At 71.2% G+C, this 56444-nt stretch carries 51 protein-coding genes, 1 tRNA gene and 4 pseudogenes (2 of these 56 cut by a window edge); 27 read left to right on the plus strand and 29 right to left on the minus strand.

Going from position 1 to position 56444, the window contains the following annotated elements; genetic code table 11:
* Positions 1–508 carry the 5' portion of a nucleoside/nucleotide kinase family protein gene (locus MKW14_RS15465; RefSeq protein WP_240863119.1) on the minus strand. Its footprint begins 134 nt before the window's first position, so the window shows 508 of its 642 coding nt (coding positions 1–508); the start codon lies at positions 506–508; the stop codon falls past the left edge of the window.
* Positions 509–804: 296 nt separating this feature from the next.
* On the opposite strand from MKW14_RS15465, the gene MKW14_RS15470 reads away from it, so the two are divergent.
* The 3 genes from MKW14_RS15470 (at position 805) to MKW14_RS15480 (ending at position 4029) form a co-directional block, all read left to right on the plus strand.
* The gene (locus MKW14_RS15470; RefSeq protein WP_240863120.1) at positions 805–1518 is read left to right on the plus strand and encodes a DUF2293 domain-containing protein; all 714 of its coding nucleotides are present in this window, start codon (positions 805–807) and stop codon (positions 1516–1518) included.
* Positions 1519–1832: 314 nt separating this feature from the next.
* Entirely contained in the window at positions 1833–2312 is a 480-nt protein-coding gene (locus MKW14_RS15475) for an anthrone oxygenase family protein (RefSeq protein ID WP_240863121.1), read from the plus strand.
* A 229-nt stretch (positions 2313–2541) separates the two neighbouring features.
* Complete coding sequence (locus MKW14_RS15480) at positions 2542–4029, plus strand: glutamate synthase subunit beta (RefSeq protein ID WP_240863122.1); 1488 nt, start codon at positions 2542–2544, stop codon at positions 4027–4029.
* A gap of 34 nt (positions 4030–4063) precedes the next feature.
* Here the strand turns inward: MKW14_RS15480 and MKW14_RS15485 are convergent, their stop codons facing one another.
* Positions 4064–4564, minus strand: a complete 501-nt coding sequence (locus MKW14_RS15485; protein ID WP_240863123.1) for a carboxymuconolactone decarboxylase family protein — start codon at positions 4562–4564, stop codon at positions 4064–4066.
* A 47-nt stretch (positions 4565–4611) separates the two neighbouring features.
* On the opposite strand from MKW14_RS15485, the gene pdxR reads away from it, so the two are divergent.
* Positions 4612–6144, plus strand: a complete 1533-nt coding sequence (gene pdxR / locus MKW14_RS15490; protein ID WP_240863124.1) for a MocR-like pyridoxine biosynthesis transcription factor PdxR — start codon at positions 4612–4614, stop codon at positions 6142–6144.
* Between the two features lie 126 nt (positions 6145–6270).
* On the opposite strand, the gene MKW14_RS15495 is transcribed toward pdxR, so the two are convergent.
* Entirely contained in the window at positions 6271–6525 is a 255-nt protein-coding gene (locus tag MKW14_RS15495) for a DUF397 domain-containing protein (protein ID WP_240863125.1), read from the minus strand.
* On the minus strand, positions 6526–7386 hold the full coding sequence (locus tag MKW14_RS15500) for a Sco1979 family transcriptional regulator (protein ID WP_240863126.1): 861 nt from the start codon (positions 7384–7386) through the stop codon (positions 6526–6528).
* A 227-nt stretch (positions 7387–7613) separates the two neighbouring features.
* On the opposite strand from MKW14_RS15500, the gene MKW14_RS15505 reads away from it, so the two are divergent.
* The 3 genes from MKW14_RS15505 (at position 7614) to MKW14_RS15515 (ending at position 10808) form a co-directional block, all read left to right on the plus strand.
* Positions 7614–8279: an ATP-binding protein gene (locus tag MKW14_RS15505; protein ID WP_240863127.1), complete on the plus strand. Its 666-nt coding sequence runs from the start codon at positions 7614–7616 to the stop codon at positions 8277–8279.
* Complete coding sequence (locus tag MKW14_RS15510) at positions 8270–8710, plus strand: hypothetical protein (protein ID WP_240863128.1); 441 nt, start codon at positions 8270–8272, stop codon at positions 8708–8710. The genes MKW14_RS15505 and MKW14_RS15510 overlap by 10 nt, the downstream gene beginning before the upstream one ends.
* Positions 8711–8945: 235 nt before the next feature.
* Positions 8946–10808, plus strand: a complete 1863-nt coding sequence (locus MKW14_RS15515; protein ID WP_240863191.1) for an ABC transporter ATP-binding protein — start codon at positions 8946–8948, stop codon at positions 10806–10808.
* A 6-nt stretch (positions 10809–10814) separates the two neighbouring features.
* On the opposite strand, the gene MKW14_RS15520 is transcribed toward MKW14_RS15515, so the two are convergent.
* From MKW14_RS15520 to MKW14_RS15530, 3 genes and pseudogenes are all read right to left on the minus strand, one after another.
* Positions 10815–11000 carry a DUF8839 family protein gene (locus MKW14_RS15520; protein ID WP_207929725.1) on the minus strand — a complete coding sequence of 62 codons (186 nt, stop codon included), beginning with the start codon at positions 10998–11000 and terminating at the stop codon, positions 10815–10817.
* A gap of 260 nt (positions 11001–11260) precedes the next feature.
* Positions 11261–11383, minus strand: a pseudogene (locus MKW14_RS15525) (DUF899 family protein); the annotation flags it as partial.
* Positions 11382–12059, minus strand: a pseudogene (locus tag MKW14_RS15530) (cytochrome P450); the annotation flags it as partial. The pseudogenes MKW14_RS15530 and MKW14_RS15525, both read right to left, overlap by 2 nt.
* A 43-nt stretch (positions 12060–12102) precedes the next feature.
* On the opposite strand from MKW14_RS15530, the pseudogene MKW14_RS15535 reads away from it, so the two are divergent.
* A pseudogene (locus MKW14_RS15535) lies at positions 12103–12267 on the plus strand (endonuclease/exonuclease/phosphatase family protein); the annotation flags it as partial.
* Between the two features lie 176 nt (positions 12268–12443).
* Here MKW14_RS15535 and MKW14_RS15540 read toward each other — a convergent pair.
* The 3 genes from MKW14_RS15540 to MKW14_RS15550 form a co-directional block, all read right to left on the minus strand.
* Entirely contained in the window at positions 12444–13418 is a 975-nt protein-coding gene (locus MKW14_RS15540; RefSeq protein WP_240863129.1) for an SMP-30/gluconolactonase/LRE family protein, read from the minus strand.
* Between the two features lie 188 nt (positions 13419–13606).
* The gene (locus MKW14_RS15545; RefSeq protein WP_240863130.1) at positions 13607–15484 is read right to left on the minus strand and encodes an FUSC family protein; all 1878 of its coding nucleotides are present in this window, start codon (positions 15482–15484) and stop codon (positions 13607–13609) included.
* Between the two features lie 164 nt (positions 15485–15648).
* Positions 15649–16062: an FtsX-like permease family protein gene (locus MKW14_RS15550; RefSeq protein WP_240863131.1), complete on the minus strand. Its 414-nt coding sequence runs from the start codon at positions 16060–16062 to the stop codon at positions 15649–15651.
* A 618-nt stretch (positions 16063–16680) separates the two neighbouring features.
* Between MKW14_RS15550 and MKW14_RS15555 the strand changes: the two genes are divergently transcribed.
* Both MKW14_RS15555 and MKW14_RS15560 read left to right on the plus strand, forming a co-directional pair.
* The gene (locus tag MKW14_RS15555) at positions 16681–17097 is read left to right on the plus strand and encodes a RidA family protein (RefSeq protein WP_240863132.1); all 417 of its coding nucleotides are present in this window, start codon (positions 16681–16683) and stop codon (positions 17095–17097) included.
* The gene (locus MKW14_RS15560; RefSeq protein ID WP_240863133.1) at positions 17094–17579 is read left to right on the plus strand and encodes a GNAT family N-acetyltransferase; all 486 of its coding nucleotides are present in this window, start codon (positions 17094–17096) and stop codon (positions 17577–17579) included. The genes MKW14_RS15555 and MKW14_RS15560 overlap by 4 nt, the downstream gene beginning before the upstream one ends.
* 16 nt (positions 17580–17595) lie before the next feature.
* On the opposite strand, the gene acs is transcribed toward MKW14_RS15560, so the two are convergent.
* From acs to MKW14_RS15575, 3 genes are all read right to left on the minus strand, one after another.
* Positions 17596–19611, minus strand: a complete 2016-nt coding sequence (gene acs, locus MKW14_RS15565) for an acetate--CoA ligase (RefSeq protein WP_240863134.1) — start codon at positions 19609–19611, stop codon at positions 17596–17598.
* Entirely contained in the window at positions 19608–20255 is a 648-nt protein-coding gene (locus MKW14_RS15570; protein ID WP_240863135.1) for an acetate uptake transporter, read from the minus strand. The genes acs and MKW14_RS15570 overlap by 4 nt, the downstream gene beginning before the upstream one ends.
* A 173-nt stretch (positions 20256–20428) precedes the next feature.
* Positions 20429–21397 (minus strand): MBL fold metallo-hydrolase, encoded by a 969-nt coding sequence (locus MKW14_RS15575; protein WP_240863136.1) that lies wholly within the window; start codon positions 21395–21397, stop codon positions 20429–20431.
* 199 nt (positions 21398–21596) lie between these two features.
* Here MKW14_RS15575 and MKW14_RS15580 point away from each other — a divergent pair.
* Together MKW14_RS15580 and MKW14_RS15585 are read left to right on the plus strand one after the other, a co-directional pair.
* Positions 21597–21730: pseudogene (locus tag MKW14_RS15580) on the plus strand (GntR family transcriptional regulator); the annotation flags it as partial.
* Between the two features lie 28 nt (positions 21731–21758).
* Positions 21759–23219: a LamG domain-containing protein gene (locus MKW14_RS15585; protein ID WP_240863137.1), complete on the plus strand. Its 1461-nt coding sequence runs from the start codon at positions 21759–21761 to the stop codon at positions 23217–23219.
* Positions 23220–23226: 7 nt separating this feature from the next.
* Here the strand turns inward: MKW14_RS15585 and pip are convergent, their stop codons facing one another.
* Positions 23227–24189: a prolyl aminopeptidase gene (pip, locus tag MKW14_RS15590; RefSeq protein WP_240863138.1), complete on the minus strand. Its 963-nt coding sequence runs from the start codon at positions 24187–24189 to the stop codon at positions 23227–23229.
* Positions 24190–24226: 37 nt separating this feature from the next.
* Positions 24227–24919 carry a uracil-DNA glycosylase gene (locus tag MKW14_RS15595; RefSeq protein ID WP_240863139.1) on the minus strand — a complete coding sequence of 231 codons (693 nt, stop codon included), beginning with the start codon at positions 24917–24919 and terminating at the stop codon, positions 24227–24229.
* A gap of 154 nt (positions 24920–25073) precedes the next feature.
* Here MKW14_RS15595 and MKW14_RS15600 point away from each other — a divergent pair, with 154 nt between their 5' ends.
* Positions 25074–25610, plus strand: a complete 537-nt coding sequence (locus MKW14_RS15600; RefSeq protein WP_240863140.1) for an RNA-binding S4 domain-containing protein — start codon at positions 25074–25076, stop codon at positions 25608–25610.
* A gap of 57 nt (positions 25611–25667) precedes the next feature.
* On the opposite strand, the gene MKW14_RS15605 is transcribed toward MKW14_RS15600, so the two are convergent.
* Positions 25668–26108 carry a DoxX family protein gene (locus MKW14_RS15605; protein WP_240863141.1) on the minus strand — a complete coding sequence of 147 codons (441 nt, stop codon included), beginning with the start codon at positions 26106–26108 and terminating at the stop codon, positions 25668–25670.
* Between the two features lie 87 nt (positions 26109–26195).
* Entirely contained in the window at positions 26196–27095 is a 900-nt protein-coding gene (locus tag MKW14_RS15610) for an acyltransferase domain-containing protein (RefSeq protein WP_240863142.1), read from the minus strand.
* Positions 27096–27159: 64 nt separating this feature from the next.
* Between MKW14_RS15610 and MKW14_RS15615 the strand changes: the two genes are divergently transcribed.
* Positions 27160–27429 (plus strand): DUF6343 family protein, encoded by a 270-nt coding sequence (locus MKW14_RS15615; protein ID WP_240863143.1) that lies wholly within the window; start codon positions 27160–27162, stop codon positions 27427–27429.
* 64 nt (positions 27430–27493) lie between these two features.
* Here MKW14_RS15615 and MKW14_RS15620 read toward each other — a convergent pair whose 3' ends face one another.
* The 4 genes from MKW14_RS15620 to rpsA form a co-directional block, all read right to left on the minus strand.
* On the minus strand, positions 27494–27880 hold the full coding sequence (locus tag MKW14_RS15620) for a tetratricopeptide repeat protein (protein ID WP_240863144.1): 387 nt from the start codon (positions 27878–27880) through the stop codon (positions 27494–27496).
* A 50-nt stretch (positions 27881–27930) separates the two neighbouring features.
* Positions 27931–28560, minus strand: a complete 630-nt coding sequence (gene coaE, locus MKW14_RS15625; protein ID WP_240863145.1) for a dephospho-CoA kinase — start codon at positions 28558–28560, stop codon at positions 27931–27933.
* Between the two features lie 45 nt (positions 28561–28605).
* The gene (locus tag MKW14_RS15630; protein WP_240863146.1) at positions 28606–29544 is read right to left on the minus strand and encodes a PAC2 family protein; all 939 of its coding nucleotides are present in this window, start codon (positions 29542–29544) and stop codon (positions 28606–28608) included.
* Positions 29545–29755: 211 nt separating this feature from the next.
* Complete coding sequence (rpsA, locus tag MKW14_RS15635; protein WP_240863147.1) at positions 29756–31252, minus strand: 30S ribosomal protein S1; 1497 nt, start codon at positions 31250–31252, stop codon at positions 29756–29758.
* Positions 31253–31632: 380 nt separating this feature from the next.
* Between rpsA and MKW14_RS15640 the strand changes: the two genes are divergently transcribed.
* Both MKW14_RS15640 and MKW14_RS15645 read left to right on the plus strand, forming a co-directional pair.
* Positions 31633–32457, plus strand: a complete 825-nt coding sequence (locus MKW14_RS15640) for a class I SAM-dependent methyltransferase (protein WP_240863192.1) — start codon at positions 31633–31635, stop codon at positions 32455–32457.
* 66 nt (positions 32458–32523) lie between these two features.
* Positions 32524–35178: an ATP-dependent RNA helicase gene (locus MKW14_RS15645; RefSeq protein WP_240863148.1), complete on the plus strand. Its 2655-nt coding sequence runs from the start codon at positions 32524–32526 to the stop codon at positions 35176–35178.
* Here MKW14_RS15645 and pgfA read toward each other — a convergent pair.
* The 3 genes from pgfA to MKW14_RS15660 form a co-directional block, all read right to left on the minus strand.
* On the minus strand, positions 35168–36160 hold the full coding sequence (gene pgfA / locus MKW14_RS15650) for a cell envelope lipid trafficking protein PgfA (RefSeq protein WP_240863149.1): 993 nt from the start codon (positions 36158–36160) through the stop codon (positions 35168–35170). The genes MKW14_RS15645 and pgfA overlap by 11 nt on opposite strands.
* Before the next feature lie 21 nt (positions 36161–36181).
* Positions 36182–36316 (minus strand): SPW_0924 family protein, encoded by a 135-nt coding sequence (locus MKW14_RS15655; RefSeq protein WP_107416174.1) that lies wholly within the window; start codon positions 36314–36316, stop codon positions 36182–36184.
* A 136-nt stretch (positions 36317–36452) separates the two neighbouring features.
* Entirely contained in the window at positions 36453–38177 is a 1725-nt protein-coding gene (locus tag MKW14_RS15660) for a lytic transglycosylase domain-containing protein (protein ID WP_240863150.1), read from the minus strand.
* Positions 38178–38421: 244 nt separating this feature from the next.
* On the opposite strand from MKW14_RS15660, the gene MKW14_RS15665 reads away from it, so the two are divergent.
* Complete coding sequence (locus tag MKW14_RS15665; protein WP_240863151.1) at positions 38422–39279, plus strand: DUF4184 family protein; 858 nt, start codon at positions 38422–38424, stop codon at positions 39277–39279.
* 505 nt (positions 39280–39784) lie between these two features.
* Here MKW14_RS15665 and MKW14_RS15670 read toward each other — a convergent pair.
* Both MKW14_RS15670 and polA read right to left on the minus strand, forming a co-directional pair.
* Positions 39785–40162, minus strand: a complete 378-nt coding sequence (locus tag MKW14_RS15670) for a hypothetical protein (protein WP_240863152.1) — start codon at positions 40160–40162, stop codon at positions 39785–39787.
* 406 nt (positions 40163–40568) lie between these two features.
* Positions 40569–43295, minus strand: coding sequence for a DNA polymerase I (gene polA, locus MKW14_RS15675; protein ID WP_240863153.1), 2727 nt, complete (start codon positions 43293–43295; stop codon positions 40569–40571).
* Between the two features lie 196 nt (positions 43296–43491).
* Between polA and MKW14_RS15680 the strand changes: the two genes are divergently transcribed.
* From MKW14_RS15680 to MKW14_RS15715, 8 genes are all read left to right on the plus strand, one after another.
* The gene (locus MKW14_RS15680) at positions 43492–45771 is read left to right on the plus strand and encodes an FdhF/YdeP family oxidoreductase (RefSeq protein WP_240863154.1); all 2280 of its coding nucleotides are present in this window, start codon (positions 43492–43494) and stop codon (positions 45769–45771) included.
* A gap of 52 nt (positions 45772–45823) precedes the next feature.
* Positions 45824–46312, plus strand: coding sequence for a hotdog fold thioesterase (locus MKW14_RS15685; protein ID WP_240863155.1), 489 nt, complete (start codon positions 45824–45826; stop codon positions 46310–46312).
* Positions 46313–46404: 92 nt separating this feature from the next.
* Complete coding sequence (locus MKW14_RS15690) at positions 46405–47079, plus strand: hypothetical protein (RefSeq protein ID WP_240863156.1); 675 nt, start codon at positions 46405–46407, stop codon at positions 47077–47079.
* A 230-nt stretch (positions 47080–47309) separates the two neighbouring features.
* Positions 47310–48530, plus strand: coding sequence for a branched-chain amino acid ABC transporter substrate-binding protein (locus MKW14_RS15695; protein WP_240863157.1), 1221 nt, complete (start codon positions 47310–47312; stop codon positions 48528–48530).
* A 141-nt stretch (positions 48531–48671) separates the two neighbouring features.
* A complete protein-coding gene (locus tag MKW14_RS15700; protein WP_240863158.1) occupies positions 48672–49601 on the plus strand; it encodes a branched-chain amino acid ABC transporter permease in 930 nt (309 codons plus the stop codon).
* 4 nt (positions 49602–49605) lie between these two features.
* Complete coding sequence (locus MKW14_RS15705; protein WP_240863159.1) at positions 49606–51414, plus strand: branched-chain amino acid ABC transporter permease; 1809 nt, start codon at positions 49606–49608, stop codon at positions 51412–51414.
* 6 nt (positions 51415–51420) lie between these two features.
* A complete protein-coding gene (locus MKW14_RS15710) occupies positions 51421–52245 on the plus strand; it encodes an ABC transporter ATP-binding protein (RefSeq protein WP_240863160.1) in 825 nt (274 codons plus the stop codon).
* Positions 52242–52958, plus strand: a complete 717-nt coding sequence (locus MKW14_RS15715; RefSeq protein WP_240863161.1) for an ABC transporter ATP-binding protein — start codon at positions 52242–52244, stop codon at positions 52956–52958. The genes MKW14_RS15710 and MKW14_RS15715 overlap by 4 nt, the downstream gene beginning before the upstream one ends.
* 79 nt (positions 52959–53037) lie before the next feature.
* Here MKW14_RS15715 and MKW14_RS15720 read toward each other — a convergent pair whose 3' ends face one another.
* Complete coding sequence (locus MKW14_RS15720; RefSeq protein WP_240863162.1) at positions 53038–53694, minus strand: ANTAR domain-containing response regulator; 657 nt, start codon at positions 53692–53694, stop codon at positions 53038–53040.
* Between the two features lie 94 nt (positions 53695–53788).
* On the opposite strand from MKW14_RS15720, the gene MKW14_RS15725 reads away from it, so the two are divergent.
* Both MKW14_RS15725 and MKW14_RS15730 read left to right on the plus strand, forming a co-directional pair.
* Positions 53789–53871, plus strand: a tRNA-Leu gene (locus MKW14_RS15725).
* An 87-nt stretch (positions 53872–53958) separates the two neighbouring features.
* Positions 53959–54747, plus strand: a complete 789-nt coding sequence (locus tag MKW14_RS15730) for a helix-turn-helix domain-containing protein (RefSeq protein ID WP_240863163.1) — start codon at positions 53959–53961, stop codon at positions 54745–54747.
* Positions 54748–54757: 10 nt separating this feature from the next.
* On the opposite strand, the gene pyk is transcribed toward MKW14_RS15730, so the two are convergent.
* The gene (pyk, locus tag MKW14_RS15735; RefSeq protein ID WP_240863164.1) at positions 54758–56194 is read right to left on the minus strand and encodes a pyruvate kinase; all 1437 of its coding nucleotides are present in this window, start codon (positions 56192–56194) and stop codon (positions 54758–54760) included.
* Positions 56195–56358: 164 nt separating this feature from the next.
* Positions 56359–56444, minus strand: the 3' portion of a protein-coding gene (locus MKW14_RS15740) for an SIMPL domain-containing protein (RefSeq protein WP_240863165.1). 634 nt of this gene lie beyond the right edge of the window; 86 of the gene's 720 nt are visible here — the last part of the coding sequence; the start codon falls outside the window, past its right edge; it ends in the stop codon at positions 56359–56361.

Below are 56444 nucleotides of genomic sequence, written 5' to 3' on the forward strand. Positions count from 1 at the left end.
GCAGGGCACCGGGCGAGAGGAGCACGTGGACGGTCAGGTCGAAGGGGAACCAGTGCCGCAGCAGGAGGGGGCCGTGCAGCAACAGGAAGCCGCCGGGCGGGAGTTGGACGTAGGAACTGCGGGTGGCGCGGTCGGTGGCCGGGTCCCACAGATCGGGCAGGACGCGTCCGTCGCCGCCGGGTTCGAGAGGACCGAAGACCTCGCGCCACAGGGCGGCGGTGTCGAACCAGCCGTCGTAGTAGGCCTCCACGTCCTGATGGCCGTACTCCAGGCGGAGCGAGGCGGGGCGCAGGAAGCCCTGGGTGCCGACGGTGAGCGAGGGGCGACCGCTTACGCGCAGCGCCTCGGACACGCGCTCGGCGAGGTCTCCGGGGCGGGCCGCGGGGGCGCCGTCGAAGGCGATGCGGGGCCAGGGGCTGCCGTCGGCGGGCTTCAGGGCGAGCAGACGCTCGGCCAGGAGGTCGCCGAGCCGGTCCCAGGTGATCGCTTCGAGTCGCACAGGGCCCATGATGCGTCAGGTACCGACCGGGACGCGTCGCGCCGGTGCGGCGCCACGGCTCGGGACGCGTCGCGCCGGTGCGGCGCCACGGCTCGGGACGCGTCGTCCCGTTCGTGGATACGGAGAACGGGACGCCGAGCCGACACCCGGACGCCCGCGGGCCGGGACGCCGAGCCGGCTCCCGGACATCCGCGGGCCGGGACGCCGAGCCGGCTCCCGGACACCCCCGTGCCGGGGAGCGGTGTCGGTGACGGGGTGTCCGGATCGGGGTAGGTCCGGGTCGTGCGACGGGGAAGGGAACAGGTATGGCGCACCTCGCAACTCCTCCGAGCCGTACCGGACTTCTCGTCATTCAGCCGCTGAGGCGGCGGCAGTGCGGGGAGTGCCATGCGGGGCCGTTGTCGCTGTTGGTGATCGAGGAGGGGGCGCCACGGTGTCTGGACTGCGCCGATCTCGGGCATCTGGTGTTCCTGCCGCGCGGTGACACGGCGCTGACGCGGCGGTCGCGGGAGGAGAGCGCCCTGTCGGCGGTGGTGGTGCGCTTCAACCGGCGCAAGGCGCGGTACGAGCGGCAGGGCGTCCTGGTGGAGGAGGCGGGGCTGGTCCGGGCCGAGGAGCGGTGTCTGGCGGACGCGGAGGCGCGGCGGCGGCGCCGGGCACGGGACGCCGGACGGCGGGCCGCGGAGGACGTGCGGTTCGCGGAGGCGTTCGCGGCGGAGATACGGAGGCTGTTTCCGGGGTGCCCCGAGGAGCGGGCGCGGGAGATCGCGGCGCACGCGTCCGTGCGGGGCAGTGGCCGGGTGGGGCGGAGTGCGGCGGGGCGGGCGTTGTCGGAGGGGGCGGTGGTGTCGGCGGTCGTGGCGTCGGTGCGGCATGTGGAGACGCCGTACGACCAGTTGCTCATGAGTGGCGTGCCGCGGCACGAGGCTCGGCGGCGGATCAGGGCGGGGGTGGAGTCGGTGCTGGAGGGATGGCGGGACGAGGGGATGGGGACGGGGACGAGAGTGGACGCGGGGTGACCTGGCGGGCGAGGTGTGGGAGGCGGTCGCCGGGCAACGTCTGTGTGCGGTGGGCGGTTTGGCGCCGTGGCGACCGGACAGGGCGGTGGTCGATTCGTGCGGCCTCCGTCGGTACCCTGCGCGGCGCGGAACCGGCGGCGCGGACGGGACGCGAGGGGCCCCGATGTTCATGCGTTCGCGTCCTCTCCGGCTCTGGACGTTCGCGTATGTGTCCGCGTCTCTCGGTCATGGTCACCGGGGACGCGTGGGCATTCACTGGAGGGACAAGCGGTGCCGGGGCTGGGCTCGGCTCGATGCGGGGAGATGACGCTGACGTGATCGACGGACCGTACCTCTGGCTGACGGTGCTGGGTGTGCTCGGAACCGGGCTGGTGGCGGGCGTGTTCTGCGGGTTCTCGACGTTCGTGATGCGCGGACTGGCCGCGTTGCCGCCGGCGCAGGGCGTGGCGGCGATGAACGCGATCAATGTGACGGCGGTGATGCCGGCGTTCATGGTCGTGTTCGTGGGGTCGGCCGTGCTGTGCGCGGTGCTGGGCGTGGTGACCTTCGTGCTGTGGCCGGACGACGGGAAGGTGGAGCTCCTGGTGGGCAGCGTGCTGTATCTGTTCGGGTCGTTCGGGGTGACCATGGTCGCGAACGTGCCGCGCAACGAGGCGCTGCTCAGACTCGACCCGGGCACCCCGGAGGCGGCGGCGTACTGGCCGTCGTACGTGCGCGAGTGGACCATGTGGAACCACGTCCGGACGGTGGCCTCGGCAGGCGCCGCGGTGGCGTACGTACTGGCACTGACCTGAGTCCATCCACCCGTCCCGCCCCGAATCCACGCACCCCTCGCGCCCCGAATCCCCCGCCCGTCCCACCCGGCAGCCCTGAGACCGCTGAGCGGGCGCTGAGACCGGAAGAGCACGTACGGAAAGCACTTTCCGTCCCTCTGCGACCGGGGCCGACACGTCGTATCGTGGCCGAAAGAGTGCCGCCCGAAGACGCACGGCCTGTCGCACGCGTACCTCAAGGAAGACGGCCATGGCCGATCCCAAGGGATTCATGACCACGCCTCGCCGGGACTGGCCCCGCCGACCGGTCGCGGAGCGGGTCCGGGACTGGAACGAGGTCTATGTCCCCGGGGCTCTGCTGCCCATCATCGACAAGCAGGCGGACCGCTGCATGGACTGCGGCATACCGTTCTGCCATGACGCCTGTCCGCTCGGCAATCTGATCCCGGAGTGGAACGACCTGGTCAGCCGGAACGACTGGCGGGCGGCGGCGGACCGGCTGCACGCCACCAACAACTTCCCCGAGTTCACGGGGCGATTGTGCCCGGCGCCGTGCGAGGCGGGGTGTGTGCTCGCCATCAACCAGCCCGCGGTGACCATCAAGAACGTCGAGGCGGCCATCGCCGACCGGGCCTGGGAGCTGGGCTTCGCGCCGCCGAGTCCGCCGGACCGGCTCTCCGGGCGGACCGTCGCGGTGATCGGTTCGGGGCCGGCCGGGCTGGCCGCCGCGCAGCAGCTGACGCGGGCCGGACACACCGTCGCCGTGTACGAGAAGGACGACCGGCTCGGCGGGCTGATGCGCTACGGCATCCCCGAGTTCAAGATGGAGAAGCACCATCTGGAGCGCCGGATCGAGCAGATGCGGACCGAGGGGACGAAGTTCCGTACGTCGACGGCGGTCGGGCGGGATGTCGGGGCGGCGGAGCTGCGGTCCCGGTACGACGCGGTGGTGATCGCGACCGGCGCGACGGCGTGGCGTGAACTTCCCATACCCGGACGGGAGTTGGACGGCATCCACCAGGCGATGGAGTATCTGCCGCTGGCCAACCGGGTGTGCGAGGGAGACCTGGAGAGCTCCCCCCTGTCCGCCGCCGGGAAGCATGTCGTCATCGTCGGGGGCGGTGACACGGGGGCGGACTGTCTGGGCACGGCGGTGCGTCAGGAGGCCGCGTCCATCACTCAGTTGGACATCTACGCGCAGCCGGGCGCCGAGCGGGACGACGACACCGAACCGTGGCCGACGTACCCGAAGATCTACCGGCTGTCGGCCGCGCACGAGGAGGCGCGGGATCTGGAGACGGCGCCGGAGGCGGACGCGGACGTGCGGTTGTTCGCGGCGTCCACGCTCCGCTTCACCGGGGACGACAGCGGGCATGTGCGGTCGTTGCACCTGGTCGAGGTCGACGCGGGACGGCGCCCGCTGCCGGGGACCGGGCGGACGCTGCCCGCCGACCTCGTCCTGCTCGCGCTCGGTTTCTCCGGGCCGGACCGGAACGACGGACTGATCGACCAGTTGGGGCTGGCGATGGAGCCGCGCGGGACGATCGCCCGGGACGCGGACTTCGGGACGAGCGTGCCGGGCGTGTTCGCCGCGGGGGACGCCGCCCGGGGGCAGTCGCTGATCGTGTGGGCCATCGCCGAGGGGCGGGCCGTGGCGGCGGCGGTCGACCGCCATCTGACGGGGAGTTCGCGACTGCCGGCGCCGATCGGGCCGTACGACCGGCCGATGACCGTGTAGCGAACCGCGAGGGCTGCTGCGGTAACTGCGCGGTTCAGCGGCGGCGTTCGTCCGTCCCCGCCACCTTGCCCGTGGACAGCGCCACCCGGTTCCACGTGTTGATCGTGAGGATGAGGGCCAGCACGTGGGCCAGTTCGGTCTCGTCGAACTGCGCGGCCGCCTGCGCGTAGATGTCGGCGGGGACGCCGGCGTCGGCCACCAGGGTCACCGCCTCCGTCAGCGCGAGGGCGGCCTGTTCCCGCTCGGTGAAGAAGTGGCGGGCCTCGCGCCAGACGGGGACCATGTGCAGCCGGTCCTCGCTCTCGCCTGCCTTACGGGCGTCGTTCGTGTGCATGTGGAGGCAGTACGCGCAGTGGTTGAGGTGCGAGGCGCGGATCTGGATGAGTTCGACCAGGGCCGGGTCGAGGCCCTCTCGGGCGGCGGTGTCGAAGCCGATGAGCGCGCGGAACACCTTCGGGGCGCTCTTCGCGAAGTCGAGGCGGGGATGCTCGGGCAGGGCCGCCGTGGCGGGGGAAACCGTCGTGTTCGTCGTCATGTGCTTCACCTTACGGAGCGGAAAGACCCCCGATAGGGTGCATTTCCGTGGCGAATTCATGGGTCAATTCGGCTGAGCGGATCGGGGCCGACCTGCATCTGGAACTGCCCGCGACGGGCGGGCGGCGGGCCGCGCTCATCACCGCGCTGCGCGAGGCGGTGCGCGAGGGGCGGCTCGCTCCCGGCACCCGGCTGCCGCCGTACCGCTCGCTCGCCGCGGACCTCGGTGTCGCCCGCAACACCGTCGCCGACGCGTACGCCGAACTCGTCGCGGAGGGCTGGCTCACCGCGCGGCAGGGCTCGGGGACGCGGGTCGCGCAGCGGGCGGAACCGCTGCGACACGCCGGGAAATGGCCCGTTGACGCACCGGCACGCGCGCGTACGTCGGCTGGCGCACCCGCCTGCCCCCGTGCCTCGACCACCGCACCTCCCCACGGACGTGCCCCAACGCAGCCACCACGCGTGCGTGCCGCGAAAGCGACCCCACCCACCCCCCGCCACGACCTCCGTCAAGGCACCCCCGACGCCTCGTCGTTCCCCCGCTCGGCGTGGCTGGCGTGCAGTCGGCGGGCCCTCCAGCAGGCGCCCAACGAGGCGTTCGGGCCGGGAGATCCCGCCGGGCGGATCGAGTTGCGGGAGGCGCTCGCCGAGTATCTGGCACGCGCGCGTGGGGTACGGACCGAGCCGGGGCGGATCGTGGTCTGCTCCGGCGTCGCGCACGCCCTGCGGCTGCTCTTCGGCGGCCGGGTGCTGCGCGGACCGCTGGCGGTGGAGGCCTACGGGCTGCCCTTCCACCGGGAACTGCTCACGGCGGCCGGCGTACGGACCGTACCGCTGCCCCTGGACGAGGACGGGGCGCGCGTGGACCGGCTGGGGCGCGAGCGGGCCGTGCTGCTCACGCCGGCACACCAGTTCCCGACCGGCGGGCCGCTGCGGCCGGAGCGACGCGCGGCCGTGGTCGACTGGGCACGCGCGCGTGGGGGCGTGGTGCTGGAGGACGACTACGACGGGGAGTTCCGCTACGACCGCAGACCCGTGGGCACCGTGCAGGGCCTGGACCCGGAGCGGGTGATCCTGCTCGGCTCGGTCAGCAAGAGCCTGTCACCGGCCGTGCGGCTCGGCTGGATGGTGCTCCCGGAGCGGTACGTCGACGACGTGCTCGCGGCCAAGGGCGAGCGCGAGGCCTGGGCGAGCGTCCTGGACCAGTTGAGCCTCGCCGAGTTCATCACCAGCGGGGCGTACGACCGTCATGTACGGCGGATGCGGCAGCGTTACCGCGGCCGCCGGGACCGTCTGGTGGCGGCGCTCGCCGAGCACGCGCCGCAGGTCGGCGTCACCGGGGTCGCGGCCGGCCTGCACGCGGTGCTGCGGCTGCCGCCCGGCACCGAGCGCTCCGCCGTCGAGGCCGCCGCCCGGCAGGGCGTCGCCCTGGACGGACTGGCCGCGTTCCGGCACCCGGAGACGGACATGGACGCCGGGGACGGACTGGTCGTGGGCTGTGCGACGCCCCCGGAACACGCGTACGCGGCGGCCCTGGAAGCACTGTGCCGGGCGCTGCCACCGCACGCGCCCGGCACCTGACCCTCGGAAAGCTAGGGCCTGCGACCCTTCCGGGTCGGATACGGCTTGCCTGTGTCGATCTCAACCATGATTAACGCACCCGTCAATTCAGCAACCAACAATGCAATGCCACGTCAGTTCAGTGGCTCACAACAGCAGGAAGTCGGCCTCCCCCGCCTTGGCACCCTCGATGAACGCCGTCATCTCGTCGGTGGTGTAGATCAGCGCCGGGCCGTCCGGGTCGGTGGACTGGCGGACGGCGATCCGGCCGTCGGCGAGCTTCATCGCCTCCAGGCAGTTGCCGCCGTTGCCGCCGCTCCAGGGCTTGTGCCAGCCCTCGCTGCCCAACTCCCGCGCGGGCATGCCGTTGTAGACGTGTTTGCGCGGCTTGATGCGATCCATTCACAGCTCCTTGCGGAGATCCAGGAGGATCTCCTTCGTGCGATGTGCCGTAGCGGCCTGCGCCGCCATGCGGTCCATGACCTCGAGATGGGTGGCCACCTCGGCGCGCGCGTCCAGGTAGACGGCGCCGGTCAGGTACTCGCTGTAGACCATGTCCGGCAGTTCTGACATGGCAAATCGGAACAGCACGAAGGGCCCGAACGTGCCCGGGTGCGGGCCGTTGAGGAACGGCGCGACCTGCAGCGTCACATTGGGCAGCTTCGTGGCCTCGAGCAGTCTGTCGATCTGGGCACGCATCACCTCCGGGCCGCCGACGGGGCGGCGCAGCGCGGTCTCGTCGAACACGGCCCAGAATCGGGGCGCGTCCTGACGGGTGAGCAGTTCCTGGCGTTGTATGCGCAGCGCGACATGGCGCTCGATGTCCTCGGGCTTGGTCTGGCCGATGGCGCCCGACGTGAGAACCCCGCGCGCGTAGTCCTCGGTCTGCAGCAGTCCGGGGAGGAAGTGCGGGTCGTAGGAGCGGATGAGGCTGGCCGCTCCCTCCAGGCTGACGTACATCGAGAACCAGCCCGGCAGGATGTCGTGGAACCGCTGCCACCAGCCCGGCTTGTTGGCCTCCTCGGCCAGTTGTACGAAGGTCTCCGCCTCCTCGTCGGAGACGCCGTAGGACTTCAGCAGCAGCTGGAGGTAGGGGATTTTGAGGGCGACCTCGGCCATCTCCATACGGCGGACCGTGGCGGGGGCGACGCGCAACACCTTGGCGGCTTCCTCGCGCTTGAGCCCCGCGCGTTCCCGCAGGTCCAGCAGGCGTCGGCCGAGGACGACCTGACCGACCGTCGGCGCGGACCGTGGCTCGCTCACGCTCCACCTCCACTGGTCGACGGGTCCGAAAAAGCATGCTGACAGCCATGCGGCGCCATTCGAAGACCTATTCGAAGATCCGTACGGTTCGGTACCGATCTTCGTTGATCTCAACTGGCGCCGCTCGACGTGCTGTTGCGAGCAGTGTGCCACGCCCTTCCACAACGTCACACCGCACTCTGCATTTTTCAGAGTGACACTTGCCAAGTGTCCACGGCAGGGCGATAGTGGCAAGCGTGATTCCGTCCGCGCCCTTAGGAACAGACGCTGCCGAAGGCCACCCCCACAGCCTCGGTGCCGCCGCAGGGGCAGGCCCCGCCGGGGCCGCTGCCGAGCGCCGGTTCCGGTTCGAGCTGGCCGCGCATCCGGGCTCTCCCGCGCAGGCCAGACATCTGACCAAGGCCCGGCTGAACGGCTGGTCGGTGTGCGAGGACATCTGTGACACGGCCGCCCTGGTGGTCACCGAGCTGGTCACCAACGCACTGGTCCACACCGCGAGCAGCCACATCGTGTGCGAACTGCACGACGGCACGGACCTGGTGCGGATAGCCGTGCGTGACGAGGGCTGCGCGCCGGGTGCGCCCCACCCGTCGCCGGCTCGGCCGGAGGAGGAGCACGGGAGGGGACTGCTTCTCATCGACGCCCTCTGTCACGCGTGGGGAGCGCACGAACACGGACCCGGGCTGCTGGTCTGGGCGGAGCTGCCGCGCCAGGCGGACGAGCCGCGGCACGACTGCGGGCCGTGCACACGTCAGGGCCGCACGGCGCACGAGCCGTACAACGACCTGGGCTGGGGAGCCCGCCCCAAGCCGGGACCGGCCGACGGCACGGGGGACGAGGACGAGCCGGACGCGCACCACGGTACGCAGGGGACGGGGATCACATGGGGTTGAGGGCCGCGTCCGGCCGCCGGGTGCTGAACCTGGACACGCTGGTCCGCCTCGAACGCGGGCTGCACGCGTCGGGCACGCCCCGGCGACTGCCCGTACCGGACGGGATGACGGCTCCCCTGGGATGCGACGCGGTGGCGGTGCCGGCCCCTTTCGGCCCATTGGTGCTGCCCCGGCTGCCACGCGTGGGGTGCGTCTACGCCGATGAGGCGCACTGGTGGTGGCTCGTCCCGTCCGACTCCGACTACGCCCTGGAGTGGCCCGCCCCCGCCCAGTACGCCGCCGGGGCGGTTGTTCCGGACGCCCCGGCGGTCCCCGGCCTGATCCACAAGCCGGACGGCACACTCCCCTACACCCCGCCGATCCCGCTGTATCTGGCCGTGTGCCGGGTGACGGGGACGACGCCCACCTGGTCACGTCCGGTCACCGCGTAGCCACGACCGCATCATGGTTGCGTAAACATCGGGCCGCCCGGGTGGCGTACGCCCGCGCGCTCCCCCTTCTTCCTCCTGCGCCCTGCCCGCCGGGCCGTGAGCCCGCGATAGTGGCCGTTCGGCGGCGTGCCAGGCGGATCGGGGGAGGCCGGCGGTGGTGAAGAAACGTGAGTCGGCGGGCGGTGGGGTCTCCGAGTCGGAGCAACTGCTCTTCGGCGGCCCGCTGCGGTACGACATGGGCTGGAACCAGCACCGGGACGCGTTCCTGGAGCTGAACTTCCGGGCCATGGTGACGCGGCTGCCGGCCCTGCTCGGCTCCAGCTTCCGGCTGGCCTGGCAGGCCGACCGCCGGGCGGCGCGGATCGTGCTGGCCGCCGAGGCGGGCCGGGGCGTCACCCAGGCGGTGAGCCTGCTCGCCGTCAACAGCGTGCTGGGGCGGCTGATCGCCGGCGGGGCGATCGCGGAACGGCTGCGCGGCGCCGTACCCGTGCTGACCGCCATGGCCGCCGTCATGCTCGTCGGGACGCTGCTGCGGGCCGCGTCGACGTATGCGACCGGGCGGCTGGAGCCCAAGGTGGAGCGGGTGGCCACCGAGCTGTACCTGGAGCGGGCGGCGGCCGTGGAGCTGGCCGCGATCGAGGACCACGCCTTCCACAAGCTGCTGGACACCGCGCAGTACGGCGCCGGATCCGCACGGCGGATGATCTCGTACGCCACCCGCGCGATCAACGCGCTGATCTCGCTGATCGCGGCCGCGGGCGTGCTGACCGTGCTGCATCCGGCGCTGCTTCCGCTGCTGGTGACGATGACCCTGCCCAGCGCGTGGGGTGCGCTGACGAACGCGCGGCGGCGCTACGAGTCCTGGCACACCTGGGTGCAGCACGCGCGGGCCGGACAGCTGATCAGCAGCCTGCTGACCGAGCCCGCGGCGGCTCCCGAGATCCGCGTGCACGGCGTCGGCCCCTTCCTGCTGCGCCACTTCCGGGCCATGTCGGAGACCGCGGAGACGGAGCAGGCCCGGCTGGCCCGGCTGGCGGCGCGCACCGGGCTGATAGCGGCGGCCTGGACGGGGCTCGCGACCGTGGCGACGTACGCGACGCTCGTCGGGCTGCTGCTCGGCGGGGCGATGGCGCTGTCGGTGGCAGGCACCGCGGTGATCGCGATCCGCACCGGGTCGGCGAGCCTGGACAACATGGTGCTGGCGGTCAATTCGCTCCACGAGGAGGCCCTGTTCGTGGGCGACATGCAAAAGCTGTACGTCGAGGCGGCCGCACGGGCGATCCCGGTCGGCGGCGACCCGCTGCCGGAGGACCCCCGGGAGATCCGCTTCGAGAACGTCACCTTCCGCTACCCGGGTGAGTCGGCCCGTCCCGCCCTCGACGACGTCACCCTGACCCTGCCCCTGGGCCGCATCGTGGCGCTGGTCGGGGAGAACGGCTCCGGCAAGACGACCCTGGTCAAGCTGCTGGCGGGCCTCTACACCCCGGACGCGGGCCGGATCCTGTGGGACGGCGTGGACACGGCGACCGCGGACCGGCACCAGCTCGCCGAGCGGATCGCGATGGTGGCCCAGGACTTCAAGCGCTGGCCGTTCACCGCACGGGTGAACGTGGCCATCGGCCGCTCCTCGGCCCCGCTGACCGAGGAACGCCTGGCGGCCTCGCTCGCCGAGGCCGGCGCCGAGGAGGTGGTGGCCGATCTGCCGCGCGGCCTGGACACCCTGCTGGCCCGCCAGTTCAGCGGCGGGCACGAGCTGTCCGGCGGTCAGTGGCAGCGGCTCGGGATCGCGCGGGCGGCCTATCGGCGCGGCCGGATCCTGGTGGTGGACGAGCCGACGGCGGCGCTGGACGCACGGGCCGAGCTGGAGGTCTTCGAGAAGATCCGCGCCCTGGCCTCCGGCGGGCAGACGGTGATCCTCATCACCCACCGGCTGGCGTCCGTACGCCACGCGGACCTGGTGCACGTCCTGGACCAGGGCCGGCTCGCCGAGTCCGGCACCCCGGAGGAGCTGCTGGCCGGTGGGGGCATCTACGCGGAGCTGTACGCGCTCCAGGCGGAGCAGTTCAGCGCGCCGGTGCCCGCCCCGAAGGCGGGCTGACGCCGCTCAGGCGACCGCGTCGGCGGCCGTGTCCCCGCGCACGATCACCAGGAACGTGTCCGTCGCGAGGTCCATGACGACCTCGGCGGGCAGTCCTTCCAGTCGTCGCGCGTGCGCGAACTCCTCCGCCGGCCACGAGCCTCGCGGCCCACCTGCGGGAAAGCGTTCGAGCACTGTTCGCCCGTTCACCATCTCGCACCTCCAGAAAGCGTTGTACTTGTAGGAGTTAACGCCCTGGCGGTCGAGAAAGCCTCGCTCAGTTGCTGGACTGAGACGTAGTTGACACTTGTTCAACGCGGAGTGTGAGGATCCGGTCACTTTACGGCGATATCGTTCACTTTTTGTGTCGGTCCTCGCACTCATCGTGATGACGAAGGGGGATCTCCCGCCGGCCCAGCACGGTCAGATCCATGAACGTCGTGGGCGGGCCGAGCCCGTCGAGCCCGCGCTCGAAGACGCAGTGGGTCGGCCTTGCCGTCGCCGCCCTCGAAGACGTCCTCCTTGTCCACCTCGACCATGGGCAGCCGCCGTCGCTCGGCGCTGAGGCCGCCACGCGCGCGCGTGGCGGCCTTCTCAGGAGTTCTTCCGCGCGTACGTCACCGGGAGCGCGACCAGGCCGCGGGCGCGCAGCGAGCGGCGCCACCGGAGGTCGCCGTCCGCGAGGGCGAGCACCGGGAACCGTTCCAGCAGGGCGGTCACCGCGATCTCGGTCTCGGCGCGGGCCAGGGGTGCGCCCAGGCAGTAGTGGATGCCGTGGCCGAGGGCGAGGTGGCCGGAGGTGTCGCGGGCGAGGTCGAGCCGGTCGGGGTCGGGGAAGCGGGCGGGGTCGCGGTTGGCGGAGGCGAGGGAGACCCAGACGGTCTCGCCGGCGGGGACGGTGACGCCGGCGATGGTGACGTCCTCGACCGGGAAACGCCGGATGGCCAGCGATCCGGGGGTCTCGAACCGGGCGAACTCCTCGACGGCCAGGGCGACTTGATCGGGGTTGTGGCGCAGGGCTGCGAGTTGGTCAGGGTGCTGCAGCAGTGCGAGCACGGCGTTGCCGATGAGCTGGACCGTGTTCTCGTAACCCGCGAAGAGGATGAGGAAGGCGAGCGACATCAACTCGTCCTCGCTGAGCCGGTCGCCCTCCTCGCGCACGGCGATCAGGTCCGACAGCAGGTCGTCGGCGGGCTCGGCGCGCTTGTCGGCGAGGAGCCGGGTGAAGAAGCCGAGCATCGCCACCACCGCCTCCCTGGCGGCACCGGGCTGTGGTGCGGGCCGCGACCACGCAGATCCTGCTCGGCCCTCCCGGCTGATCGACCACATGCTGCTCAGCCACCGTCCGGTCCACCGCGTGACGGCGGCCGGCACGGGCATGCCCGGCGAGGACACCCCGCGCCTGCCGTCGGTGGGCCCGGACCCGGCTCAGCGGCGCGGCCAACCGGGTTCGGACCACGTACCGGTGTGGGTGCGAGTGGAAGACGGGCGACGGTCCCCGATCGGGCCGCCGTCCGGTCAGGACTCCGTCCAGGGGCCGGCCGCCGGGCCGAGCGGACCTGGTGACCTCCGCTGCGGTTCCGCGGCGGGGCACCCACCCGTCACGAGGACGCCGCGGACGGCCGACGGCACACCGCGGCGCTTCCGGCGGATCGCTCAGCGAGCGTGGTGCTGGTCCAGATGGGCCAACAGCAGGTTCGGGTCCTTCATGGTGAAGTACGCGGCGCTGGGCACGTAGACGAGCCGGTCGCGCACGGCCACGGAGGTCGGGTTGGACAGTCCCTCCCGCTGCGTCAGCACGATGGTGTGGCCGCCGTCGGGCCGGACCAGGGCGACCTCGCTGTCGGTGTTGAGCGCGGCGAGGACGGTGTCCCCGCGCCGTCCGACGAAGCCGAAGTCGTCGATGCCGTCGAGTCCGGTCGCCCGTGTCTCGATCCGGCCCGCCGAGCCGTCCGGGCGGACGGGGATGCGCAGCAGCGTCCCGCGGTCGGTGTTGGACACCCATACGCCGTCGTTGTGGACCTTGATGCCGTTGACGCCGAAGCCGCTTGCGCCCGGCACCGGGTCGAGCGCCGTCCCGCGCGCCCACGCGACCGGCCTGCCGCCCCCCTGCGGCACGCGCCAGACCGTTCCGAGCACCGAGTCGGCCGCGTACAGCACACCGCGACGCTCGTCGAGCGCGAGACCGTTGGGCAGCCCGTCCTCGGGCAGCCTCGCGATCTGCACGGGCCGGCGGCCGTCGGGGGCGATGCGCCAGATGCCCGTCTTGTTGGTGCCCGTCGCGTAGTTGACGTACAGCGTGCCGTCGTGGGCGCGGGCGATGCCGAGGACGATGGCCGCCTGGATGATGGGCGTGTTCGGGTGGGCCTCGGCGGGCAGCGTGGCGAGGATCCGGGTGTCGCCGCTCCGGGTGACGTTGGCGACCTGCCGGGCGAAGGCGAAGGTCAGGTCGGCCGACCCGTCGGGTTCCAGGGCGATGTTCTCGGGGGTCTGTCCGGCGGCGAGGTCGAAGTGGGCGACGATCCGCGGGTGGGACAGGGTCGGTCCGGTACCGGGCACGGGCGCCGCGGCGAGCGCGCCGAGGGCGAGGGCGGCCGCGGCGACACCGGCCAGATGCGGGAATCGGGGCATGGGTCTCTCCTGGTACGAGGCACGGCGCACCGGATGCGGCGCCAGACGCAGCGTGCGCGTCGCCGCGCGGCGACGGTGGCTGCCCCGGCCGGGAAATCGCCCGACCGGCCGACGTCCTGTGGGCCGCTTGCCCCAGCGGCCCGGTCCGCCGCAGTCCGCCGCACCGTCCGGAACCGCCGTGTCCGGCGCTATCCGGCCAAGGGCAGTCCGGACAGCCGTACTCCACTCCGCTGCTGCCCCAACTCATCCAGCAGAGCTGTCAGTTGGCGCGCATCCCGGGGCATGAGCCGACCGGAGTCGTCGAGGTGGACGGCGCAGGCGGTGGTGGCGTCCACGAGCCGTTCGAGGGCGGCGACGACAGCGTCCGCGCCCTCCGAGTGCCGGGCGAGCGGCGGGAGTTCGGCGGCGGCCAGGGCGATGGCGGTACGGGCCTCGGCGAGCCGCCGGTAGGCCTCCCGGCGCAGGGCCCACCGGACGGTACGGTCGTCGGACCTGCCCCCGCCGCGCCCGCTCGGTGGGGCCTCGCTCAGCACATGCCCGAGGTAGGCCTGCGCTGCCGCACCCGCCGCCGCGAGCCGGGACCGCACTCCCCCGCCCCGCTGCCCCGGCATCGGCAGATGACCCACGACCAGCACGATCGCGCAGGCCAGCAGCGTCTCCCCGATCCGGCTGAGGGAGGCCTGCGGCTCCCCGCCGACCATGACGAGGGCGAGGACGAGGACGGTCACGACGGCGGTCTGCGCGGCGAAGTGCCGGGTGGAGACGGGGATCAGCGCGCCGCTCACCGCCACCAGCAGGATCAGCCCCTCCGGCTGGGGCAGCACGGCGGCGAACCCGGCGAAGACCAGCGCGCCGAGCACGGTCCCGGCGGCCCGGCACAGCACCCGGGAGACCAGCGGCCCGAGGTCCGGCTTGACCAGGAACACGGCGGTGGCCGGGAGCCAGTACCAGTGGGAGTGCTGCCCGTACCAGCGGGCGTGATGCAGATACTGCGCCACGGCGGCGCTGGCCCCGAAGCAGAGGGCGACCCGCAGCCCGTACTCCCGCCCACCGGCCCCGAGGACGAGCCGCAGCACACTCGCAGCGGTCCGCCTGCGGGTGTGCAGATCACCGGCGCTCCCCCGGTCGAAGGCGTCGGCGGCGTGCAGCAGGGCGTCGTCGAGCGCGCGCAGCGCGGGGGCGGAGCGGTGCGGCGCGGGCAGCGGCCCGGTGGGCGTGTTCTCCCGTACGGCGGCGGCGAGCCGCCGTGGCCCCTCGGACGTCCGCCCGCCGACCGCCTCCCCGGCCCACGCGAGCGCGGTCGCCGCCTCGGCGAGCGGCAGCGCGGTGGCGTACTGCGCGTGCAGTCGCCGTTCGGCCGCGGAGGAGGCGTACCTCCGCAACCGGGGCCCGGAGAGGGCGTCCTGGGCGTGGTCGAGGGCGGCGGTGAGGGCTTCTCGCCGTCCGACGGCCTCCTCGCCCCCGACAGCGTCGAGCAGGTCGGCGACGGCGTCGTACACGGCGGCGACGGCGTCCCGCTCCCCGTCGAACCGGAAGTCACCGGCGGTGGCGCCGGGCGTGGGCAGCGCCAGCCGCAGCGCGAGCAGCCAGCAGGCGCCGCCCAGGTAGGCGAGGGCCCGCAGCCATCCGGGCGTGGGCCCCGGCATTCCGGCCCCGACGGCGGTGGCGACGAGCAGCTGGGTACCGGCACCGGAGGCGACGGGCCCGACGGCACTGATGCCTCCGGCGACGAGCCCGACGCAGGTGAGAAGCAGGGTCAGGGCGAGGGCACCGAGGTGCTGCCCGCCGTACGTCCCGACGAGCAGCCCGCCGCCGCCCGCCAGCGCGGGCGCACCGATCCTCATGACGGACACCCGCCGACTGCCCGGACGGTCGTTGATGCCGGCGAGCATCGCGGCGATCGCGGCGATGACACCGAGCGGGGTGCGGTCGGCGAGCACGGCGAAAAGCAGCAGCGGCCCCGCGGACAGCGCACCCCGGGCCACCGCACTCCACGGCACAGGTCCGCCCTGAGCGCGAAAGGCATGTGCGAGCCATGGGGGCAGAGCGAGGAACGTACGGGACACGGGGCTCCTGTCCGGACGAGGGCGGGGTACGCCTTCGGGCGACGGTGGCCGGGGCGGGCGGGGTCGTCCACGGTAGATCGCGCAGGTGCGGGGTCTGAGCCGCTTGTATTACCGGGATGTGACGATGCCGGGAAAGACCGTGTTCTTTATGAACGCAACCGAAGTCAGCCGTGCGCCCGGGCTGTGAGATACGGGTCCTGGCGCAGGACTTCACGACTGCCGAGGAGCGTGCCGACGGCCAGTCCGAAGGCGGGCAGGAGCAGCGCCGCGGCAACCCACGCCGGTCCGGGCAAGGCGTCGGTGACGGCGATGGGCAAGCCCAGTGTGTCGCTGAGCGGGCCGGTCAGCACGAGGGAGAGCCCCGTGCCGACGGCGACGCCGACCAGGCCCGCCGCTCCCCCGGAGAGCACGGCTTCACCGAGCAGGATTCCGCGCACCTCGGGCCGCCCGGAGCCGAGGATCCGCAGGACGGCGAACTGACCGATCCGCGCCCGCACACTGTCCGCGGCCCGCACTGCACCCAGCAGCACGGCGGCCACCGTGGAGTCGAGGAAGGCGGAGTCGGTGAGGGCGGGCATGACAGCCAGCCTGGCGACTGGGAATGGGGGTGTCGAACAGTTATCCCGTCACGTCATCCCGTCATCCCGTCACGTCATCGCGTCTCCCCGTTCGGTTGTGGAGAGCCGGGGCGTTGTCAGTGGGGCGCTGTATCAATGGAGTCATCACTCAGCGTTACGACGGGGGAGGTCGTGATGACTTCGTGCGACGAGGATCATGCGGGGCGGGGAGAGGCGTATGTGTCGTCGGCTCGGCTGCGGGCGCGTGGCTGGACCGGCGGGATGGTGCGGCGCCTTCTCGGTGAGCCCGATGCGGTCCGCGCCCACCCTTGCTCCCGTACGGCCCCGCCCATCCGCCTCTACGCCGTCGAGCGGGTCGAGTCCGTCGAGCGCGGTGAGGCGTTCAGGGCCGCTTCGGCGGCGGAAGTTCGGCGACCGGACGCGGCGAGAGCCGTCATACGGCGCATCCGGCGGAAGGTGCTGGCGCGGATCGCGACGGGGCCGACCGGGGAGGGCAACGAAAACCAGATGCGGAGCCCGGCCGGGGACCGGACCATCGGTGAGTCGTCCAACCTCGCCGCAGCGCCTTCCGTGTCGTCCTCCTCTCCGTCCCCCACATCGCCCCCAGGAGTCACCCCCGTGATCCGTCGTGTCACCGTTCCCGGGCTCTTTCCGCCGCCCCGTTACTCCCACGCCTCCGTCGTCGAGGCAGGCACGCGGCTCGCGTTTCTCGCCGGGGCCGTGCCGCTCGACGCGGAGGGGGCCTTGGTGGGTGAGGGGGACCCCGTGCGGCAGGCCGAGCAGGTGCTGGTGAATCTGGAAGAGCAACTGCGGGCGGTCGGCTCCGACTTGGCGCATGTCGTGGCGACGGACGTGTACGTCGTCGCCGCCGAACCAGCCGTACTGTCCGCCGTATGGGACGTCGTCGAGGCGTCCGGGCTCAGTACGGGGCCGCACTCGTCGACCCTCATCGGCGTGGCCTGCCTCGGGTACACCGGGCAACTCGTGGAGATCACCGCGACCGCCGTAGTACCGGACGGGGACGGCCGCCCGTGACCCGCGCCGAAGCACCCTTCCCCCTCGACGCGGACGTCGTCCTGCGGCGTGCCGCCGCCCCGGACGCCCGTGCCGCGGCCGACGTCTGGCTGTCCTCCTTCGCCGCCGCGCTGCCGACGGTCGTCAGCCCGCGGTCCGCCGACGAGGTGCGCGGCTACTTCCGGGACGTCGTGGTGCCCTTCCGGGAGACCTGGGTCGCGGACGCCGGGGGCGGGCACGGGATCGTCGGGGTCATGGTGCTCGCCGACGACGAGCTGTCCCAGCTCCACCTGGCCCCCGACTGGCGTGGCCGCGGCCTCGGGGACCGGTTCGTGGGGCTGGCCAAGGAGCGCCGACCGCAGGGGCTGGCCCTGTGGACCTTCCAGGTCAACGAACCCGCCCACCGGTTCTACGAACGGCACGGCTTCGTCGCCGTCGCCTACACGGACGGCAGCGGCAACGAGGAGCGGGAGCCGGATGTCCGGTACCTATGGCGCCCCTGACCACAGGGCCCCGCGGTTACTCCTCCTCACCTCCCGCCGAGCCGGCCGAGGGCAGCCGCTCCCGGATCTCGTCCATCACCGTCGAGTCCGTCAGCGTCGTGACGTCCCCGAGGTCCCGTTTCTCGGCGACGTCCCGCAGCAGGCGGCGCATGATCTTGCCGGAGCGGGTCTTGGGCAGTTCGGCGACCACCAGGATCTGCCGCGGCCGGGCGATCGGGCCGATCTCCTTGGCGACGTGGGCGCGCAGCGCGGCCGCCACCTCGTCCGCACCGGCCGCACCGGCCCCGTTCCCAGCCCCGGCCCCCGCCGCAGCCGCGTCCCCGCGCAGGATGACGAAGGCCACGACGCCCTGCCCGGTCGTCACGTCGGTCGCGCCGACCACGGCGGCCTCCGCGACCATCGGATGGGAGACGAGGGCCGATTCGACCTCCGTGGTGGAGATGCGGTGCCCGGAGACGTTCATGACGTCGTCGACCCGGCCGAGCAGCCAGATGTCGCCGTCCTCGTCCTTCTTGGCGCCGTCCCCCGCGAAGTACGTCCCGGCGAAGCGCGACCAGTACGTGTCGATGTACCGCTGTTCGTCGCCCCAGATGGTGCGCAGCATCCCCGGCCACGGTTCGGTCAGGACCAGGTAGCCGCCGGAGCCGTCGGGCACCGGCTTGCCGGTGTCGTCGACGACGTCGGCCGCGATGCCCGGCAGGGGGCGCAGGGCCGAACCCGGCTTGCAGACGCTCACACCCGGCAGCGGGCTGATCATCTGGGCGCCGGTCTCCGTCTGCCACCAGGTGTCCACGACCGGACAGCGGTCGGAACCGATGTGCTTGCGATACCAGATCCACGCCTCCGGGTTGATCGGTTCGCCGACCGAGCCCAGCAGCCGCAGCGACGACAGGTCGAACTCGGCCGGGAAGTCGGCGCCCCACTTCATGAAGGTGCGGATCGCGGTCGGCGCGCAGTACAGGATGGACACACGGTACTTCTCGACCAGTTCCCACCAGCGGCCCTTGTGCGGGGTGTCCGGTGTCCCCTCGTACATCACGGACGTGACGCCGTTGGCCAGCGGTCCGTAGACGATGTACGAGTGGCCGGTGACCCAGCCGATGTCCGCCGCTGTCCAGAACACGTCCCGTTCCGGCTTGACGTCGAACACCGCCCAGTGCGACCAGGCGACCTGGGTGAGATAGCCGCCGGTGGTGTGCAGGATGCCCTTGGGGCGGGCGGTCGTACCCGAGGTGTACATGATGTACAGGGGGTGTTCGCTGTCGAACGCCTCCGCCTCGTGCTCGGACGGCTGTCCGTCCACCAGGTCGTGCCACCACACGTCCCGGCCGTCGGTCCACTCGACGTCCTGCCCGGTGCGCCGGACGACCAGCACGCTGCGTACGTCCGGGCACTCGCGCAGTGCCTCGTCGACCGCCGGTTTCAGCGCCGAGGGGCTGCCCCTGCGGTAGCCGCCGTCGGCGGTGATCACCACATGCGCGTCGCAGTCGAGGATGCGGCCGCGCAGGGCCTCGGCGGAGAAGCCGCCGAAGACCACGGTGTGCGGGGCGCCGATGCGGGCGCAGGCCAGCATCGCCACCACCGTCTCCGGGATCATCGGCATGTAGATCGCCACCCGATCGCCGGTGCCGACGCCGAGCGACCGCAGGGCGTTGGCCGCCCGGCAGACCTCGGCGGTCAGTTCGGCGTAGGTGATCGTGCGGGTGTCGCCGGGCTCGCCCTCCCAGTGGAAGGCGACGCGGTCCCCGCGGCCCGCGGCCACGTGCCGGTCGAGGCAGTTGTGCGCCGCGTTGAGGCGCCCGCCGACGAACCAGCGGGCGAAGGGGGCACGGCTCCAGTCGAGGACCTCGTCCCAGGGCCGGGCCCAGTCCAGCCGGCCGGCCGCCTCGGCCCAGAAGGCGAGACGGTCGGTGTCGGCACGTTCGTAGTCCGCCGCGGTGGCGTTCGCCGCGTCGGCCAGCTCCGGGGGCGGCGGGAACCGTCGCTCCTCACGGAGCAGGTTGGAGAGTGTTTCGCCACCGGAGTCGGTCATGCGTGGGCTCCGAAGGGACCGCGGTGGTGCGTGCGGTGCGGCCGCAGGTGCTCACCGAGGTTGGGCCAGACCGGCATGACGGCACGGTCGTACGTGGAGTTGGTGACGCCCGCGAAGGACGCGTACCAGGCGCACACGGCCGTGACCAGACCCAGCCAGCCGCCGGCCTTGACGGTGTTCGGCGACTGCGCGAAGTCGGCGACGCACAGCACGATGAAGGTCGCGGACAGCGTGACGAACACGGCGAGGATCGCCCCCGTCGTCCGCGTGGCGGCGACGGTCATGTACACCGTGAACACCGCCCACACCAGCAGGAACAGCCCGCTGGCCTGGTGCGCGGTGGCCGCCGGCAGCCCGGGTGCGACGAACTTCGCGTAGGCCGCGTACGACAGCCAGAAGGCGCCGAAGGACCCGAACGCTGTGGCGCCGAAGGTGTTGCCCTTGCGGAACTCCCACATACCGGCGAGGAGTTGGGCGAGCCCGCCGTAGAAGAGGGCGAGCGGCAGGACGACGGCGACCAGTGTCTTGTCGGTGATGAGATTCGCGTTGAAGGTGCTGAGAACGAACGTCGTCGCGGCGAAGGCGGCGAGGCCGAGCGGGCCGGGGTCCGCGATCTTGGCCTGTTCGGTGGTCGGAGTGCTCATTGCGTCTCCTCCTGTGATCCAGATCACAAGATTGTGAGATCCATTGTAGGCACCACCTATGGCGTGCAGGCGCCGCACCCACAGCCGGCAATCGGCGAACGGTGCCGACTGTGCGACGAACGGTCGTCCGGCGTCGTCGGGGGCGGATCACCGGGTTCCCCGGCCACCGATCTCTAGTCGTCGCCGCGGTTCCGGTACGCCCAGTCCGCCGCCCGCGCGGCGAGCGCGACCAGGTCCGGCTCCCCGGTGTCGCCGTCGAGGTGGCGGTACTCCACGGCCGTGAGGATGACGATCCGCTCCGGCAGCCCCAGCTGATCGTGGAACCCACTACCGAGGATGTCCGCGGCGGCCTCATCAGCAGAGAACCCGGCCGCATGCCGGCTGTGGATCAAGGCTTCCAGTTCCCGAAGGTATGTGACATAGCACTGGACGTCCCGAGGCGTCATCACCGCCCCGTGCCCCGGCACCACCACCTCCGGCTCCAGCGCCAGAATCGCCTCGCAGGCGGCGACGACATTGGCGAGCGGCCCGTTCCAGTGCACGGGATGGTCGCCCGCGAACAGCACATCCCCGGCACACACGACCCCACGCCCCGGGAAATGAACGACAAGATCCCCAGCCGAGTGCGCGGGCCCCACCTCGATCAGCTCGACCTGAATGTCCCCCACGGCCAACTCGTGCCGCCCGGAGAACGTAAGGGTCGGAGGAACGGCCTCGACCCCCTCGTACCGATAGCGCCCGAAGTGCCGGCGCGCGTACCACCCCAGCGGCTGGTCGGCCGGTGTCTGATGGGTCAGGAAGTGCATCTGCTGGGGCGACGGCTCATGACACAGATGCTCGGCGCCGGCCTTGGTGGCGATGATCTCGGCGCCGGGAAAACAGCCGTTGCCAAAGGTGTGGTCCCCATTGCCGTGCGTGTTGACAATGATCCGTACGCCACCGGCAGGCAAAAGCGACCCGGCGGCGGCGACGAGAGCCTCGGTCATCACCCGGTCGTACGGGGTGTCGACGAGCGCCGCCTCCTCCCCCGAGGTGATCAGCAGACAGTTGGCGAAGCCCCAGGTGCCGGTGTGCGCGGGAGCCCACAGATGCAGCCCGTCGGCCACAGGGGCGAGTCCGTCAGGAAGGTTCATGCCGATCATTGTGCTCAACCACCCGCAGCCGCCCACGCGCGGGATCCCGACCCATGACGCACCTCAAGGGGCGCGGGGAAACCGCGCGAGCAACCCCATCCCACCCGCACCTGACATCACCACATCACCACATCACCACCCCCCACTCCCCCAAACCCTCCGCTTGACCACCGGCACCCCATAACTCCCCGCCCGACTGGTCCGCACTCTCGTCGAACACCGGGAGTCGTACGACGCCATCGCTCCGGCGACCCGGAACGTGCCCGGGCGCACGCGCTGTCCCGCGTGCGGACCAACTATCGTTCCACCGTCAGACACCTGTTCGGAGAGGCGGAGGCGTAGCGAACGCCGGCCGCTCATGGGGGGATTCATGGTCAGCAGACGTGGGCTGCTCGGTGGTGCGGCGCTTCTGGGCGTGGGCATGGTGGGCGGCGGCACGGGGGTCGCGGCCGCCGACGCGCCGCTGGACACGCCGTTCACACCGGTCGGAACTCCGCATCTGGCGGAGGCGGAACGCATGGTGCAGTACCAGCGGCTGCTGGCCGCCGGGTATCTGCCGACGGGGCTGGCCGGGCACTGGCCCCTGGACGGCTCGGGCGCCGACCGCTCCGGCCGCGAGCACCCGCTCACGCTCGGCTCCGGGGCGACCTGGTCGGCGCTGCGGGCGGGCGGGGAACTCAGCCTCGACGGCACCTCCGGGGCGTACGCGGCGACCGGCTCGGTGCTGGACACGACGGCCCCCTTCACGGTCTCCACCTGGGTGCGCCTGGCGCCCGACGCCGACCTCACCAGCATGTACACCGCGGTCAGCCAGGACGGCGCCACCGCCAGCCGCTTCCTGCTCCAGTACGACGACACCGCCGGCACCTGGGCCTTCAAGGTCCGCGCCGAGGACCAGAGCAGCAAGGTCTCCGCCCTCGCCACCACCCGGCCCGCGCTCGGCGTGTGGACCCATCTGACCGGCGTCTGGGACGGCACGCGCATCCTGCTGTACGTCGACGGACAGCTCCAGGGCAGCGCGGCGACGACCCTCTCCTGGGCCGCGACCCAGGGCTTCAGCATCGGCCGCGCCCGCTTCGACGGCGCCCCCGTCAACCGGTTCAAGGGCGCCGTCGACGACGTACGGGCCTACGGCCGTGCCCTGACCGCGGAGGAGGTCGCCCTGGTCAGCGGCCGTACGGCACGGCAGAACAACGTCTATCTGGTCGGCTCGTCCGCGACCGTCACCTGGGGCTCCCCCGCCGACCCGGCGAGCTGGATCGCCCGCGCCCGCTGCTCCTCCTTCGTCACGGCCGTCCTCAAGCACAGCCACGGCTGGGCGAGCGACGACTACTTCACCCAGTACTTCCAGGACCGCGTCCCGGAGGCCGCCGACTACTGCACGGCGTTCACGAAGGACACCGCCGGCCCGCGCTTCCGCCGTATCCGCAAGGTCACCGACCTGCAGCCCGGCGACATCGTCGCGGTGGACTACAACGGCAGCGACCCCGCCAACACCGGGCACATCGTGATCGTCCGCGAGGTCAAGGGCGTCTTCAGCGGCACGGCCGACTTCCCCGGGGAGACGCAGTACGCCGTGGAGATCGTCGACTGCACCTCCGACCCGCACGGCGTGTACGGGCTCACCAACTACCCGAAGTACCCCGACACCCGCATGGTCTCCACCGTCGCGGGCGAGAGCTTCGAGGGCGTCGGCATCGGCCACATGATGTTCTACGCCTCCGACACGACGGGCGAGTTCACGCGCTACCGATGGAGCGTCAACTCCTCGAAGACCACCGGGACCTACGACGTGACGCAGCGCCCGGTCGCGGCGGCGCGCATCGTCTGACGACCGGTCACCCGCGGGCGTACCTGTCCGTGGCCGCCACGAGCGCCTCCGCCATCCCGGGGGCGCCCGTGGTGTGGCCGACGTCGTCCACGACCACCAACTCGCTGCCGGGCCAGGCGTGGTGGAGCCGCCAGACGATGCCCAGCAGGTTGCCGAAGTCGAGGCTGCCCTGGACGAGGGTGCCGCGGATGCCCGCCAGCTGCGGGGCGTCCCGCAGGACCACGCCCTCGTCGCCGCCCTCGCCCAGGAAGTGGCCGTTGCCCCAGTAGTGCGTGACGGTGCGGGCGAAGCCCATGCGGAACTCCGGGTCCTCGAACCGCTCGACGGACCGTGGCGGCGCGGGAATGGTCGCCGTCTCCCAGTCGGTCCAGGCGCGCGCGGCATGCTCCCGCGTCGCGGGGTCGGGCGACTCGAGGAGCCGGCTGTAGGCGGCGGCGAGGTCGCCGTCCCGTTCGTCCTCGGGCACCTCGGCCCGGAAGCGCTCGAAGGCCTCGGGGAAGAACTGGCCGAGTCCCCTGGTCAGCAGGGCCACTTCGGCGTCGGATCCGGTGGCGACGCCGGTCAGCACCAGTTCGCTCACCGCGTCGGGATGCTTCTGCGCGTACCGCAGCCCCAGCACGGACCCCCACGACACTCCCCACACCAGCCACCGCCCGATCCCCAAGTGCCGCCGCAGCAGCTCCAGATCGGCGATGAGGTGGGCGGTCGTGTTGACGCTCATGTCGGTGTCGTACGCGCTCGCGGGCGGGGTGGAGCCTCCGGCACCGCGCTGGTCGAGGAGCACGACGCGGTAGAGAGCGGGGTCGAACAGACGCCGGAAATACGGTCCGCAGCCGGAACCGGGGCCGCCGTGCAGCACGACCGCGGGCTTGCCGCGGGGATTTCCGCAGGTCTCCCAGTACACGCGGTTGCCGTCGCCGACATCGAGCAGGCCGTGGTCGTACGGTTCGATCTCGGGGTAGAGGGGCATCCGGGCACCGTAACGCTCCCCCGGTCGGCCCGCATGCTCATTTCACGGGCAGTCCCGCCGCCTCCCCCGCGGTGCGCAGGACGTCCCGCAGCATCTCGGGGGTGAGCTTGCCGGTGAAGGTGTTGCGCTGGCTGACGTGGAAGCAGCCGAAGAGGTCGAGGCCGTCGAGCGGCACCCGTGTGCCGTGCCCGAACACCGGCCGGGGCCGGGGCACCGTCCAGCCCGCCTGGGCGAACGCGGGCAGCGCGGCCTGCCAGCCGAACGCGCCGAGGATCACAGCCGCGCGCAGGGTGGGCCGCAGGAGCTTCAGTTCCTGGACGAGCCAGGGCCGGCAGGTGTCCCGTTCGCCGGGGGTGGGCTTGTTCTCGGGAGGGGCGCAGTGCACGGGCGCGGTGACGCGCACGCCGTGCAGGGCGAGGCCGTCGTCCGCCGAGACGGAGGTCGGCTGCGAGGCAAGCCCCACGTCGTACATGGCCTGGTACAGCACGTCCCCGGAGCGGTCGCCGGTGAACATGCGGCCGGTGCGGTTGCCGCCGTGCGCCGCCGGGGCGAGCCCGATGACCAGCAGCGAGGCGTCGGCGGGCCCGAAGCCGGGCACCGGGCGGGCCCAGTACGTCCAGTCCTGGAAGGCCGCCCGCCTGACCCGCCCGACCTCCTCACGCCACTCCACCAGCCGGGGACACGCCCCGCATCCGGCGATCCGCTGATCGAGCTCGGCCAGACTGTCCATGCGTCAACGGTACGGCGAGGTCTCCGACCGGCCGACAAGCTGTCCGGGGTCCGTTCACGCGGGACCGCACCCCACGGGCTGGGGACGAAGACCCACCCGCACCGGGTCGGAAAACCGCAGGGGTCGCGCGCGGTGGAGGACTAAGGTCGGGGGCATGGGTTGGGAAGGTGACGAGGTGAAGAGCGGGCCGGGTGCCCCCGAGGAGGCGGCCGTGGCCGGCGCTGCCGAGAGCGCGGCGGCCGACGATCCCAAGGTCGCCGCCGCGATCGCCGCCGCCGAGGCGGCCGGGCCGGCCAACGGCGAGAGCGTGCGCGTCGACAGCTGGATCTGGGCCGTGCGCCTCATCAAGACCCGCTCGCTCGGCGCCACCGCCTGCAAGGGCGGGCACGTCCGGGTGAACGGGCAGAACGTGAAGCCCTCGCACACCCTCCGCGTCGGCGACGAGGTGCGGCTGCGCCACGAGGGCCGGGAGCGGATCGTGATCGTCAAGCGGCTGATCCGCAAGCGGGTGGGCGCTCCCGTGGCGGTTCAGTGCTATGTCGACAACTCCCCTCCCCCGCCCCCGCGCGAGGCCGTCGCCCCCATCGGCATCCGCGACCGCGGCGCGGGCCGCCCGACCAAGCGCGACCGGCGGGAGCTGGAGCGCCTGCGGGGCCTGATGGGCGGCTCCGGGCGGCCGGGCGGACACTGACCCTGGCATGCGGAGGTGGCGTCCGGCACTGACCGGACGCCACCTCCGTCGTCGGGCTCAGGCCCGTCGTCGTACGAGACTCAGCAGATCCCTGGTGGAGCCGCGCCGCACCCAGGCGATCACGGCGAGCGGCACGATCAGGATCAGCGGGGTCGCGGCGTTCTCGCCATGGAAGACGATCATCTGGACGAAGAACGCGCCGACCATCAGCGCGCTCAGCGCGACGGCGGCCACCGACTGCAGCACCGGCACCAACAGGGCCACCGCACCGGCCAGTTCGAGCGCGCCGATGGTGTACATGCCCGCGCTGCCCCAGCCGATCTTGTCGAAGGAGTCCACGGCGTACTGGTTGCCGATCAGCTTCGGCAGGGCGCTCGCGACACCGTAGAACAGGGCGAGCAGCACCTGCACGGTGCGCAGGACGATCCGGGCGCGGCGACCGCGGGCGGAGACGGCGGCGGGGGCGACGGAGGTGACGGGGACGGTGGTCTCGGACATGGTGTTCTCCTGTGGTGAGCGGTGCGTCTCGCTGTCACAGGGACAGACCGGGGCCCTCGCCCGAACTCATCGGTGTCCGCGCCCTTTTCACAGCGGGAACCAGCCGTGCCCGGTGTACCAGTGGCCGCCCGCCCGCAGATGGTCCCCGACGGCCCGCTCCAGGGCGCTGCGCCGGGGCAGGGTCTCCACGGGCAGCGTCGGATCGCCGAAGACGAACTCCACCGGATCGGTGTCCGAGGGCTCCCGCTCCTCGCGGGCCAGGCGGAACCGGTCCTGGAAGCGGACGATGTTGGAGCCGGCCGGCAGGTAGTCCCGCAACTGGCGGTCCAGCAGCCAGGAGTGGCAGGTCGCGACCCGGTACTTCTCCTCGGGGAAGTACCGGGCGAAGAACTCCGCCGCCAGCGCCAGCGAGCGGTCGCAGGCGGCCGGGGAGAACGGGCCGAGGAAGTCGGGGATGTGCAGGCTCAGACACGGCGTCCCCGGACCGACGTCGAGCCCGGCCGCCGCGAGGGCCGTCCCCGTGCGCCGCCCCAGCCGGGCCCGCTCGAACTGCAGCCTGCCCAGCTGGTACAGCTCGCCCCGGAAGTGGTGCCCGAACCACCACACGGCGTGCACGCCCGCGACGCCGTACTGCCGCCGGTGCACGGCCATGTGCCGGCCGAGGTCGGCGAGGGTGCGCCGGGAGACGTCGTCGGGGATCCCTCGTCTGCGGTGGTAGGCCCGGGTGTACGGCAGCGCCGCCACGAAGACGTACACGGGGAAGCAGCGCTGCAGGGGGCCCGAGGGCCAGTCGAGGTCGGGCAGGTCCAGTTCGGTGCCGATCTCCCCGAGCCCCTGGACGAGCTCCGCGACCGACGTCTCCAGCGCCCGCCGCAGTTCCGGGTCGTCGGTCACCCGGCGGCTCATCCGTACCAGGTCGCCGATGTCCTCATGGGGTACCGCGAGATCGAGCAGTACCTCGGCCAGTTCGTCCGCAGCCGGCAGCACGGAAACCCCCTTTGGTGAACGTCCGCATCGAAGAGTACGTTGCGAAGAGGAGTAGTGATCGGCGATGCGTACCGGCAGTGAACCCACGACCGCCCGCAGCGCACTGCGGGCACGGTTCTGGCTGAGCGTGTGGGGGCTGGTCTGGACGATCTTCGGCACGGCGGCTTTCGCACTGGCCGGGCGGCCGGGCTGGGCGGCCGCCTGCGGGGCGCTGTGGCTCGTGATCACCGTCGACATGACGATCATCCTCAGGCACATCCACCAGGGCCCCCACTACCAGCCGGGCCGCGACATCCCGCCGTACCGGCCGCCGGAGAGCCGGCCCCGCTCATGACGGTCCGGCCGGCGGCTGTCCGGCGACGCCGGCACGCTCCGCCGGGCGGGCCCGGACGGCCGGCTCACGCCGGATCGTCGAAGCGGGCCGCCTTCAGGAACTGGGGGTTGGGGTCCAGGGCCGCCGCCAGACGGAAGTGGCGTTTGGCCTGCTCACCCCGGCCCTGGCGCTCGTAGGTGCGGGCCAGCGCGAAGTGCGCGAACGCGTTGTCCGGCTCGCGCTCCAGGACGATGGTGAACTCCAGCTCCGCGGGCCGCAGTTGGGCGGCGGCGAAGAAGGCCCTCGCCCGCAGCAGCCGGGCGGCGGTGTTCTCGGGGTGGGCGGCGATCACCGGATCGAGCAGCTTCACCGCGCCGCGCGGGTCCCGTGCGTTGAGCAACTGCTCGGCGGCACGGAAGTCGATGACATGCGTCTCCGGAGTACGTCCGGTCGAACCGCTGATCTCGGGCACGGCACAGTCCTTCCCTCGCTGGAGGGGTTCAACGCGCCGGAAGGACCCCGCTATTCCTGGGGCTGCCGGGACGAACCCGCCTGAGCCCGGGCTCTTCGGACGAGATCGGCCCACACGTCCTTGACCCGGCGGTGGAGTTCCTCGAGCGGTACGTCGTTGTCGATGACGACGTCCGCGATCTCCCGGCGTTTCTCCCGGCTCGCCTGGGCGGCCATGCGGGCCCGCGCGTCCTGCTCCGTCATGCCCCGCAGCCGTACCAGCCGGTCGAGCTGCGTCTCGGGACTGGCGTCGACGACGATCACGACGTCGTACAGCGGGGCGAGGCCGTTCTCGGTGAGGAGCGGCACGTCGTGCACGACCACCGCGTCCTCGGCGGCGGCCTGCTCCAGCTCCCGGGAGCGGGCGCCCACCAAGGGGTGCACGATCGAGTTCAGCACGGCGAGTCTGTCCGGGTCGGCAAAGACGATCGAGCCGAGTTTCGGCCGGTCGAGGCTGCCGTCGGCGGCGAGCACGTCGGCCCCGAAGGCCTCGACGACCGCCGCCAGTCCGGGCGTCCCCGGCTCGACGACCTCGCGCGCGATGCGGTCCGCGTCGATCAGCACGGCGCCGCACGCGACGAGCAGCCGCGACACCTCGCTCTTACCGGCACCGATGCCCCCGGTCAGGCCGACTTTCAGCATGACCGAGAGCTTACGGCCCACCTCTGACAACGCACCCCTCAGGTGTCAGTTGTCGCCCTCGCGCTCCGCCAGGAACTTCTCGAACTCCCGTCCGATCTCGTCCGCCGACGGGATGTCGACGGGCTCGGCGAGCATGTTGCCCCTGCTCTCGGCGCCCGCGACCGCGTCGTACTGGTTCTCCAGGCCCGTGACGAGGGAGGTGAGCTCCTCGTCGCCCTCCTGGACCTGGCGGTCGATCTCGGTCTGGGTGCGGTGCGCGTCCGTGCGCAGGGCGTGCGCGACGCCGGGCAGCACCAGCCCGGTGGCGGCCGTGACGGCCTCCAGCACGGTCAGCGCCGCGTCCGGATACGGGGAGCGGGCGATGTAGTGCGGCACGTGCGCGGCGACGCCCAGGACGTCGTGGCCGGCCTCCATCAGCCGGTACTCGACGAGGGCCTCGGCGCTGCCGGGGACCTGCGCCTCGTCGAAGGGGCTGCGGTGGCCCGGGACCAGGTCGGTGCGGTTGCCGTGCGGGGTCAGGCCCACGGGACGGGTGTGCGGGACGCCCATGGGGATGCCGTGGAAGGTCACGGACAGGCGCACGCCGAGCCGCTCCACGATCTGCTGGACGGCCGCGGCGAAGCGCTCCCACTCCACGTCCGGCTCGGGCCCGGACAGCAGCAGGAAGGGCGCTCCGGTGGTGTCCTGGACGAGCCGCACGTCGATGGTGGGCTCCTCGTAGTCGGTCCACCGGTCGCGCTCGAAGGTCAGCAGCGGGCGGCGGGCACGGTAGTCCACGAGCCGGTCGTGGTCGAAGCGGGCGACGACCTGGTTGGGCAGCGAGTCGAGCAGCCGGTCGACGATCTGGTCGCCGGTCTCGCCCGCGTCGATGTACCCGTCGAAGTGGTAGAGCATGACAAGGCCGGCCGACTCCTGGGCGAGCGCCATGTCGACGACGGCGAGGCCCTTCGGCTCCCATGCGTACAAACCCTGCGGATCAAGCACTGTGACCGCTCCTCCTCGTGTTCATACGCTTCAACGCCCCCTGGACCAGGGGCATTCCCACCACCGCCCCTGATCAGCCATCTCTTGGTGCGCTTTGTGGGGGAGACGAGGTGAAGCAGGCTTTCCCCGGACACACTGATCCCTGGACACACTGAGGGGCCGCACCCCGAAAGGTACGGCCCCTCAGTCAGGAGCTACTGCTCAGTGGGCGTCAGCTCTGACCGCCCGCCAGCTTCTCCCGCAGCGCGGCAAGCGCCTCGTCCGAGGCCAGCGCGCCGGAGTTGTCCGGGCCCTCGGAGGAGTACGAACCGCCACCCGCGGCCGGAGCCGCACCCGCGGCGTCGCCGCCCTCGGCGGCAGCGGCGGCGTCGGCCTCGCGGCTCTTGATGACCTGCTGCTGGTGCTGCTCGAAGCGCTGCTGCGCCTCGGCGTACTGGGTCTCCCACGCCTCGCGCTGGGTCTCGTAGCCCTCGAGCCAGTCGTTGGTCTCGGGGTCGAAGCCCTCGGGGTAGATGTAGTTGCCCTGGTCGTCGTAGGACGCGGCCATGCCGTACAGGGTCGGGTCGAACTCGACCGAGGCCGGGTCGGCACCGAAGGACTCGTTGGCCTGCTTCAGCGAGAGGCTGATGCGACGGCGCTCGAGGTCGATGTCGATGACCTTGACGAAGATCTCGTCGTTGACCTGGACGACCTGCTCCGGGATCTCCACGTGGCGCTCGGCCAGCTCGGAGATGTGGACCAGACCCTCGATGCCCTCGTCCACGCGGACGAACGCACCGAACGGAACCAGCTTCGTGACCTTGCCGGGCACGACCTGGCCGATCTGGTGGGTGCGGGCGAACTGCTGCCACGGGTCTTCCTGGGTCGCCTTCAGCGACAGGGAGACGCGCTCGCGGTCCATGTCGACGTCGAGGACCTCGACCGTGACCTCCTGGCCGACCTCGACGACCTCGGAGGGGTGGTCGATGTGCTTCCAGGACAGCTCGGAGACGTGGACCAGACCGTCGACGCCACCCAGGTCCACGAAGGCACCGAAGTTGACGATCGAGGAGACCACGCCGGAGCGGACCTGACCCTTCTGCAGGGTCGTGAGGAACGTCTGGCGGACCTCGGACTGGGTCTGCTCCAGCCAGGCACGGCGGGACAGGACCACGTTGTTGCGGTTCTTGTCCAGCTCGATGATCTTCGCCTCGAGCTCCTTGCCCACGTAGGGCTGGAGGTCGCGGACGCGGCGCATCTCGACCAGGGAGGCCGGGAGGAAGCCACGGAGGCCGATGTCGAGGATGAGACCACCCTTGACGACCTCGATGACGGTACCGGTGACGATGCCGTCCTCTTCCTTGATCTTCTCGATGGTGCCCCAGGCACGCTCGTACTGGGCACGCTTCTTCGAGAGGATCAGGCGGCCTTCCTTGTCCTCCTTCTGGAGAACAAGGGCTTCGATCTCGTCACCGACGGCGACGACCTCGTTCGGGTCGACGTCGTGCTTGATCGAGAGCTCGCGGCTCGGGATGACACCTTCGGTCTTGTAACCGATGTCGAGCAGGACCTCGTCCCGGTCGACCTTCACGATGACGCCGTCGACGATGTCGCCGTCGTTGAAGTACTTGATCGTCTCGTCGATCGCGGCGAGGAAGGCTTCCTCGTTACCGATGTCGTTGACCGCAACCTGCGGGGTCGTTGCGGTGGTCTCGGTGCTGCTCGTCATGTGGGAAAGGGCTCCGGTACGGACATTGAAGTCGTAGGTACTGCTTACGCCGGGAGCCCGTTTCGCTCTGAAGAAGCCGGACAGCCAAGGAAGCGCCACACAAAGCCACTGGTGGCGCCTCGACAACCGAGGGGACATACAACAGATGCGAGCGCAGCCTGCTACGTCTGAGGTGCGCAGGCCCGCAGCGCAACTTGTAGCATACGGGGGCGGCCAGGCAGGGTCAATGCGCGAAGGCGCACACCCGGGGCGGATCGCCCCATACCCGGCACAAGAAGCGTCTCGCGAGGCCACGCAGGCCCGCGACTCCCCTTCCGTGACACCGGTGGGCGTCGGGTTCGTCGGGAGGGAAGAGCCCGCAGACTAATACGAGGGAGCCGATCATCCAAGAGCCCGTTTCTTCCGAGACCGAGTTCGAGCCGGAGGCCACCCGGCGCGCGGCCGACGTCAGTGAGAGCGCCCGGGCCAACCGGGGCTGGTGGGACCGGAACGCGGACGAGTACCAGGTCGAGCACGGCACGTTCCTCGGTGACGACCGGTTCGTGTGGGGTCCCGAGGGGCTCGACGAGGTGGAGGCGGAGCTGCTCGGCCCGTCGGAGGACCTCAAGGGCAGGGACGTGCTGGAGATCGGCGCCGGCGCGGCGCAGTGCTCGCGCTGGCTCGCCGCGCAGGGGGCGCGTCCGGTCGCCCTCGACATCTCCCACCGCCAGCTCCAGCACGCCCTGCGCATCGGCGGCTCGTTCCCCCTGGTGTGCGCCGACGCGGGCGCCCTTCCCTTCGCCGACGGCTCCTTCGACCTGGCGTGCTCGGCCTACGGGGCGCTGCCGTTCGTGGCCGATCCGGTGCTGGTCCTCAGGGAGGTGCGGCGGGTGCTGCGTCCGGGCGGGCGGTTCGTCTTCTCGGTCACGCATCCGATCCGCTGGGCGTTCCCGGACGAGCCGGGCCCGGAGGGGCTGAGCGTGTCGGCCTCGTACTTCGACCGGACGCCGTACGTCGAGCAGGACGAGGAGGGCCGCGCGGTCTACGTGGAGCACCACCGGACGGTCGGCGACCGGGTGCGGGACGTGGTGGCCGGCGGCTTCCGGCTGGTCGACCTGGTCGAGCCGGAGTGGCCGGCCTGGAACACGTCCGAGTGGGGCGGCTGGTCACCGCTGCGCGGGAACCTGATCCCGGGCACGGCGATCTTCGTCTGCGAGCGGGACTGACGGAGATGCCGGACTGACGGTACGCGCGCGTGCCGGCGTTTCCGGGAGCCGTACGACACTGGGGGCGTGATCCGTTACGACGCCCTGGACGCGCTGCCGGTGCACAGCGCGCTGCCCGCCCTGCGTGACGCCCTGGACGGGCACGGTACGGCGGTGTTGGTCGCGCCTCCCGGAACGGGCAAGACGACCCTCGTGCCGCTCGCGCTCGCCGGGCTGCTCGGGGACGGGCCCGCGCGCCGCGTCGTCGTGGCCGAACCGCGCCGGATCGCCGCCCGCGCCGCCGCCCGGCGGATGGCGTGGCTGCTGGGCGAGAAGGTCGGCGGGAGCGTCGGGTACACCGTGCGCGGCGAGCGGGTCGTCGGCCGGCACGCGCGCGTGGAGGTCGTGACGACCGGTGTGCTGCTGCAGCGGCTGCAGCGGGACCAGGAGCTGGCCGGCGTGGACGTGGTCGTGCTCGACGAGTGCCATGAGCGGCATCTGGACGCGGACACCACGGCCGCGTTCCTGTGGGACGTGCGGGAGACGCTGCGGCCCGAGCTGCGGCTGGTGGCCGCGTCGGCGACGACGGACGCGGAGGGGTGGGCGCGGCTGCTGGGCGACGCGCCCGTGGTCGAGGCCGCCGGCACCGCGCACCCGGTGGAGGTGGTGTGGTCTCCGCCGGCCCGCCCGGTACGGCCGCCGCACGGCATGCGGGTGGACCCCGCGCTGCTGGCGCATGTGGCGTCGACGGTGCGGCGGGCGCTGCGGGAGCGGGACGGGGACGTGCTGTGCTTCCTGCCGGGCGTGGGCGAGATCGCGCGCGTGGCGGGGCAGTTGGGGGATCTCGGCGACATCGAGGTGCTCCAGGTGCACGGACGGGCCCCGGCGGCGGTGCAGGACGCGGTGCTGGCACCGGGCGAACGGCGCCGGGTGGTGCTCGCGACCTCGGTCGCGGAGTCCTCCCTCACGGTGCCCGGAGTGCGGGTGGTCGTCGACTCGGGGCTGGCGCGGGAGCCCCGCGTCGACCACGCGCGCGGGCTGAGCGCGCTGACGACGGTACGGGCCTCGCAGGCGGCCGGGCGGCAGCGGGCGGGGCGGGCCGGGCGTGAGGCGCCGGGGACGGTGTACCGGTGCTGGGCGGAGGCGGAGGACGCGCGTCTGCCGCGTTTCCCGGCGCCCGAGATCAAGGTGGCCGATCTGACGGCCTTCGCGCTCCAGGCGGCGTGCTGGGGCGACCCGGACGCGTCCGGGCTGGCGCTGCTGGATCCCCCGCCGGGCGGGGCGATGGCGGCGGCGCGGGCCGTGCTGACGGCGGTAGGTGCGGTCGACGCCGACGGGCGGGCCACGGAGCGGGGCGTGGTGCTGGCCCGGCTGGGGGTTCATCCGCGACTGGGGCGGGCGACGCTGGACACCTCGGGCGAGGGCGCCGAGGCGGTGGCCCTGCTCTCGGAGGAGCCGCCGCGGGAGTACGGCGACGATCTGGCGACCGCACTGCGCATCGCTCGGCGCGGGGGTGACGCGTATGCCGGGAGGTGGCGTGCGGAGGCGCGCAGACTGCGGGCCCTGACGACCGACCTGACCGGTCCGGCGCGACCCGGGAACGAAGCCGCACGGGGGGCCGCCGCGCCCGCCACGACCGCCGCGTCCCAGTCGCCCGATACCGCCTCTCCGACGGCCGCCGACCCGCCGCGTACAGCCGCCGCACACGACATCCCCGCGTTCGCGAGCCGCCCGGTCGCCGGCTCCTCACCCGCCCCCGTCCCTTCCGATGACGACTCGCTGGTCGGTGTTGTCGCGGCACTCGCGTTTCCCGAGCGGGTCGCGAAGGCGGACGGGGGGTCGTATCTGATGGCGTCGGGGACGCGGGCCGAGCTCGGCGAGGGCAGTCCGCTGCGGGGTGCGCCCTGGATCGCCGTGGCGGTCGCCGACCGGCCCGTCGGCAAAGGGCACGCGCGTGTACGGCTCGCCGCCGTGATCGACGAGGACGTGGCCCGGCGCGCGGCCGCCCCTCTGTACTCCGAGGCCGAGGAGGTCCACTGGGCCGACGGGGACGTCGTGGCCCGGCGTGTCGAGCGGCTGGGGGCGATCGAGCTGGCGGTGCGGCCGCTGGGGGACGCCGACCCCGTCCTCGTACGCGAGGCGCTTGTGGAAGGGCTGCGGCAGGACGGGCTCGGCCTGTTGCGCTGGTCGCCCGCCGCCGTCGTACTGCGGCAGCGGCTCGCCTTTCTGCACCTGCACCTCGGGCAGCCCTGGCCCGACGTGTCCGACGACGCGCTGCACGCGCGCGTGGACGAGTGGCTGGAGCCGGAGCTGGGGCGGGCCCGGCGGCGGGCCGACCTCGCCCGGATCGACGCCGGCCAGGCGCTGGGCCGTCTGCTGCCCTGGGCCTCGGGAGAGGCGGGGCGGCTGGACGAGCTGGCGCCCGAGCGGATCACCGTACCGAGCGGGTCCGGAATCCGGATCGACTACTCCGACCCTGAACGGCCCGTGCTCGCCGTGAAGTTGCAGGAGATGTTCGGGCTGCACGAGTCGCCGGCGATCGCGGGGGTGCCGTTGCTGGTGCATCTGCTCTCCCCCGCCGGCCGGCCCGCCGCCGTCACCGCCGATCTCGCCTCCTTCTGGAAGGACGGTTACAAGGGGGTGCGCGCGGAGCTGCGCGGCCGGTATCCGAAGCATCCGTGGCCCGAGGATCCCGCCTCCGCCGAGCCGACCCGGCACACCAACGCGCGCCTCAGGCGCTGACCGGTTCCGGTGCCTGCGCCGCGGCCGGTTCCGGGTCGCCCGGGCGGCGGCCGCGGGCCTCCAGCCACAGGGCGAGGGCCAGCAGCAGGGTGCCGAGGACGAGGAAGCCCCAGGGCAGGTAGGACGTCATCAGCAGGACGAGGGTGCGGTTGGACTTGACCAGGGCGACGGTGTGCCTGATGTAGTCCTCGCGCATCTTCACGTGCCCGGCGAAGGCGGTCACCTTGTCGCGGCCGCCGAGCAGGGTGCCGCCGCGCAGTTCCTCCTTGTGGATCTCCTCGCCGTAGACGGGGGCGCCGGTGACCGGCTCGACCCAGAACTTGCGGACCGTGGTGTACCAGCGGGTGGTGCCGGTCCTGGCGACGGACTGGGGGGTGATGCCCTTGACCGGCATCACCTTGGGGAACCTCACCTGGGTCCAGGGGATGGTCTGCTCGAAGTAGTAGACCTTCAGGCCGCGGAAGTCCTGGGTGCCCTTGTAGTGGATGGGGTTGGTGGTGCGGGTCTGGGCGTCGAAGTACTCGTAGTCCCTCTTCTGCGTCAGGAACGGGAACTTGAACTCGATGCCGGTCCGTTTCACCGGGTCGCCGTCGACCATCTCGCCGGTCGCGTGGACCGGGGCCTGGCTGTGGGCGTCGAAGATGTAGCGCTCGGGGATCTCGGAGACCATCTTGCCGTCGGGCCCCTGGACGTAGGACAGGCCGTCCCAGACGACGACGTCCCGCCCCGCCGTCCGGTCGATCTTCTTCGCGGCCGCCACATCGCCCTTGAGGGTCTGCACGATGGTGACCTTCGGGACGGTGCGCGCCTTCATGGTGCCGTAGTCGAGCAGTGTCGCGTTCTTCGCCTCCAGCACCACCGCCTGGTACTGGTTGGCCGGGATCTTGGCCAGGCGCGGGAAGGCGTACCAGCGCAGCAGTGGGGACAGGGCCGCGAAGAACACGGCGAAGGCGAGCAGGACCAGACTGGCCTTGCGGCGCATCTCGGCCTCCCGGGCGGACGGCTACGGGTGTGCGGGCACCGTCGTCAGCAGCGGCTTCGGGGACGTCTTTCCCGTCGGCGTCCCCATCGCGGTGATCGTGAGGACCAGCGCGAACGCGACGGCGAGACCGGTCGCGGCGGCGATCAGGGCGCGCATGCCTGCCTCCCGACGGACGGAACTGATACATCGTCAGGTCCGGCACCGTAGCAACGGGTGGCCGAGATGAGAACACGTTGCACACACAACGACGGCGCCCCCTGTGAGGGGGACGCCGTCGTCGTCGTACGAAGGGCTACGCGCTCGGGCTCGCGGACGGGCTCGGCGAGGGGCTCGCCGAGGAGTCGGCCGCGGCCACGGTCAGCTGGACGTCGAGCGTGGCGCCGCCGGCGGTGGTGATGCGCAGGACGAAGGTGCCGGTGGTGTCGTCGGAGTACAGCTGCGGCAGCTTCAGCAGACCGTCGGCATCCGTCTGAAGGCCCGTCAGGGTGCGTACGGTCTTCCCGTCGGCGTCCTTGAAGTAGGGGCCCTTGTCGTCCTCGGTCGGGTCGAGCACCGACTTGACGAGGGTCGCGGTGACACCGACCTTGTCGGCGACGGCGCCCTTGTAGGTGGCCTTCACCTCGACCTGGTCGGCGAACTGGCCACCCGGGGTGCAGGTCAGCGCGGTGTCGCTGGTGCGGACGAGGGTGTCGGCGACGCGCTCGGTGACGCTCGCCTTGTAGTCGACGCCGGTGACCGCGCGGCCCACGACGGTGGCCCTGACGGTGAAGTCGCCGGTCTTCTCCCCCGCTTGGAGGGCAGGTGCGACGGCCACACCGGAGTTGTTGGTGACGACGGTGGCGACCTTCTCGCCGCCGGTGAAGGCGGAGTCGGTCGTGCCGACGATGGTGAAGCGGACGCGGACCTTGGCGACGGCCTTGCCCGCCTTGGTCACGGCCTTGGTGCTGATCTTCTCGGTGAAGGCGTCCCCGGCCATCGCGGTGAGCTTGGGGGTGCCGGCGTCCGCCAGGCGGTCCACCGTGTCGGTGGGGGTGGGGGTGGGCGACGGGGTGGACGGTGTGCTCGGGGTGCCCGACGGCGGGGTGGGGCTCGGGGAACTGCTCGGCGGCGTCGTCTTCCCCGGCTTCGCCGGCTTCGTGGTCGTCGTCCTGGAATGGGTCTTCGTCTTGTCGTCGCTGCTGTGCGACGGCAGCGTGCCCGTGCCGTCCGGGATCTCGTGGGTGCCCTTGCGGTAGTACTCCAGCCACGACAGGACCAGGTTGAGGTAGTCCTGCGAGCCGTTGTAGCTGAGGATCGCGCTGTTGAGGTTCGACTGCTGGGACAGGTCCCAGTTGTTGCGGCACAGGTAGTGCGCGGCGGCGAGGGCGGCGTCGTAGACGTTGTTGGGGTCCTTGACCCCGTCGCCGTTGCCGTCCCGGCCCGCCCATGCCCAGGTCGAGGGGATGAACTGCATGGGGCCGACGGCCTGGTCGTACTGGCTGTTGCCGTCGTACTTGCCGCCGTCGGTGTCCTTGATCAGCGCGAAGCCGTTGCCGTCGAGCTGCGGGCCGAGGATCGGGGTGATGGTGGTGCCGTCGGCGGTGACCTCGCCGCCGCGGGCCTGGCCCGACTCGACCTTGCCGATGGCGGCGAGCAGTTGCCAGGGCAGGTTGCAGCCGGGCTTGGCCTCCTTGAGTGCCTGCTCGGCCTTCTTGTAGGCGTCGAGGACGGTCGCCGGGATGCCGGCCTCCGCCGCGCCCTGCGCGACCGGGGTGGAGCCGGCGCTCGGCGAGGCGCTGGGGCTGGGGTTGGGGCTGTCGAGCGGCGGCAGGTCCGTGTAGTACCGCGAGTTTCCGGTGGCGGTGCCGCTGTCGGCGGTCGCTTCGGGGGTCGGCTGGGCGTCCGCGGCGGTCTGTCTGCCGTGGTCGTCGACCGACACCCCCGGAGCCTGGGACGCGGACAGTGCCGCCACCGCGACCGCTGCCACGGCCGTGGTCGCCGCACCCTTGGCCAGCCGCCTGCCGAATTGCGCCGCCATAGAGTGAACCCCTCCCGTGGACGCCCGAGCGCCCGTCTTTTGTCTGTGTCCTCGCCCTGTTGTGACGAGCGACCCACGGTGCAGGTTGCCCGCTCCGGGCTGTGACCCAGGCGACCCTACGACAACTTGCTTTCCAGGTGCACCCGTTCGTGCCCGGTTTTCACCAGTTGGCCATGTGCGGTTTGACCGGAACGGAGCCCGCATACTGGACCCTTCCGATCAATGTCGCCGCGGAGGAGGCCCGTTGCCGTTCACCCTGAGCCATGCGGCGGCGGTTCTGCCCGCCGTGCGCGCCGACGGAAGCGGGCGGGGACGACTGGTTCCGGCCGTTCTCGTGGCCGGTTCCTTCGCGCCCGACATGACCTACTTCGCGGCGAGTGTGGTTTCCGGCGGCATGGAGTTCGGGACGGTCACCCATTCCCTGCCCGGTGTCCTCACCGTCGACGTGCTGATCGCCTGGGCGTTGGTGGGTCTCTGGCTGCTGGTGCGCGAACCCCTGGTGGCGCTGCTGCCCCGGGCCCGGCAACCGCGCCCGGCCGCGCTGTTGCGCTGCGGGGCGCCACGCGCGCGCGTACGGCCGTCGGTGGTGGCCCGGTGGTACGGGTCGGCGGCGCTGGGCGCGCTGACGCATGTCGTGTGGGACGGGTTCACCCATCACGACCGGTTCGGGACACGGCTGTTCCCCGCGCTGAACGACGTGGTCGCGGGCTTCCCCCTGTTCTGGTACCTGCAGTACGGGTCTTCCGTGCTCGCCGGGGTGGTGATCGCGGGGTGGCTGGTCCGGGCGCTGCGACGCGCACCGGCGCCTTGGGCCCCGTCCGCGGTTCCCGCGCTGTCGGCGCGGGACCGGTGGTGGGCCCTCGTGGTCGTCGGCGGGTGCGCCGGGGCCGGGGCGGCGGAAAGGGCGGCACGCTGGTGGGCGTACTGGGGATCCACGGCGAAACCCTGGGAGCTGATCCCGGCGATCTGCTTCGGAGCAGGCGCGGGCCTGGTACCGGGCCTGCTCCTGTACGTCGTCGGGGTACGAGCACGTCGCCGGCCCCCGGAGCTCGCCGAACGGGAGCACGCCATCGCGGAACGGAGCCGCCCGGCCGGTCGCTGACAGGTCGCGCGGAGCGCTTCGATCAGCCGATGACGCCGGGAACGAAGCGCTCCGATCAGGCCAAAGACACCGGGACCGAAACACTCCTGTCGGCCGAAGACGCCGAGAGCAGAGCATTCGGTCGGCCGAAGACGCCAGCAGCGAAGCGCTCCGACCGGCCGAAGACCCCGGGAACGAAACCCTCCTATCGGCCGAAGACACCGAGAGCAGAGCATTCGGTCGGCCGAAGACGCCAGCAGCGAAGCGCTCCGACCGGCCGAAGACGCCGGGAGCCAAGCACTCCGACCGGCCGAAGACGCCGGGAGCCAAGCACTCCGACCGGCCGAAGGCGTCGGCGGCGGAGCCCGCCGATCAGGCCGAAGGCGACGGGAGCACGGCGTTCGGTCGGCCGAAGGCTTCGCGGCGGTGCCGTGCCGTTCGGCGTGGTCCGGGCCTCGCTCGTTGCCGGCCGGCAGCTCGGCCGTCTGCGGAACGGCGCCGTCGTGCGGGCCGGTGGTGGGTGGCCTCAGCGCCGAGTCGGGCCGTCCGGCCGGTCGGTGAAGGTGGCTGCGGGCACGACGAACACCGGGAAGGCGCGGCCGCGGCGGAGGCGGAGGAGGCGGGCGGCGGCGTGCCGGGCGCGGAGGGCGCATCCGGCCGCGTAGCTGCGGCCCAGGCCGGCCCACAGCCGCCACAGGGGCGGTTCGCCGGGGGTGGTGAGCCTGCGGCGGAGGCCGACGGCGGTGCGGTGTGCCGTGCGGCGCAGGGCCATGACCAGGTCGGCGGGGATGCGGGCGGTGCTCGCGGTGGCGGCGTGGGCCGGCACCGGGGCGGGGGGCACGACGGGCACCGGTGCGGCGCCCTGCGCTCCCGCCGGGCGGCGGTGGAGCAGGCGTATACCCATGCCCGCATCCTTACGGGACCCAGGAGCGCGGGGCGTGCTGACAAGGGCCACGTGAGTGACCAGGCCCAGAGCCGAGGGCACGCCACAGCAGGGTGCGCGTCACACCATGACCCCGCGACACGTCGCAGCCCAGCCTCACGACGACGAACCCCCTGCTCGACCGCCGGAGGCTGGTGCGGCACCCTGCGCTCGCGCAGGGCGGCGGTGGAGCAGGCGTATACCCATGCCCGCATCCTTACGGGACCCAGGAGCGCGGGGCGTGCTGACAAGGGCCACGTGAGTGACCGGGCCTCGAGCGGGGGGCACGCCGCAGCAGGGTGCGAGTCGCAGCATGACCTCGCGACGCGTCGCAGCCCGACCTCACGACGACGAACCCCCTGCTCGACCGCCGGAGGCTAGTGCAAGGCTAGTGCGCCGCCGACTCCCAGTCCGGGCCCGCGCCCACCGAGACGCCCAGCGGGACGTTCAGGTGGACCGCGTCGGACATCTCGCGGCGGACGATCTCCTCCGTGGCCGCGCGCTCGCCGGGGGCGATCTCCAGGACGATTTCGTCGTGGACCTGCAGGAGCATGCGGGACTTCAGGCCGGCCTCGCGCAGCGCGTCGTCCACCTTGAGCATGGCGATCTTGACGATGTCGGCCGCCGTGCCCTGGATCGGCGCGTTGAGGGCCATCCGCTCGGCGGCCTCACGCCGCTGGCGGTTGTCGCTGTTGAGGTCGGGCAGATAGCGGCGGCGGCCGAAGAGGGTCGCCGTGTATCCCGTCGCCCGCGCCTCGTCGACCGCCCGGCGCAGATAGTCCCGGACGCCACCGAAGCGCTCGAAGTACGCGTCCATCAGGGCCCGCGCCTCACCCGCGTCGATGTTCAGCTGCTGGGACAGGCCGAAGGCCGACAGCCCGTAGGCCAGGCCGTACGACATCGCCTTGATCTTGCGGCGCATCTCCGCGTCGACCGCGCCCGGCTCGACGGCGAACACCTGCGAGGCGGCCGTGGTGTGCAGGTCCTCGCCGGAGGTGAACGCCTCGATGAGGCCCGCGTCCTCGGAGAGGTGCGCCATCACGCGCAGCTCGATCTGGCTGTAGTCGGCGGTCATCAGCGACTCGAAGCCGTCGCCGACCACGAAGCCGCGGCGGATCGCGCGGCCCTCGTCGGTGCGGACCGGGATGTTCTGCAGGTTGGGGTCGGTGGAGGAGAGCCGGCCGGTCGCGGCGACGGTCTGGTTGAAGGTGGTGTGGATCCGGCCGTCCGTCGCGACGGTCTTGATCAGGCCCTCGACGGTGACCCGGAGCTTGGCCTGCTCGCGGTGGCGGAGCATGATCACCGGCAGCTCGTTGTCCGTCTGGGTGGCCAGCCAGGCCAGCGCGTCGGCGTCCGTGGTGTAGCCGGTCTTGGTCCGCTTCGTCTTCGGCAGGGCCAGCTCGCCGAAGAGGACCTCCTGGAGCTGCTTGGGCGAGCCGAGGTTGAACTCGTGCCCGGCCGCCGCGTGCGCCTCCTTCACCGCCTGCTGGACGGCTCCGGCGAACATCTGCTCCATGGCCTCCAGATGGGCCCGGTCGGCCGCGATGCCGTGCCGCTCCATCCGGGCCAGCAGGGCGGAGGTGGGCAGCTCCATGTCCCGCAGCAGGTCCGCGGCGCCGACCTCCCGCAGCCGGCCCTCGAAGGCCTCGCCCAGGTCGAGGACGGCGCGGGCCTGGACCATCAGGGCCTCGGCCTCGGCGCCGTCGTCCGTGCCGAACGCCAGCTGGCCGTCGGCCGCCGCGGCGGGGGCCAGCTCGCGGTGCAGGTACTCCAGCGAGAGGGCGTCCAGGTCGAAGGAGCGTCGGCCCGGCTTGACCAGGTAGGCGGCGAGGGCGGTGTCCATGGTGACGCCGTCGACGCTCCAGCCGTGCTCGGCGAAGACCCGCATCGCGCCCTTGGCGTTGTGGAAGACCTTCGGCCTGCCGGCGTCGGCCAGCCAGGCGGCGAAGGCCGTCTCGTCCGCCTCGTCCAGCTGGGAGGGGTCGAACCAGGCTGCCGGCCCCGCGGGCGCGGCGAGCGCGATCTCGGCCACCGAGCCGGTGCCCAGCGCCCAGGTGTCGACGGTGGTCACGCCGAGCGTGCCGGTGCCGTGCTCGGCGAGCCAGGGGGCGAGCTCTCCGGTGCCGAGGACGGTGCCGTCCAGCTCCACGCCGTCCGTGGTGATCGGGGTCGCCTCGGCCTCCTCGGCGCCCGGGTCGACGGCGAACAGGCGCTCGCGCAGGGAGGGGTTGCGGATCTCCAGGGTGTCCAGGATCATCGCGACGGCCTTGCGGTCGTACGCGGGGCGCTCCAGGTCGGTGACCGCCTTGGGCAGCTGGACCTGCCGCTCCAGCTCGGTCAGCCGGCGGTTGAGCTTGACGGACTCCAGGTGGTCGCGGAGGTTCTGGCCGGCCTTGCCCTTGACCTCGTCGACGCGCTCGACCAGCTCGGCGAAGGAGCCGAACTGGTTGATCCACTTCGCCGCCGTCTTCTCGCCGACTCCGGGGATGCCCGGCAGGTTGTCGGACGGGTCGCCGCGCAGGGCCGCGAAGTCGGGGTACTGGGCGGGCGTCAACCCGTACTTCTCGAAGACCTTCTCCGGGGTGAACCGGGTCAGCTCGGAGACGCCCTTCGTCGGGTACAGCACGGTGGTGTGCTCGGAGACCAGCTGGAAGGAGTCGCGGTCGCCGGTGACGATCAGCACCTCGAAGCCCTCGGCCTCGGCCTGGGTGGCGAGGGTGGCGATGACGTCGTCGGCCTCGAAGCCGTCGACCGCGAACCGGGAGACGTGCATCGCGTCCAGCAGCTCGCCGATCAGCTCGACCTGGCCCTTGAACTCGTCCGGGGTCTTGGAGCGGTTCGCCTTGTACTCCGTGAACTCCTCGGAGCGCCAGGTCTTGCGGGAGACGTCGAAGGCCACCGCGAAGTGTGTGGGCGCCTCGTCACGCAGGGTGTTGGCCAGCATCGACGCGAAGCCGTAGATCGCGTTCGTCGGCTGGCCCGTCGCCGTCGTGAAGTTCTCCGCGGGCAGCGCGAAGAACGCGCGGTACGCCAGCGAGTGCCCGTCCATGAGCATCAGGCGGGGGCGGTCGCCGCCGGGGGACGTCTCGGTCTTCTTCGATGCTGTCTCTGCCACGTCCCCGATCCTGCCACGCCCCACTGACAGTCGGCCGCCATCGACGGTCACGGCCTGGAAGCCGTTGCCCCTTCCGCAACCCTTGCTCCATGCGCAACCATGCTGGTGTCCTCGGCAAACCCGGCGACCGCGTTGTCGCCGGTGCGTGCGAGGATCGGACGTGTAGGGCACGGGCGCCGGCGAAGGAGACTCAGCGATGGCAACGAAGCCGCCCAAGGGCGATCCGGTTCAGGACGCGCCGCAGGTCGCCGAGCCGCAGCACGCGGCGGCCGGCCTGCCCGCCATCGGGCACACCCTGCGCATCGCCCAGCAGCAGATGGGCGTGAGGCGCACCGCGCTGACCCTGCTGCGGGTCAACCAGAAGGACGGCTTCGACTGCCCGGGCTGCGCCTGGCCGGAGCCGGAGCACCGGCACACGGCGGAGTTCTGCGAGAACGGCGCCAAGGCGGTGGCCGAGGAGGCCACCCTGCGCCGGGTCACCCCCGAGTTCTTCGCCGCGCACACCGTCACCGACCTCGCGACCCGCAGCGGCTACTGGCTGGGCCAGCAGGGACGCCTCACGCACCCCATGTACCTGCCCGAGGGAGGCGACCGCTACGAGCCGGTGAGCTGGGAGCGGGCCTTCGACATCATCGCCGAGGAGATCGCCCGGCTGTCCTCCCCGGACGAGGCCCTCTTCTACACCTCCGGGCGCACCAGCAACGAAGCGGCCTTCCTCTACCAGCTGTTCGCGCGCGAGCTGGGCACCAACAACCTGCCCGACTGCTCGAACATGTGCCACGAGTCGTCCGGCTCGGCCCTGTCGGAGACGATCGGCATCGGCAAGGGCAGCGTCCTGCTGGAGGACCTCTACAAGGCCGACCTGATCATCGTGGCCGGGCAGAACCCCGGCACGAACCACCCGCGCATGCTCTCCGCCCTGGAGAAGGCGAAGGCGGGCGGGGCGCGGATCGTCAGCGTCAACCCGCTGCCCGAGGCGGGTCTGGAGCGGTTCAAGAACCCCCAGACCCCGCAGGGCATGCTCAGGGGCGCCGCCCTCACCGACCTGTTCCTGCAGATCCGCATCGGCGGCGACCAGGCACTCTTCCGCCTCCTGAACAAGCTGATCCTGGAGACGGACGGCGCGGTCGACGAGGAGTTCGTGCGCGAACACACCCACGGCTACGAGGAGTTCGCCGCCGCGGCCAAGGCCGCCGACTGGGAGGAGACGCTCGCCGCGACCGGCCTCACGCGCGCGGAGATCGAGCAGACCCTGGACATGGTGCTCGCCTCGAAGCGCACCATCGTGTGCTGGGCGATGGGCCTGACCCAGCACAAGCACTCCGTGCCGACCATCCGCGAGGTGGTCAACTTCCTGCTCCTGCGCGGCAACATCGGCCGCCCGGGCGCGGGCGTGTGCCCGGTGCGCGGCCACTCGAACGTGCAGGGCGACCGCACCATGGGCATCTTCGAGCGGCCCGCGCCCGCCTTCCTGGACGCCCTGGAGAAGGAGTTCGGCTTCGCGCCCCCGCGCGAGCACGGCTTCGACGTCGTACGGGCCATCCGCGCGCTGCGGGACGGCGAGGCGAAGGTGTTCTTCGCGATGGGCGGCAACTTCGTGGCCGCCACTCCCGACACCGAGGTCACGGAAGCCGCCATGCGCCGTGCCCGCCTCACCGTGCACGTGTCGACCAAGCTGAACCGCTCGCACGCCGTCACGGGCGCGCGTGCGCTGATCCTGCCGACCCTCGGCCGCACCGAGCGCGATCTGCAGGGCAGTGGCGAGCAGTTCGTGACCGTCGAGGACTCCATGGGCATGGTGCACGCCTCCCGCGGCCGCCTGGAGCCCGCGGGCCGGGAGCTGCTGTCCGAGCCGGCCATCGTGTGCCGGCTGGCACGCCGCGTGCTGGGCGAGAACAGCGTGGTGCCGTGGGAGGAGTTCGAGAAGGACTACGCCACGATCCGCGACCGCATCGCGCGGGTGGTGCCCGGCTTCGAGGACTTCAACGCGCGCGTGGCCCGCCCCGGCGGCTTCGCCCTCCCGCACGCCCCGCGCGACGAGCGCCGCTTCCCGACGAAGACCGGCAAGGCCAACTTCACCGCGGCCCCCGTGGAGTACCCGGAGCTGCCCGAGGGCCGGCTGCTGCTGCAGACCCTGCGCTCGCACGACCAGTACAACACCACGATCTACGGCCTCGACGACCGCTACCGGGGCATCAGGAACGGCCGCCGGGTCGTGCTGGTCAACCCCGAGGACGCGCGGCGGCTGGGCGTGGCCGACGGGTCGTACGTCGACCTGGTGAGCGAGTGGAAGGACGGGGTGGAGCGGCGGGCGCCCGGCTTCCGGGTCGTGCACTACCCGACGGCACGCGGCTGCGCGGCCGCCTACTACCCGGAGACCAACGTCCTGGTCCCGCTGGACCACACCGCCGACACCAGCAACACCCCGGCCAGCAAGTCCGTCGTCGTACGTCTGGAACAATCGGCAACCGACTGAGCGTTTGCTCAGTCGACTTGCACGACTGATCACGACGAACGGAGCCTGGCCCATGGGCGAGCAGCAGCACGTGACGTTCCCGCAGGAGGTCATCGACGAGTACGCGGCACTCGGCGTCGACCTCCCCGCGCTGTTCTCCGCCGGGCACCTCGGCACCCGGATGGGCGTCCAGATCGTCGAGGCCTCCGCCGACCGCGTCGTCGGCACGATGCCCGTCGAGGGCAACACCCAGCCCTACGGCCTGCTGCACGGCGGCGCCTCCGCCGTACTCGCCGAGACACTGGGCTCGGTCGGCTCGATGCTGCACGCGGGCAGCTCCAAGCTCGCCGTCGGCGTCGACCTGAACTGCACCCACCACCGGGGCGTGCGCTCCGGCCTGGTCACCGGCGTGGCCACCCCGCTGCACCGGGGCCGCTCGACCGCCACGTACGAGATCGTGATCAGCGACGAGGAGGGCCGGCGGGTGTGCAGCGCCCGGCTGACCTGCCTGCTGCGGGACGTCCGCCCGGGCGACGGGGCACCCGTGGACGCCACCGACTGACCGGCGACCGCCAGGCCCGGCCGGCCCGGTCGCCGTCGGCACCTTTCCCGGCCCACCCCGCTCACCTACCGTTTTCCCATGAGGCTGCGGTCATGAGCGGCACAGGGCCGGTCGAACCCGCCGGGCCGGCCGAGACAGGCGCCGGCCACGACGTGATCGGCGCCGACGCGCCCCACCTCGGCGACCAGGCACTCGACCGCTGGCGCGCCCTGTCACCACGCGTCCGGGGCGCCACGCTCGCGGCCGCCACCCTCACCACGGCCGGCCTCGCCGCCGTGCTCCTGGCACCCGGCACCGGCCCCGACCGGGCCCTCCCAGCGGCCGCCCCGGTCCCCTTCCCGGCGAACGTCACCGGATGGCACTACCTCGGCCCCGCCACGCCCCCGGGCCCCCGCAGCGGCCTGTTCCGCTTCGCGGTCCGGGTCGACAGCGGGCCGCCCGTCACCCTCACCGTCGTCGACGCCGCCTTCGCCGGACTCGACGCGACCGTCACCCCCGAACCCGCCTTCACCGTCCCCGCGGGCACCACCCGGCGGGTCACCGTGAGGATTTCCGTGACCGACTGCTCCGGCCTCCCGCTCGATGCCGACCTACCATTTCTCGACGTAACGCTCCGTAACACGCGCGCAATACAACACCACAGCTTCATCTTCGACGGCGCCTACTCCCAAGACCTCTCCGCGGTGCTTCACAGGGCCTGCGACCGCTCCCCCGCCCCGCTGCCCTCACGGCCAAGCGGAAGTGCAGGTTCTCAGAATGCGGACTGAACGGAAATTCCGCCAAAACGGCTGAGAACCCCCTTCCCCCCACCCCTGTGTGCACCACGTCATAACAAGAAAGTCACAAGCCAGTGCACGGCGATGCTCATGGGTACAGACCGGGCTTAGAGTCACGGCCAGTCACCGCTCCATCGGGAGTTCGGTACATGCGCGGCACTCATCGCCTCCCACCGGGGCGAAAGTGCCTGCGGAAAGGACTGATTGTGCGTAAGCGTTCCTTGGTGATTCTGACCTCCGTCCTGACCACCGGAGCTCTGACCCTCACCGCCTGCGGCTCCCGGGACAACGGCAACAAAAGCGGTGGCAGCAGCTCCGGCACCACGCTGACCATCGGAGTCGACGCTCCGCTGTCCGGTGAGAACTCCACCACTGGTCTCGGCATCCAGTACGGCGTCCAGATCGCCGTCGACGACGCCAACAAGAACAACTGGGTCCCGGGCGTCAAGTTCAAGGTCAAGGCCCTGGACGACAAGGCCCAGCCCGCCACCGGCCAGTCCAACGCCACGGCCCTGGTCGGCGACGCCTCCGTCGTCGGCGCCGTCGGCCCCCTGAACTCCGGCGTCGCCCAGTCCATGCAGCAGGTGTTCAACTCGGCCAACATGGTCGAGATCTCCCCCTCGAACACCAACCCCACCCTGACCCAGGGCAAGGACTGGCAGACCAACAAGTCGCGGCCGTACAAGACCTACTTCCGCACCGCGACCACGGACGCCCTGCAGGGCAGCTTCGCCGCCGACTACGCCTGGAACGGCCTCAAGAAGAAGAAGGCCTTCGTCGTCGACGACAAGCAGACCTACGGCGCCGGCCTCGCGGGCATCTTCAACGGCGCGTTCAAGAAGCTCGGCGGCAGCATCGCCGGCACCGACCACGTCAACACCGGCGACACCGACTTCAGCTCCCTCGTCACCAAGATCAAGGCCTCCGGCGCCGACATGGTCTACTACGGCGGCCAGTACGACGAGTCCGAGAAGATCACGAAGCAGCTCAAGGGCGCCAAGGTCAACATCCCGCTCATGGGCGGCGACGGCATGTACGCCACCACCTACATCCAGACCGCCGGCCAGGCCGCCGAGGGCGACCTCGCCACCTCCGTCGGCGTCCCCGCCGACACCCTGCCGGCCGCGAAGAGCTTCATCGCGACCTACAAGTCCAAGGGCTACAAGGGCGACTACGGCGCCTACGGCGCCTACTCCTACGACGCCGCCACCGCCATCATCAAGGCCGTGAAGGCCGTCAAGGACGCCAACGGCGGCAAGCTGCCCGCCAGCGACCAGCTGCGCTCCAAGGTCGTCGACGCCGTCCAGAAGTCCGACTTCGACGGCATCACCGGCAAGGTCTCCTTCGACCAGTACGGCGACACCCAGAACAAGCAGCTGACCGTGTACCAGGTCAAGGGCGGCAAGTGGGTCGCCGTCAAGACCGGCACGTTCAACGGCTGATCTTCAGCGGCTGACCCCAGCCCCGGAAACACCGCACCACGGGCCGCGCGGAAGGAGGACCCCGACCGCGCGGCCCGTTCTCACATCCACCCCAAGCACACGACCAGTGCATACGACCACCAGCGACATGGAGGCCATGCGGTGCACACTCTGCCGCAGCAGCTGGCCAACGGGCTGCTCCTAGGCTCGATGTACGGGCTGATCGCCATCGGCTACACGATGGTGTACGGCATCGTCCAGCTCATCAACTTCGCACACGGCGAGATCTTCATGACCGGGGCGTTCGGCGCCCTCACGGTCTACGTCTACATCCTGCCCGACGGCACCTCGATGTGGGCCGCAGTCCCCCTCATGCTGATCGGTGGTGGCATCGTCTCCGTCCTCGTCGCGGTCGGCGCAGAACGATTCGCCTATCGACCGCTACGGCAAGCGCCACGCCTCGCGCCCCTCATCACGGCCATCGGCCTCTCCCTGACCCTCCAGGAACTGGTCCGCAACTTCTACCCCGGCGCCGACAAGTCCCGCGCCTTCCCCAGCCTGGACGCCACCCACAGCATCGGCTCCGTCGACATCACCGACGCCGACATCTTCCTGGTATGCGCGGCCATCGTCTGCATGTCCTCCCTCGCCTGGTTCGTCCGCAAGTCCCGCACCGGCCGCGCCATGCAGGCCACCGCCCAGGACCCCGACACCGCACAGCTCATGGGCATCGACACCAACCGCATCATCGTCGTCGCCTTCGCCATCGGCGGCTTCTTCGCCGCCGTCGCCGCACTCTCCTACGGCCTGAAGTACGGCAACATCGACTACCGCATGGGCTTCCTGATGGGCCTCAAGGCCTTCACCGCCGCCGTCATGGGCGGCATCGGCAACATCTACGGCGCCATGCTCGGCGGCGTCGTCCTCGGCATCGCCGAAACCCTGGCCTCCGCCTACATCAGCAACATCCCCGGCATGCAGCAGCTCGGCGGCCAGAGCTGGGCCAACGTCTGGGCCTTCGTACTCCTCATCCTCGTACTCCTGTTCAGGCCACAAGGCCTGCTCGGCGAGCGCGTCGCGGACAGGGCGTGATGACATGACCGAGACCAAGAGCCCCGCCACCCCGCCCGCGGACGCCACCCCCACGACCGCCACCCGCGGCCTCATCGGCCTGCCCCTGCCGGCCGCCCGCGCCCTGCTGCTCCTCGGCGGCATCGCCACCGCAGCCTCCGCCTTCCTCGCCTGGACCTGGACCAGCGACTTCCCCGGCGACCTCACCGTCTACGGCTACCCCGGCGGCCTGCAGTGGCTGACCTTCGTCGCCGGAGTCCTCACCGCCCTCTTCGCCCTCGCCTCCTACGGCGTCCGCGGCCTGCGCTGGCTGCTGCCCGCCCGCAACAACGCCCCCCTGGTCCTGACCGCCCTCGGCGGCTTCGGCGTCACCTGGTTCACCGCCATCGAGATCGCCGCCAAACTCGGCGGCCTCGCCAACTGGGAACCCGGCACCTACATCGCCGTCGTCGCCTCCCTCATCCCCGTGATCGGCGCCTTCGCCCTCCCACAGGAGGCCGGCGAAAGCACCAAGGAGACGCTGAAGGCGTACATCGCCAAGCCCGAAGCGATCCCCGCACCGCAGCCGATCGCCCCCTGGATCCAGCGCCTCATCATCACCATCGTGGCCGCCCTCGGCCTCGGCGTCTTCGCCTACGGCATCGACACCCAATACGGCGAGATCTTCATCGGGTTCCTCATCGTCCTCGTCTTCGCCGTCTGGGCGCTGCACACCGCCGGCCTCCTCGACCGCTTCTCCGCCATGGTCGCCGACAACCGCAGCTTCACCCTCGCCATGGGCTTCCTCGCCGCGATCGCCTTCCCCCTCACCCAGACCGACGACCACTACGCCAACATCGGCGTCAACATCCTCATCTTCGGCACCGTCGCCCTCGGCCTCAACATCGTCGTCGGCCTCGCCGGCCTCCTCGACCTCGGCTACGTCGCCTTCCTCGGCGTCGGCGCCTACACCGCGGCCCTCGTCTCCGGCTCCGAGTTCTCCCGCTTCTCCGGCGTCCAGTTCCCCTTCTGGGCCGCCGCCCTCGCCGGCGCCGCCGCCTCCCTCATCTTCGGCGTACTCATCGGCGCACCCACCCTGCGGCTGCGCGGCGACTACCTCGCCATCGTGACCCTCGGCTTCGGAGAGATCTTCCGCCTCGCCGTCAACAACATGGACGGCGTCTCCGGCCCCGACATCACCAACGGCCCCAACGGCATCCCCTCCATCCCCGACCTCAAGCTCTTCGGCTTCAACTTCGGCGAAGCCCACGACCTCGGCGGCTTCACCATCGGCCGGTTCGCCAACTACTACCTGCTCATGGTCCTGGTCATGGCCCTCGTCGTCACCGTCTACCGACGCGCCGCCGACTCCCGCATCGGCCGATCCTGGATCGCCATCCGCGAGGACGAGACCGCCGCCACCGCCATGGGCATCAACGGCTTCCGCGTCAAACTCATCGCCTTCGCCCTCGGCGCCTCACTCGCCGGCCTCGCCGGCACCGTCAGCGCCCACGTCACCTACAACGTCGTACCCAACCCCTACCAGTTCGCCGGCGCCGCCCCGCCCAACTCGGCCTTCCTCCTGGCCGCCGTCGTCCTCGGCGGCATGGGCACCGTCTCCGGCCCCATCCTCGGTGCCGCCCTGCTCTACCTGCTCCCGGAAAAGCTCGTCTTCCTCCAGGACAAGTCACTCCTCGCGTTCGGCATCGCGCTCATCCTGCTGATGCGCTTCCGCCCCGAGGGCATCATCGCCAACCGCCGCCGCCAACTCGAATTCCACGAGACCGGCCAACTCGACGTACCAGAAACCACGACGCTGTCCGACGAACCGGCCGTCACCAAGGCAGGGGCGTAAGGAACCATGACGACACCTGTACTCGAAGCCCGCGACGTCACCATGCGCTTCGGCGGCCTCACCGCCGTCCGCTCGGTCGACTTCACGGTCAACAGCGGCGAGATCGTCGGCCTCATCGGCCCCAACGGCGCCGGCAAGACCACCTTCTTCAACTGCCTCACCGGGCTGTACGTCCCCACCGAAGGCACCGTCTCCTACCAGGGCACCGTCCTACCGCCCAAACCACACCTCGTCACCAAGGCCGGCATCGCCCGCACCTTCCAGAACATCCGCCTCTTCGCCAACATGACGGTCCTCGAAAACGTCCTCGTCGGCCGCCACACCCGCACCAGAGAAGGCCTCTGGTCCGCCCTGCTGCGCGGCCCCGGCTTCAAGAAGGCGGAAAAGGCCAGCGAAGCACGCGCCATGGAACTCCTCGAGTTCATCGGCCTCGCCCACAAACGCGACCACCTCGCCCGCAACCTCCCCTACGGCGAACAGCGCAAACTGGAGATCGCCCGAGCCCTGGCCTCCGAACCCGGCCTGCTCCTGCTCGACGAACCCACCGCCGGCATGAACCCCCAGGAAACCCGGGCCACCGAGGAACTCGTCTTCGCCATCCGGGACATGGGCATCGCCGTCCTCGTCATCGAGCACGACATGCGCTTCATCTTCAACCTCTGCGACCGCGTCGCCGTACTCGTCCAAGGCGAGAAACTCGTCGAAGGCACCTCCGAAGTGGTCCAGGCCGACGATCGCGTCATCGCCGCCTACCTCGGCGAACCCTTCGAAGGCGACCCGGCCCAGAACGAGGCCAAGGCCGCCGGCACCACCAAGGGAGAAGCCCAGTGACCGCACTCCTGGAGGTCGAGGACCTCCACGTCGCCTACGGCAAGATCGAAGCCGTCAAGGGCATCTCCTTCTCCGTCGAGGCCGGCCAGGTCGTCACCCTCATCGGCACCAACGGCGCCGGCAAGACCACCACCCTGCGCACCCTCTCCGGACTGCTCAAGCCCAGCGCCGGCAAGATCACGTTCGACGGCAAGCCGCTCACCGGCGTCGCCGCACACAAGATCGTCGCCCTCGGCCTCGCCCACTCCCCCGAAGGCCGGCACATCTTCCCCCGGCTCACCATCGAGGAGAACCTCCAGCTCGGCGCCTTCCTCCGCAAGGACAAAGAAGGCATCGAGAAGGACATACAGCGCGCCTACGACCTCTTCCCCATCCTCGGAGAACGCCGCAAGCAAGCCGCGGGCACCCTCTCCGGCGGCGAACAGCAAATGCTCGCCATGGGCCGCGCCCTCATGTCCCAACCCAAACTCCTCATGCTCGACGAACCCTCCATGGGCCTCTCCCCGATCATGATGCAGAAGATCATGTCGACCATCGTCGAGCTGAAGTCCCAGGGCACGACCATCCTGCTCGTCGAACAGAACGCCCAGGCGGCGCTCTCCCTCGCCGACCACGGACACGTCATGGAAGTCGGCAACATCGTCCTCTCCGGCACCGGCCAGGACCTCCTGCACGACGAATCGGTCCGCAAGGCGTACCTCGGCGAGGACTAGGCCTACAGCGGCATACGACAAGGCCCGCGCCCCTGATCACTCAGGAGCGCGGGCCGTCGTCGTACCTCTGCCAGGGCGGTCAGCCCTTGGACGCCTTCTTCTCGTCCGCGTCCTGAATGACCGCCTCCGCCACCTGCTGCATCGACATCCGGCGGTCCATGGAGGTCTTCTGGATCCACCGGAACGCGGCCGGCTCCGTCAGCCCGTACTCGGTCTGCAGGATCGACTTCGCCCGGTCCACGAGCTTGCGGGTCTCCAGCCGCAGCGTGAGGTCGGCGACCTCCCTCTCCAGCTCCTTCAGCTCGGTGAACCGCGACACCGCCATCTCGATGGCCGGCACCACGTCGCTCTTGCTGAACGGCTTCACGAGATAGGCCATCGCACCGGCGTCCCGGGCGCGCTCGACGAGGTCCCGCTGCGAGAAGGCGGTGAGCATCAGCACCGGGGCGATCCGCTCCTCGGCGATCTTCTCCGCGGCGGAGATACCGTCCAGCTTGGGCATCTTCACGTCGAGGATGACGAGGTCCGGCTTGTGCTCACGGGCGAGCTCGACGGCCTGCTCGCCGTCGCCGGCCTCACCGACGACGCTGTAGCCCTCCTCCTCCAGCATCTCTTTGAGGTCGAGCCGGATCAGGGCCTCGTCCTCGGCGATGACGACACGGGTCGTCAGCGGAGGCACGTGCGACTTGTCGTCGTCGGCCGCGTCTACGGGCTGGGGCGACTCGGGGGAGGTCACGGGGGCTCCTTGGTCAGGGCAGGGGTGGTGCTCCGAGAAGCGTACCTAGCTGCAGGTCCGCTTGGTCACCCGGTACACTCCTCAGGGGTCACCAGCCGGGTTGGCGGAATGGCAGACGCTGATGTCTCAAACACATCTGTCCGAAAGGGCGTGCGGGTTCGAATCCCGCACCCGGCACAGGAGGATCTGAAGCGGAAGGTCACCTTCGCGTGATTTTCCGCTTTTTGCTGCACAGGGTCACGATTGTTCACCCAGTGTGTCCGTATGAACTTTCACGGTACTGAGGTTCGACAGCACGCGGTCACGCTCCTGAGGGACGGCATCAAGAACGCAGACGTCGCCAGGGCACTCAACATTCCGGTCGGCACCATCAGCTATTGGAAGCACCTGGATCGCGCCAAGCGCGGGGAATGTCCTGGTGCCCATAATCCTGCTTGTCCACGGTGTGACGGGCGCGCCATGGATCTGACCGCGTACGCCTACCTGCTGGGCCAATACCTCGGGGACGGACACATCAGCCACTATGCGCACCATCGCGTGCCGAGCCTGATGATCGCCTGCGCCGACGCGTGGCCAGGTATCGCCAACGAGACCGAGGCCGCGATGCGAGCCGTCTTCATGGACAACCGCGTACATCGCCTGCAGCGCACCGGTTGCCAGAACATCAAGGTCTACTCCAAGCACCTGGCTTGCGTGTTCCCCCAGCACGGCCCCGGCAAGAAGCACCATCGTCCCATCGCACTCGAACCCTGGCAGCAAGAGATCGTCGACGCGTACCCCTGGGAGTTCATCCGCGGTCTCATCCACTCCGATGGCTGCCGGATCACCAACTGGACGACCCGCCTCGTGGCCGGGGTGCGCAAGCGCTACGAATACCCCCGGTACTTCTTCAGCAACAAGTCCGATGACATCCGGAAGCTCTTTACCGACACGCTCGACAAGGTCGGCGTCGAATGGACCACCCTCGCCCGCGGCAGCGACCCCTTCAACGTCTCCGTCGCCCGCAAGGCCTCCGTAGCGCTCCTCGACGCCCACGTAGGCCCCAAGTACTGACCCGCGTCCCCTACTTCGGGCTGTCGTCCTCGCCGATGTGGTGGACCCGGACCATGTTCGTCGAGCCCGAGACGCCGGGCGGTGAGCCTGCCGTGATGACGACCACGTCGCCCTGCTCGCAGCGGCCGTACTTGAGGAGCAGCTCGTCCACCTGTTCGACCATCGCGTCCGTGGAGTCGACGTGCGGGCCGAGGAAGGTTTCCGCGCCCCAGGTGAGGCTGAGCTGGGAGCGGGTGGATGGTTCCGGGGTGAAGGCCAGGAGGGGGATCGGGGAGCGGTAGCGGGAGAGGCGGCGGGCGGTGTCGCCGGACTGAGTGAAGGCGACCAGGAACTTCACGCCGAGGAAGTCGCCCATCTCGGCGGCGGCGCGGGCCACCGCTCCGCCCTGGGTGCGGGGCTTGTTGCTCTCGGTCAGGGGCGGCAGCCCCTTGGCGAGGATGTCCTCCTCGGCCGCTTCGACGATTTTCGCCATGGTGCGGACGGTCTCGATGGGGTATTTGCCGACGCTCGTCTCGCCGGAGAGCATCACCGCGTCGGTGCCGTCGATGACCGCGTTCGCGACGTCGGAGGCCTCGGCGCGGGTGGGGCGGGAGTTGTCGATCATCGAGTCGAGCATCTGCGTCGCCACGATCACCGGTTTGGCGTTGCGCTTCGCCAGTTTGATCGCGCGCTTCTGGACGATCGGGACCTGTTCGAGGGGCATTTCCACGCCGAGGTCTCCGCGGGCGACCATGATGCCGTCGAAGGCGGCGACGATGTCGTCGATGGCGTCGACGGCCTGTGGTTTCTCCACTTTGGCGATGACGGGGAGCCAGCGCCCTTCCTCGTCCATGATGCGGTGCACGTCCTCGATGTCCCGGCCGCTGCGGACGAAGGAGAGGGCGATGACGTCGAAGCCGGTGCGCAGCGCCCAGCGCAGGTCGGCTTCGTCCTTGTCGGAGAGGGCGGGGACGGAGACGGCGACGCCGGGGAGGTTGAGGCCTTTGTGGTCGGAGACGATGCCGCCTTCGACGACCGTGGTGTGGACGCGTGGTCCGTCGACCTGGGTGACTTCCAGGCAGACTTTGCCGTCGTCGACGAGGATGCGTTCGCCGGGGGTGACGTCGGCGGCGAGGCCGGGGTAGGTGGTTCCGCAGGTGTGGCCGTCGCCTTCGGCGTCTTCTTCGACGGTGATGGTGAAGCTGTCGCCGCGTTCAAGGAGTACGGGGCCCTCGGTGAAGCGGCCGAGTCGGATCTTCGGGCCCTGAAGGTCGGCGAGGAGTCCGACGCTGCGGCCGCTTTCGTCGGCGGCCTTGCGAACGCGCTGGTAGCGCTCCTCGTGCTCGGCGTGGCTGCCGTGGCTGAGGTTGAAGCGGGCTACGTCCATTCCGGCGTCGACCAGGGCTTTGATGTGGTCGTAGGCGTCGGTGGCGGGGCCCAGAGTGCAGACGATCTTTGCTCGGCGCATGGTTCGAGCCTAGGCCTTACCGGCGGGTAGCGAACTGGACGGACATGACTACTCAACAACCGTTGGGTGAAGGGCTGTTGACAAGTATTGAATTGTGCATGGGGCCGCTCCGATGAGCATGCGAGCGGCCCGCGTACGCCGGCGTCGATTTGCTGCAGTGATGCCTACAGGTGCGGCGGCCGCATGGTGAACCGGGCGTTGACGGTGGCGTTCACTCGCTGCCGCTGGGGTTCGAGGTCGAGGGCGGCGG

It is taken from the genome of Streptomyces gilvus (genome assembly GCF_022513565.1).
GTDB lineage: Bacteria > Actinomycetota > Actinomycetes > Streptomycetales > Streptomycetaceae > Streptomyces > Streptomyces gilvus.

What these genes read in the sequence shown, in the direction of transcription:
- MKW14_RS15470 (WP_240863120.1), top strand. Translation starts at nt 805, where the DNA reads ATGGCGCACCTCGCAACTCCTCCGAGCCGTACCGGACTTCTCGTCATT.
- MKW14_RS15480 (WP_240863122.1), top strand. Translation starts at nt 2,542, where the DNA reads ATGGCCGATCCCAAGGGATTCATGACCACGCCTCGCCGGGACTGGCCC.
- MKW14_RS15485 (WP_240863123.1), bottom strand. Translation starts at nt 4,564, where the DNA reads ATGACGACGAACACGACGGTTTCCCCCGCCACGGCGGCCCTGCCCGAG.
- MKW14_RS15495 (WP_240863125.1), bottom strand. Translation starts at nt 6,525, where the DNA reads ATGGATCGCATCAAGCCGCGCAAACACGTCTACAACGGCATGCCCGCG.
- MKW14_RS15510 (WP_240863128.1), top strand. Translation starts at nt 8,270, where the DNA reads ATGGGGTTGAGGGCCGCGTCCGGCCGCCGGGTGCTGAACCTGGACACG.
- MKW14_RS15515 (WP_240863191.1), top strand. Translation starts at nt 8,946, where the DNA reads ATGGGCTGGAACCAGCACCGGGACGCGTTCCTGGAGCTGAACTTCCGG.
- MKW14_RS15520 (WP_207929725.1), bottom strand. Translation starts at nt 11,000, where the DNA reads ATGGTGAACGGGCGAACAGTGCTCGAACGCTTTCCCGCAGGTGGGCCG.
- MKW14_RS15540 (WP_240863129.1), bottom strand. Translation starts at nt 13,418, where the DNA reads ATGCCCCGATTCCCGCATCTGGCCGGTGTCGCCGCGGCCGCCCTCGCC.
- MKW14_RS15550 (WP_240863131.1), bottom strand. Translation starts at nt 16,062, where the DNA reads ATGCCCGCCCTCACCGACTCCGCCTTCCTCGACTCCACGGTGGCCGCC.
- acs (WP_240863134.1), bottom strand. Translation starts at nt 19,611, where the DNA reads ATGACCGACTCCGGTGGCGAAACACTCTCCAACCTGCTCCGTGAGGAG.
- MKW14_RS15570 (WP_240863135.1), bottom strand. Translation starts at nt 20,255, where the DNA reads ATGAGCACTCCGACCACCGAACAGGCCAAGATCGCGGACCCCGGCCCG.
- MKW14_RS15575 (WP_240863136.1), bottom strand. Translation starts at nt 21,397, where the DNA reads ATGATCGGCATGAACCTTCCTGACGGACTCGCCCCTGTGGCCGACGGG.
- MKW14_RS15585 (WP_240863137.1), top strand. Translation starts at nt 21,759, where the DNA reads ATGGTCAGCAGACGTGGGCTGCTCGGTGGTGCGGCGCTTCTGGGCGTG.
- pip (WP_240863138.1), bottom strand. Translation starts at nt 24,189, where the DNA reads ATGCCCCTCTACCCCGAGATCGAACCGTACGACCACGGCCTGCTCGAT.
- MKW14_RS15595 (WP_240863139.1), bottom strand. Translation starts at nt 24,919, where the DNA reads ATGGACAGTCTGGCCGAGCTCGATCAGCGGATCGCCGGATGCGGGGCG.
- MKW14_RS15600 (WP_240863140.1), top strand. Translation starts at nt 25,074, where the DNA reads ATGGGTTGGGAAGGTGACGAGGTGAAGAGCGGGCCGGGTGCCCCCGAG.
- MKW14_RS15605 (WP_240863141.1), bottom strand. Translation starts at nt 26,108, where the DNA reads ATGTCCGAGACCACCGTCCCCGTCACCTCCGTCGCCCCCGCCGCCGTC.
- MKW14_RS15615 (WP_240863143.1), top strand. Translation starts at nt 27,160, where the DNA reads ATGCGTACCGGCAGTGAACCCACGACCGCCCGCAGCGCACTGCGGGCA.
- coaE (WP_240863145.1), bottom strand. Translation starts at nt 28,560, where the DNA reads ATGCTGAAAGTCGGCCTGACCGGGGGCATCGGTGCCGGTAAGAGCGAG.
- rpsA (WP_240863147.1), bottom strand. Translation starts at nt 31,252, where the DNA reads ATGACGAGCAGCACCGAGACCACCGCAACGACCCCGCAGGTTGCGGTC.
- pgfA (WP_240863149.1), bottom strand. Translation starts at nt 36,160, where the DNA reads ATGCGCCGCAAGGCCAGTCTGGTCCTGCTCGCCTTCGCCGTGTTCTTC.
- MKW14_RS15655 (WP_107416174.1), bottom strand. Translation starts at nt 36,316, where the DNA reads ATGCGCGCCCTGATCGCCGCCGCGACCGGTCTCGCCGTCGCGTTCGCG.
- MKW14_RS15660 (WP_240863150.1), bottom strand. Translation starts at nt 38,177, where the DNA reads ATGGCGGCGCAATTCGGCAGGCGGCTGGCCAAGGGTGCGGCGACCACG.
- MKW14_RS15670 (WP_240863152.1), bottom strand. Translation starts at nt 40,162, where the DNA reads ATGGGTATACGCCTGCTCCACCGCCGCCCGGCGGGAGCGCAGGGCGCC.
- MKW14_RS15680 (WP_240863154.1), top strand. Translation starts at nt 43,492, where the DNA reads ATGGCAACGAAGCCGCCCAAGGGCGATCCGGTTCAGGACGCGCCGCAG.
- MKW14_RS15685 (WP_240863155.1), top strand. Translation starts at nt 45,824, where the DNA reads ATGGGCGAGCAGCAGCACGTGACGTTCCCGCAGGAGGTCATCGACGAG.
- MKW14_RS15690 (WP_240863156.1), top strand. Translation starts at nt 46,405, where the DNA reads ATGAGCGGCACAGGGCCGGTCGAACCCGCCGGGCCGGCCGAGACAGGC.
- MKW14_RS15705 (WP_240863159.1), top strand. Translation starts at nt 49,606, where the DNA reads ATGACCGAGACCAAGAGCCCCGCCACCCCGCCCGCGGACGCCACCCCC.
- MKW14_RS15710 (WP_240863160.1), top strand. Translation starts at nt 51,421, where the DNA reads ATGACGACACCTGTACTCGAAGCCCGCGACGTCACCATGCGCTTCGGC.
- MKW14_RS15730 (WP_240863163.1), top strand. Translation starts at nt 53,959, where the DNA reads ATGAACTTTCACGGTACTGAGGTTCGACAGCACGCGGTCACGCTCCTG.
- pyk (WP_240863164.1), bottom strand. Translation starts at nt 56,194, where the DNA reads ATGCGCCGAGCAAAGATCGTCTGCACTCTGGGCCCCGCCACCGACGCC.